Origin of the sequence: Streptomyces sp. NPDC058632, from assembly GCF_042717095.1 — a bacterium.
Classification (GTDB): Bacteria; Actinomycetota; Actinomycetes; order Streptomycetales; family Streptomycetaceae; genus Streptomyces.
The window spans coordinates 1-56623 of sequence record NZ_JBHXQZ010000052.1 but is presented as its reverse complement, the minus strand read 5'-3'; the positions used below and the strand labels follow the sequence as shown (position 1 = coordinate 56623).

Sequence of the window (56623 nt, the reverse complement as noted above, 5' to 3'; positions counted from 1 at the left end):
CTTCGCCGTCCTGGCCGTGGCCGGGCAGATCGAGCGCAACCACATCCGGGAGAAGACCCTCGAAGGCCAGGCCATCGCCGCGTCCGAGGGCAACCGCGGCGGACGGCCGAAGGTCATCGACGACGACATGCTCACCCTCGCCGTCGCGCTCGAGGACAAGGGCATCCCCGTCCCCGAGATCGCGAAGAAGCTGACCATCAAGACCGGGAAGAACGCGGGCAGGTCCCCGTCGGTCGCCTCGCTCCACCGGGCCCTCGCGGAAGCCGAGGCCACCGCGGCCGACGACGGCCTGTCCCTGCGGCCCAAGCCCGCACGCATCCGCCGGCCCGAGGACCCGCTCACCCCCGAGGAGAGCGACCTCCGCGAACGGCTCCAGGCCCAGCCCCACCGAACGCCGAGATGCGGTAGGCCCGCCCACGGCCTGAGGTGCCGCAACCCTGTCACCGATCCCATGATCACCGGCTTAGCGTCAACCGCTGTGCCCCAAGGCCGAGGCAGGCCCGGTGACGGCGCTCCGCTCTCCTGCAGGGCCCTTCGCAGACCGTCCTCGGCGGAGGCGCCCCGGGGCCGGGCCGCCGTGTACTCCTCGTCGCCCAGGGCCGTGCGCACCCGGCGTTCAGTGGTGACATGGGTGTCGTGAAAGGGGCGCAGGCCGGACGTCTCCACGTGTGTGCGGGGCGACACGGCGGAATGGTTCCGCTCGGCACGGCGGTCCGGGGAGCATGGTCGCGGACACCAAGGGCCGGGGCCGCGCCGTTGTCGGGGGACGCGACCGGGCCACGCCATCCGGGGGGATGCCATGAACACAGCCGTACACACACGAACGACGGGCAGGGGACGCGGGGTGCTGGAGGGGGCGTTCGCGCTGCTGGAAGCCCTGCGGCAGTACGGCGACGAGGCAGGAGTGACCGAACTGGCGGTCGCTTGCGGAGTGCCCAAGAGCACGGCCCACCGGCTGCTGGAGCAGCTGGTGGCCCTGGGGGCCGTGGAGCGCCGTGGCCTGCGCTACCGGCTGGGCGCGCAGCTCTACCGGCTCGGCCAGGCGTGGCAGCCGCACCCGGGGTTGCGCGTGGCGGGACGCCTGCCGCTGCACCGGCTGAGGGCCGCCACCGGAGGCAGTGTGGTGCTGGCGGTGATGCGCGAGGAACAGCCCCTGACGGTCTGTTCGGTGCCCGGCCGGGTGGAGCCACTCGTGCCGGTCCGTAACGGCGAGGCGTTCTCGCTGGACACGGCGTTGGGCAAGGCGCTGCGGGGCCCGGTGCGCAGCGGCGCCGTACTGGACCGGGAGGATGTGATGGCCGGGGTCTGCTGCGCCGCGCTGCCGGTGCGGTCCCCGGCGGGGGCCGTGGTGGGGGCGGTGGCCGCGATGGTCGAGGCCGGTCGGCAGCTGGAGACGGTGGCGGGCCGGGTCGCCGAAGCGGCCGCCGCCGTCACCCGCGCACTGGGCAGGGCCGGGATCGAGGTGCGTCCGTGAGGGCGCGTCCGGCCGCGTTCCGCTCAGTGGAACGCGCGTAGATACGAGGCGGTGGCGGCAGGCAGGGTGGATGCGTACCGGGGGACGGTACGGGCCTCGCAGGACGACAACGACACGGGGCCACCAACTCATCCAAGGGGGAACCAACCATGCGTGGAATCGCTCGAGTGGCCACGGCCGCTCTGTTCTCACTGGGCAGCGTCGCCGGATTCGCCGGGACGGCCCAGGCCGAGCCGATCGACTACGTCCGCATCGAACTGCTGGAGCTGACCTGTCACCAGCAGAGCGAGGGCGATCACGACGAGGCCTACCTGAAGGTCACCGACGCCAACGGCAACGCCGTCAAGGTGTGGCCGGGAAGCCTCAAGTACCAGACGATGGGCGCGGGTTACGTCCGGTCGATGACCGACGGCAACGGCAAGGCGGCCCTCGTCCTCGGCAAGCAGCAGGCGCGCACCATGACGCTGTGGGACTACGACACGACGAGCGGCGACGACAAGCTGGGTTCGACGCTTGCGACGGGCAGTGAGGCGGGTGCCGAGATCCAGTACCGCTCGCTCGAGGGGTCCGGCGGCGTCTACACCATCGCCTACCGGGTCATCGACATCTGACGGTCTCGGCGCCCTCGCGTCGACGGCCTGCCGGGTGGGTGCTCCCCACCCGCCCGGCGACGAACCGCACGCCCCGTCGGCGCGATCACCGGATGGGGCGTGCGGTTCGTCGGTCGAGGCACGGCACGCGCGGCGCGAAAAGGCTCGGCACCGCACATCCGGCTCCGTCGGCCGGAGTTGTGGTGCCGAGCCCTACGGCGTAACGCCGCTGCGGAGGAACGCCCCTCACCGACGGGAAGCCGCCGGTGAGATCCGGGTGCCCGACGGCCACGGCAGGAAGACCGAGCTTCTGGAGCGGATCGATCCGCGGATCCCTCCGGTGGAAGTCGACCAGGACGGATCCCGTGATCTGGCGCTCCCTCCACCAGCGCTCCTGGAGGGTGATCTCCTCCTCCAGCGAGCCCACCAGGCGCAGCAGCAGGGAGCAGTCGCGTTCGGCGAGCACGCTCTCGATGCCGGAGATGAACTCCATGTAGAAGGGTTCCAGGCCCAGCAGCCGGGCGGGCCGGCAGATGGCGAGCCCGACGGTGTCGACCGACTGCCGCGACAGGCTGCGGGCGGACGAGTTCGGCGCCCAGCCCAGTTGGCGGGCCGCCGCGAGGATACGGTCCCGGGTGGCCTCGGAGACTCCCGCCTTGTGGTTGAACGCCAGCGACACCGCGCCCTTGGACACACCGGCGGCCGCGGCGACGTCCTTGATGGTGACGCGTCCGGGAGGTGTGCCGGGGGCGCCGGGCGTGCTCGGTGGTCTCGAGGTGCTCACACCGGTTCCACCAGGACGGCGGCACGCTCGACTCGGTCCTGTCGTGGTTCGGGGTGGGCACCGACCACGCCTGGCTGGGCGACCCCGAGTCGGCCAACACCTCGCTCGCCGGGGTGCCCGTATGGCGCTTCACCGGCCTGAACTTCGTCCTGTTCCTCGGCGCGATCCAGTCGATCCCCGGCGAACTGTACGAGGCCGCCCAGCTCGACGGCGCGACCCGTTGGCAGCAGTTCCGGCACATCATCGCGCCGGGCATCCGGCCCGTACTGAGCCTCAGCGTCATCCTGGCGATCTCCGGCTCGCTGGCCGTCTTCGAGATCCCGTACATCATGACCGGCGGCGCGACCGGGACCTCGACCTTCGTCATCCAGACGGTCAAGTTCGCCTTCCAGTTCGACAAGACCGGCCTGGCATCGGCCTGCGCCGTGGCGCTGCTGGCGATCATCCTGCTGATCACCTGGCTCCAGCGCCGCATCGTGCCCGACGAGAAGGTGGACCTCGTATGACCCTCACCGCCCCCGGGGCGGCCCCGGCGCCGGCCCCCGCCGACGGTCCGCCGCGCCGCCGGCGCCCCGCCATCGCCACCCCACTGATCTACCTGTCGCTGGTCATCGCCTCGGTGGTCGTCCTGCTCCCCCTCCTCGTGGTGTTCCCGACCTCGCTGAAGTCCTACGGGGAGACAGCGGACGGCCGGGGCGCGCTGGCCCTGCCGGACGACTGGCTGAACTTCGCGAACTACGTCACGGCCTTCAACGACGGTCACCTGCTGACGGCCTTCGGCGACACGGCCTTCATCCTGCTGTTCTCGATCACCGGCACGGTGGTCATCGGCTCGATGACGGCGTACGCCATCGACCGTTTCGACTTCCGCTTCAGGAAGCCCGTCATGGCCCTGTTCCTGATCGCCGCCCTGGTCCCGGGCGTCACCACGCAGGTCGCCACGTTCCAGGTCGTCAACAGCTTCGGTCTGTTCGACACCCGCTGGGCGCCGATCCTGCTGTACATGGGCACCGACATCGTGTCGATCTACATCTTCCTGCAGTTCATCAGGGGCATTCCGACCTCCCTGGACGAGGCCGCGCGACTCGACGGCGCCAACGCCTTCACCGTCTACCGCAAGATCATCTTTCCGCTGCTGAAGCCGGCGATCGCCACCGTGGTCATCATCAAGGGCATCACGACGTACAACGACTTCTACATCCCGCTCCTCTACATGCCCTCGGAGGAACTCGGCACCATGTCCACGGCGTTGTTCCGCTTCAAGGGCCCCTTCGGCGCCCACTGGGAGAACATCCCGGCCGGCGCGGTCCTGGTCGTCCTGCCGACCCTGGTGATCTTCCTGTTCCTCCAGCGCTACATCTACAACGGCTTCGCCCAGGGGGCGACGAAGTAACGCCCTGCCGGAACGCCGCGGGGGCGGACCGGTGGCGCGGGGAAGAGCCCTGCCGAGCGAGCCGGCCCCGCTCCCCGGAGGGCCTCATGAGTGTGGGGGCAGCCTCCGCGGCTGCCCCCACCCGGTGCTCGTAGGGTTACTCCGGCACCGCTCCCAGCGTCTTCAGGACGCCGTACACGCCGACGCACAGGATGGCCACGCTGCTGATGACGAGGGCCGCGGTCAGCCACCCGTTGGTGCGGAAGCGCTGCGGCACTCCGGTGCAGCGCAGCCGCCAGACGGCGACGACCACGGCGAACAGGAAGATCCCGCCGCCGATGCCGCCGATCTGGACCATCAGCACGGGCGACTGCATCCACAGGAAGAAGCAGGTCCACAGCAGCGGCAGGGACCAGGTGAGGATGCGGATGGTGCGGGTGCGGGCGCGGACGTCGGTCCAGTCGATGACGCCGAGCAGGCCGAGGGTGTTGGTCCACAGCCGGGGCACGGAGGCCGTCGAGCCGATGAGGGTGGAGAAGAGGACGGCGAAGGCCCCGAAGAGGAACAGGTACTCGGCCCAGGGGCCCATGGTGTCGGTGTAGATCCGCGACAGCGTGGTGATCATCTCGTTGCCCTCGGGCACGAGGCCCTGCGGGTGGAGCACGGCCGCGCCGATGACGTAGAAGGACAGGGTGCACAGCACGCAGACGGCCAGCCCGGTGAGGGCGTCCAGGCGCATCACCTTGATCCAGCCCTCGGCGCGGCGGGCGCGCTCCTCGGTGCCGTCGTCGGGACCGGTCCAGCGGGCGTAGCCCTTCTCCATGCACCAGTAGGTGTACGTCGTCATCTCGTCGGCGCCGACACCGGTGATGCCGAAGACGGCCAGGGCGATGCCGACGGTGCCGGCCGGGATCTCGAAGCCGAAGCCGCTGCCCAGTTCGCTCGTGCCGTAGCCGAACCCGGTGCCGGGCAGGCCGACCGCGAGGCTGACGGTGACCAGGGTGAAGACGATGACGGAGAACAGACAGGCGCGTTCCACGAGGCCGTACTTGCCGGACTGCAGCAGCAGGATGGCGGCGACGGTGACGACGACGGCCCAGAGTGCCAGGGAGCCCCAGCTCAGGGGTTCGCCGATCACCGGCCACAGCACCGAACACGCGGCCGCCGTACCGCCGATGATGCCTCCGCGCTGGAACATCTTGGCGAAGTCCATGCCGATCCACAGCCAGTTGATCCAGCCGAGCCGGCCGATGCGGGGGCCGACCTCGCGGTAGCCCTCCAGTGCGGTGCGTCCGTTGAGGATGGTCCATTGGGCCAGTTCCATCTGGACCCAGATCTTGACCGCGGTCGAGACGATCACGAGCCACAGCAGTGCGAAGCCGGCCTGGGCGCCGAGCGCGGTGGTGGTGATCAGTTCTCCGGAGCCGACGACGGCGGCCGAGAGGACGAAGCCGGGGCCGAGGTGGCGGAACCGGCCGCGGAAGTTCTCGGGCGCCGGGCGTGCGTCCTCGGGGCGCAGGGCGTACGGATCGGCCGGCGCGTGCTCCGCCGCGGGGGCGGGGGCGGTGGTGGACATGGCGGTGTTCCTTTGCTGGTTCCGGCGCCGTCGCCGGAGCGGAAGGCAGAACAGGACAGGGGTCCCGGGGGTCGGGGACGGGCAGTGGGGGGTGACGTGGTGGGCCGGAGGGCGGCGGGGTGGGCCGGCCGGCCTCGTCATGGACGTACGGGGTGCGGTACGGGGTGCGGGGTGCGGAGCCTGAGGCCCGGTCAGCCGGCCGCGTGGTGCGGGGGTTCGCCGGCGAGGACGCGGAGGATGTCCTCGGCGACCATCAGCCCCATCGCGCGGTTGGCCTCCGGGGTGCAGGCGGCCATGTGCGAGGTGAGGGTCAGGTGCGGGGCCGTGCGCAGGACGTGGCCGGCGGGGAGCGGCTCGACGGCGAAGGCGTCGAGCGCGGCGGCGGCCAGGTGCCCGGAGTGCAGCGCGGCGGCGAGCGCGGTGTCGTCGACGAGGCCGCCGCGGGCGGCGTTGACGAGGATCGCGCCGGGCTTCATGGCGTCCAGCCGGGCGGCGTTCAGCAGTGGTTCCCCGGCGGGCGGCGGGAGGTGCAGGGTGACCACGTCGGCGTGCGCGAGGAGCGTGTCCAACGCGGCGGGTTCGGCGTCCGCCCCGGTCACGGCCTCGTCGGGGAGGTAGGGGTCGTGGGCGAGCACCCGCATCCCGAAGGCCCGCGCGTAGCCGGCGACGAGCCGCCCGATCCGGCCGAAGCCGACGACGCCGATGGTCCTCCCGTGCAGCTGCGGGCCGAAGAGTTTGGGCCAGCCGCCCGCGGTGACGGCGGTGTGGGAGGCGCTGATCCGGCGGGCGGCGTCGAGCACCAGCCCGAAGGTGTACTCGGCGACCGCGCGGGAGTTGGAGCCGGGCGCGCAGACGACGGGGATGCCGCGGGCGCGGGCGGCGGCGAGGTCGATGGTGTCGGTGCCGACGCCGTGCTTGGCGATGACCTTCAGCCGCGGGGCGGCGTCCATGACCTCGGCGGTGACCTGGTCCATGCCGGCGAGGAGCGCGTCGGCGCCGGCGACGCGCCGCAGGAGTTCGTCGTGCGGCAGGGCGCGGTCGTCGTACGGGCGGACCGGGCCCGCGCCGCCGTCGGCGAGCAGGGTCCAGGGGTCGTCCGAGTGGCGGGCGAAGGTGGGGGTGGTGACGAGCGTGGTGCGGCCCGGTGTGCTCATGCCCCGCTGCCCTTCCGTGCGGCGTCCAGGTGCGCGGTGGCGACCTGCTGGAGGTGGACCACGTCGGCGGCGACGGACGCGAAGGTGAAGCCCTCGGCGAGCCGGCGGGCGGCGCTCGCGCCGTCGCCGTTGTGGATGCCGGCGGCGATACCGGCGGCCTCGGCGGCCACACGGACGCGGATGAGTGCCTGCTCGAACTCCTCGGCGACACCCGGGTCCGTGGAGGTCCGGCCGCCGATGGCCAGGCGCAGGTCGGAGGGGCCGACGTAGATGCCGTCGAGGCCCGGGGTCGCGCAGATCTCCTCGACGTTCGCGAGCCCGTCGGCGGTCTCGATCATGGCGAGCACCGCGGTCTGCTCGTGGGTGTCGGCCGGGTCGGGGCCGATCCGCAGCTGGGCGCGCATGGGGCCGTAGGAGCGGCGGCCGTGCGGGGGGTACCGTACGGCGGCGACCGCGTCGGCCGCGTCCCGGGCCGTGTCGACGAGCGGCACGATGACGGCGGTGGCGCCCGCGTCGAGCGCACGGCCGATGTACGTCGGGTCGTTGGCCTCGACACGGACCACGCCGACGGCGGTGGAGCCGCGGGTGTCGGTGGCGATGAGGTTGTTCAGCAGGCCCTGGTAGCCGAAGAGGCCGTGCTGGGCGTCGAAGGCCAGGTAGTCGTATCCGAGCCGGGCGAGGCGCTCGGCGGCGACGGGCGAGTCGAGCAGCGACCAGTAGCCGATGAGGCGCTGGCGGTCGCGCAGTGCGGCGGCGAAGTGCGCGGCGGTGGTCATGGGGAGTCTCCGGACTGCTGGATGCGGCGGGACGGCGGGGCCGGGTCGGGACGGCGGGGTCGGGACGGCGGGGTCGGGGCGGCGGGGCCGGGTCGGGGCGGCGCGCCGGGCGGGTCAGCGGTTGTAGGCGGGCATCGGGCCGCGCAGCGCGGAGCCGACGGCGTCGCAGGCGGCGGTCACGTCCGCGGGCAGCGGGCCGGCCTGCGCGGCGGCGATGTTGGCCCGCAGGTGTTCCGGCCGGGAGCCGCCGAGCAGGAGCGCGTCGGTGGAGGGGCGGTCCAGGAGCCAGCGCAGGGCGAGTTCGGTGAGCGGGAGGCCCGCCTCGTCGGCGATCGCGGTGAGCTCGGTGACGGCGGCGAAGAGGTCCTCGTTCCAGTAGCGCTGCCGGTACATCGCCGCGAGCCTGGAATCGCCGAAGCGGCCGGTGGCGGGGTCGGCCTCGAAGCGGTGCCTGCCGGTGAGAAGGCCGCCGCCGAGAGGGTTGTAGACCATGGTGCGCAGCCCGCTCACCGCCGCGTACTCGACGTACTCCTCCTCGACCCTGCGGGCGAGGAGGTTGTGCAGCTGCTGGGCGACGACGGGGCGCGGGGCGCCGACCTCGTCGGCGGTGCGGGTCAGCTCGGCGATCTGCCAGGCGGCGTGGTTGGACACGCCGAGGGCGCGGACCTTCCCCTCCGCGACGAACTCGGCCACGGTCGCGAGGGTCTCGGCGAGGGGGGTGCGGCGGTCCGGCTGGTGCAGGTAGAAGAGGTCGACGTGATCGGTGCCGAGCCGCTCGAGGCTGCCCTCGAGGGCGGCGCGCAGGCCCACCGGGGACAGCGGGGCGTGCTCGCCCTGGTCGGGGTGCGGGATGCCGGCCTTGGTGGCGAGCACGATCCGCTCCCGGCGTCCGGGCAGCAGTCCGGCGAGGAACCGCTCGCTCTCACCACCCGCGTAGCCGTTGGCCGTGTCCACGCCGGTGAGGCCGGCGTCGAGCGCGGTGTCCAGCATGGCGGCGGCACCCGCGCGGTCGACGGTGTCGCCGAACGTCATGGTGCCCAGGACCAGCCGGGAGAGCGGTACGGGGACGTGCGGGAGCTCGATTCCCTGCGGGCTGTCCTGCGGGCCGGGGCGGGTGCCGGTGCTCACGAGCGGTTCCTTCCGGTGCGGCTGCGGCTGCGGTGCCGTTCGTTCCGTCGCTTTGTCGGTGCGTCGGTGCGGCTTCACGGTCACGACTGTGCGGCTGTGCGGCTGTGCGGGGCGACGGTCGTTCGTCGCAGTGGGGGAACGCTCGCACGACTGCGCGTTATACGCAAGAGTCTCGCGCGAATCGCGCAAGCTGTGTCATCATCGGGGCACCGCGGAGGCCGGATCACCGGACACCGCGCAGCCCGTGCGCACCGGTGCCCGGGTTCGGTGGAGGAGGTTCGCGTGTGCCGTCGGGACGACACCTCGGTCGTTGCGCTCGCCGACGATCTGTCGGGGGCGGCGGAAGTGGCCGCGCTGCTGCGGCTGCCCGCGCGACTGACGCTGCACGCCGCGGACCTGGCCGTACCTGCCACCGCCGGTGAGTCGGTGGTGGTGGACCTCGACTCGCGCTACCTCGACGAGGACGCCGCGGCCACCGCCGTGCGGACCGCACTGGCCGGAGCCGAGTCCGTCTCGCGAACCTGGCCGACCGGCACCGGCGCCGATCCCGGAACGCCCCGTGCGGCCGGCCCACAGGAAGCAAGGTCTCGCGCGTTTCGCGCAGTCAACTCCCGCGCAGAACACGGCCGTACGCTCCCGCCACTCCGGACGCTCTGGTACAAGAAGTGCGACTCGCTGCTGCGCGGACCGGTCGGCGCGGAGGCCTCGGCCTTCGCGGAGGGGGCCGAGCTCGTGGTGATCGCGACGGCCCTGCCCGCCGCGGGACGCGTGGTGCGCGACGGTGTGGTCCTGGTCGACGGCACGCCGCTGCACGAGAGCGCGGCCTGGCGTGCCGAGAAGCGTGCCGCGCCCCGGTCGGTCGCCGAGGCCCTGGCACCGCTGCCGACCGAGGGCGTACCGGCCGAGGCCGTACGGCGGGGACCCATCGCGCTCGCCGGACTGTTCCGGGAGGCGGCGGCGCGCGGGCGGCACCCCGTGTGCGACGCGGAGACCGATGCCGACCTGGCGGTGATCGCCGCGGCGGCGGCGCTGCTCGGCCCGGGATGCCGGCTGCTGGGCAGCGGCGGACTGGCGGCCGCGCTGGGCCGCCGCATCGCCTCGCGCACACCGGGGGCCGCACCGGCGTCGGCGTCCGGCCTCTCCGGGCGGGCGGCCGCCGCCCCCGCCCCCCGCCCTCTCCTCGTCGTGGCCGGTAGCGCGGAACCCGTCGTGGCCGAGCAGGTCGCACGGCTGATGGCCGCCGGGGCCCGGCACATACGGCTGCCCCCCTCAGAACTGGCCGGCCGGGCCCCCGTCGTCCTGCCCGAGCCGCCGCCCGGCACGGTCACCGTGCTCTCCGTGGACGGTTCCGACGGTGTACGTCCCGATGCCGCACGCCGGATCGCGGCGGGGCTGGCACGGGCCGTGGCGGCGCTGCCGGGCCGCCCGGACCTCGTCCTGACCGGGGGCGAGACGGCCCGCCGGGTCCTTGACGCGGTGGGCGTGACGACGCTGTGGCCCGTCGGCGAGATCCATCACGGTGCCGTGCACTGCAGGACCGCGGACGGCCGCTCGGTCGTCACCCGTCCCGGGAGCTTCGGCGGCCCGGACTCGTTCCACCGCATCGCGGCGGCGCTCCGCCCCCGCCTCCTGTCCCCGCCTCCTCCCCCACCCCTGTCACCGCCCTCTCCCCGCTCGCCGGCCCCGTCCGCCGCGGCACCCTCCCAGCAAGGAGTCACCCAGTGAACGCGCAGCAGCCCCTCCCCCTCATCGGTCTCACCATGGGCGACGGCACCGGTATCGGCCCCGAGGTGATCGTGCCCGCGGCGCTGGACGCCGCGACGCTGGGCCGGTGCCGGCCGGTGGTGGTCGGTGACGCCGCACGGCTGCGGGAAGCGGCCCGGATCCTCGGGACCGACTGCGAGATCGTGGCCGTGCCGACGCCGGCGGACGCCGAGTTCGTACCCGGCCGCATCAACGTGATCGACCTCGGACTGCTGCCCGCCGACCTGCCCTGGGGCGTGCTGTCGGCGGAGGCCGGCAACGCCGCGTACGAGTACGTCAGGCGGGCCGCGGAACTGGCCCTCGCGGGAGAGATCGACGGCATCTGCACGGCACCCCTCAACAAGGAGGCCCTGCACGCCGCCGGGCACGTCTATCCCGGCCACACCGAACTGCTCGCGCACTTCACCGGCGTGGACGAGGTGTCGATGATGCTGTCCACCGAGAAGGTGAAGGTCATCCACGTCACCACCCACATCGGTCTGATCGACGCGGTCAACCGGATCGAGCCCGGCCTGGTCGAGCGGACCGTGCGCCGCGGCCACGAGGCCCTGATCCGCACCGGGCTGGCCGAACCCGTCATCGGCGTCTGCGGCATCAACCCGCACGCGGGCGAGAACGGGCTGTTCGGCTACGGCGAGGAGGAGGAGAAGATCGTCCCGGCGCTGGAGAAGGTGCGCGAGGACGGCATCGACGCCCGCGGCCCCCTCCCCGCCGACACCGCCTTCTTCCTGGCCGTCCGCGGCGACTACGACCTCATCGTGGCGATGTACCACGACCAGGGCCACGGCCCCGTCAAGGTGCTCGGCATCGAGGCGGGTGTCAACCTCACCGTCGGCCTCCCGGTCATCCGCACCTCGGTGGACCACGGCACCGCCTTCGACATCGCCGGTACCGGAAAGGCCGAGGCCGGTAGCATGATCGAGGCGCTGCGGCAGGCCGCCGAGATGTCCACCGCCCGCTGAACCGACGTACCGCGAAGGACACTTGATGCCGCCCACCGGATCCCAGGCCCGGCGCGAGGAGATCCTGCGACTCGCCACCACCACCGGCCTGGCCAGTGTCGAGGAGCTGTCCCGGCACTTCGGCGTGACCGCCTCCACCATCCGCCGCGACCTCGCCCGCCTCACCGCCGACGGCCGGCTCGCCCGGACCTACGGCGGCGCGATGGCGCTCAACGCGCATCCGGAGGCGTCGCTGCGCCAGCGCACCGGGGAGGCGTACGCGCAGAAGCGGGCCATCGCCCGGTGGGCGGCGGCGCAGGTCCAGCCGGGCGAGACCCTGCTCCTTGACGCCGGGTCGACGATCGGGGCGCTGGCACACGAGCTGCGCACGGCGCAGGACCTCACGGTCGCCACCACCGGTCTGACGGCACTGCACGAGCTGGCGGACGTCGAGTCCGTCCATGTGGAGTGCCTCGGCGGCACGTTGCGCCCGCTCAGCCAGGCCTTCGTCGGCCCGCTGACGGAGGCGGCGCTGGAACGGATGACGTTCGACCGCGTCTTCCTGTCCGCGGACGGCGTCACGGCGGACGGCGGGATCTGCGAGGCGGACCTGCGCCAGACCCGCCTGAAGGAACTGATGGCCCGCCGCGCCACCCACACCTACGTCCTGGCCCACGCGGCCAAACTGGGCCGGGCCCCTTTCCACGCATGGGCCACCCTGTCCCCCGGCTGGACCCTGGTCACGGACACGACGGCAGCGGACGCCGACGTGGCCGCCTTCAGGGAACGCGGCACACGAGTGGTCCTGGCCGATCCGGTGGAGGAGATCCCGGCCGACGCCCGGCCCGCACCGCCGGAACAGTCCTGACCGGTTTCACCGGCCTCGGGGTTCCCCGAGATGCGGGGAGAGCCGGCAGCTGGCCTGATGGGTCTCATGAGAGGAGTCCGTGGACTGCCGCTGACCGGCCGGGCGCACCGGGCAGGTCTTACGGGCATGCGCCCGTCAGCCGCGCCGCGGCTTTTCTCCCACGCGTCTCATCGACCGAGGAGAAACCCGTGACGGGGCGTCCGTACGTTCTTCGAGACCGTGTCGCCGTGGTGACGGGCGCAGCACGGGGCATCGGCGCAGCGGTCGCCGGACACCTGGCCCGCAGAGGGGCGAAAGTCGCTCTGCTCGGCCTGGAAGCGGACCTCCTCGCCCGGGTGGCCGGGTCCCTGTCGGCCGACGCGCACCACTGGAAGGTCGACGTCACCGACGACGACGCCATGGCTCGAGTCGCCGCCGAGGTCCGCGACCGGTTCGGCCCGCCGTCCGTCGTCGTCGCCAACGCCGGCCTCGCGGAAGGAGGCCCCTTCGTCGGGTCCGACCCCGCCACCTGGCGTCGTGTGGTCGAGGTCAACCTCGTCGGGAGTGCCGTCACGGCCCGCACTTTCCTGCCCGACCTGCTCGACACCCACGGGTACTACCTTCAGATCGCCTCCCTCGCGTCCATCGGCGCCGCTCCGATGATGAGCGCGTACTGCGCCTCCAAGGCAGGCGTGGAGTCCTTCGCGCACTCCCTGCGCGCCGAAGTGGCCCCCCGCGGGGTGGCAGTGGGCATCGCCTACCTGAACTGGATCGACACCGACATGATCCGCGACGCCGACGAGCATGCCGTCCTGCGCGAACTGCGGGCGCACATGCCCCGCCCGGCGCGCAAGGTCTACCCTGCCGCAGACGTGGCCGCCCGCCTGGCCACCTGCGTCGAAAGGCGCTCGGCCGCCCTGTACGTCCCCGCGTGGCTGCGCGGCGTCCAGGTGGTGCGGGCGGGACTGCCCGGTCTTGTCAGCCTCTGGTCCCGGCACACGGTGCTCGGCACCGAATTCTCCGCCACCGGTCTCCTGGGAGCCGGGGGCCGGGCGGAGGGTGCCGGCGGTGTGTGACGCCCCTCCCCCGTCCCGCCGGCCGTCTGCCGTCCGCCCTCCCCGGGGCCGCGCCGAAGGCCGGCCGGCGGTTTCCGGCCCTCTCCGCGCATCCGGTGCCTCCCTGCCGTGCGGCGGGCCCTCACCCGGGTACCCGCTTCAGTTGCAGGCGGCCGGCCCCGGCCACGACCCCTGCGGTACGTCCCGGACCGGTGCGCTGCCGCAACGAACAGGAGGCAGCGATGCCGGACGCGGTGGTCATCGGAGCCGGGCCCAACGGTCTCGTCGCGGCGAATCTCCTCACCGACGCCGGATGGAGCGTGGAGGTCCTGGAGGAGCAGCCGGAGCCCGGCGGCGCCGTCCGCAGCGACCGCGGCGCACACCCCGATTACGTCAGTGACGTGTTCAGCGCCTTTTATCCTCTCGCCGCCGCCTCCCCGGTGCTGGCGGACCTGCGACTCCAGGAGGAGGGGCTCAGCTGGAGCAACGCCGCCCGCGTCCTGGCGCATCCCCTGCCGGACGGTCGGTGCGCGGTCCTGGAACGCCGGAGCGAGGACACGGCCGCGGGTCTGGACGCGTTCGCCGCGGGCGACGGGGCGGCCTGGCTGGCCCTGTGCGAGACCTGGAACCGCATGGGCCCCGACATTCTCGGCGCGCTTTTCACCCCCTTCCCGCCGGTGCGGTCCGCGGCGCGCCTCGCCGTGAGGCTCCGGGCCGCCGGCGGCCTGCGCCTGGCCAGGAGCCTGCTGCTGCCCGCTCGGCGGCTGGGGGAGGAGGAGTTCCGCGGCGAGGCGGGCAGGCTGCTGATCGCGGGCAACGCGCTGCACGCGGACCTGGCACCCGAATCGGCGGGCAGCGGCGGCTTCGGCTGGCTGATGTCCATGCTCGGCCAGACCTACGGTTTTCCCGTCCCGGTGGGCGGATCCAGTGCGCTCACGGCGTCCCTGGTCCGGCGGCTGGAGCGGCGCGGCGGCGTGGTCCGCTGCGGCGAACGGGTGAGCGAGGTCGTGGTGCGGGGCGGCCGTGCCGTCGGTGTCCGCACGGCGGGGGGCGAGTCCGTACCGGCGTCCCGTGCCGTTCTCGCCGATGTCTCCGCACCCGCACTGTACGGCGGGCTGGTCGACGCCCGGCACCTGCCCGGCCGGCTGTTGCGTGATCTCGTCCGGTTCCAGTGGGACTTCGCCACCTTCAAGGTCGACTGGGCACTCGGCGGGCCCGTGCCCTGGACCGCGCGGGAGGCCTCGACCGCGGGCACGGTCCATCTGGCCGACGGCGTCGACGGCCTCACCCGCTTCGCCGCGCAGATCGCGACCGGCCGCGTACCCGACCGTCCCTTCCTCCTCTTCGGGCAGATGACCACAACCGACGGCACGCGCTCCCCGGCCGGCACCGAATCGGCGTGGGCGTACACCCATGTCCCGCACCGGATCAAGGGCGACGCGGGCGAGGACGGCCTGACCGGAGCCTGGGACCGGCGGGAACAGGAAGCCATGGCCGACCGCATGGAGAGCGAGGTGGAGCGCTGGGCTCCGGGATTCCGCTCCCGCATCAGGTCCCGGCGCCTTCTCGCGCCGCCCACGCTCCAAGCCCTTGACGCGAACCTGTACGGCGGTGCGATCAACAACGGCACCACCGCGATGCACCAGCAACTGGTGTTCCGCCCCACCCCCGGAACCGGCCGGCCGGAAACACCGGTGAAAGGGCTGTACCTCGCCTCGGCCGCCGCTCACCCCGGCGGCGGCGTCCACGGGGCCCCCGGCGCCAACGCGGCCCGCGCCGCGCTGCGCGGCCGAACCCGGTCCGCCCTGCTCAGCCACGCACGCGGCGTCCTGGACCGGCGCGACAGGGAGGGCAACCGCGGGGACGGCCCCGAGCTCCTGAAACCCTGACACGCCGGTACCACCCGGCAGAGGCAGGGTCTCCTGTGGCTCCGTCGCGGGAAGGCCGACGACGCGGCTCCTCTGCCCGCCGCCCCCACCGCGCCCGCCGCCTCCACCGCGCCCACCCCAGCTTCGCGACAGCCGGTGATGCGGACATCGAACGGTCCGTCGCGGCGTCCCGGGCCGGCCTGTCCTGTCCTGTCCTCACCGCACCGGTCCGCGACCGTGACGGCCTGTCCCCGGTCCTGATCACCCACGGCCTGGACACGGCCGCCCCGGCCCACCGCGCCGCCGTCCCGCACCCGGGCGGACTCGTCGGGCAGGGACCGGCCCCACTGATCCTGACCACCCCGAGCCACCCGTTCACCGCCTCCCCCGGACGGACAGCGGCCCGTCCGACGGCGGGGACGGGCACCTGCCGCACACCCGGGGTGTCAGGGCGTCCGCGGCGGTCACCGTCGTGGCAGGTGGGGGTCCAGGGCGGCGGCGACGGCCGGGCTGCGGAGGTAGCCCGCCACGCGGTGGAAGTCGAAGAGGCTGACGCTCTCCTCGAGATCGAGGTCCACGCCGTCGAAGTAGCTTCCCAGGGGCCGCAGGACGGCCACGGGGTCCCCGTGGTCGGAGACGTTCACCCAGCGGGCGACGCCCGCGGGACGGATGCCCCGCTCGGCGGGTGCGGGCAGCAGACGGTGGAAGACGCCGTGCGGCAGGGCGAGCGGTGAACCGAGTGTGATGAGGAGGTCGACGGTCAGCTCCGGGTGTGCGTGCAGGGCCTCATAGGTCACCACCGTGCCGAGGGAATGGGCGATCACGACGCGCGGCCGGCGTTCGGCGATCACCGCTGCCACCTCCTCGCGGGCCGCGAGCCGGGCCGGCGCGTCCGGGGCGCGCAGATAGGCGGCGACTTCGCGGAAGCACAGGGCGACGAAGGCACGTGTGAGCCGGCCGTCCAGGCTGAAGCGCTTCGCCACCATCTCCACCGCGTGCCGCAGTGGCATGGCGAGGCGCCCTTGCGCGGTGGCCCCGGGCAGGTCCAGCGCATCGAGCCAGTGCGCCGCGAGCGCCGCCTCGTGCGGGGTCAGGTCGCCCAGGGCGCCGTCGTCCGGGCCCTGGGCGACCGGAAGGCCGCGGCTCAGATGGTGACCGTAGTAGGCGAACGCCACCTCGCTCTCCGCCAGGGGCCGGCCGAGACCGGCGGCGAGGTTCCTGGCCCAGACGCCGGCGCGCTGCGCGGCGACGTCCTCCGGTGCCCGGCCGCGGACGTGGTTTCCGACACCGTGGACGCCGACGATGAGGGACATGGCTGTCTCCTTCCGGGAGGTGGCGGGATCAGACACGGGCGACATCGCTCCAGGGGAGGAACGGCAAAAGGTCACCGCCCGGTTCCAGCGCGACGAGGGTGTCACCCAGAGCGACGACGACCGTGCCGTCGGTCGCGACCGTCAGTGCCCGCGGCTTCCCCGGAAGGCACAGCACGTGCGTTTCGACGCCGGTCAGCAGGTCCGACGCGCGGACCGTGCCGTCGCGGCCGGCGGTGAGCGCGTGCGGACGGCCGTCCACCGACGCCACCGCCACACACCGCACGCCCCCCTCGTGCCCGGCGAGCACCCGCGCCTCCCCGCCCGCCTCCAGATCCCACACCCGCACCGCACCGTCATCGCCCCCGGTCACCGCGTGCGCACGCCCGCCCGCCGACACCACCGCCACGCACCGCAACGCATGGCCCCCGTCGAGCAGCGGCTCGCCGAGCCGCCGGTTCTCCCGCAGGTCCCACAGGACCAGCAGCCCCACCTCGGGCAGCAACGACCGCCACCGATGGCCGCACAGGACCGCGACCGGCCGGCCGCGCACCGTGGCGCCGGCGACGGCGACGAAAAGCTGCCGGGACACGTGCGCGCTCTCCCTGGCGAAGCGTGGCCCCGGCAGCTCCCACACGTTGAGCCGCGACGACCTGCCGCCCGCCGCCTCGAACCAGTGGACGGCGAGGACCTCGGAGCCCAGGACCGCGCAGGCCACCCGGCTCTGTCCCCGGTCCACGCCGAGAGGGGGTACGCCTGATGCGACCGCCCTGCGTTCCCGAAGGTCCCAGACCCGCACCTCGCCGTCCTGGGAAGCGGTGACGAGGTGCGGCCGGCCGTCCAGGTCCACCGGGGCCAGGCTGGTGACGGGGGAGGGCCGATCGGCCCATACGGGCCCCAGCATCGCATCCCCCGGAATGTCCTGCAGCACCGAGTGTCCGGGGACGCGTCCCACCCGGTGGGCCCGCCACGCTCCGCCCTCGCCGAGGGCAAAGGCCAGTTCCCGCTCGCCCTGCCGGGCCGCGGCGACGGTGAGGATCTGGCGGCGCTGGGCGGGGGTCCGGTGGCGGTGCACGTCGGCGGTGTCGACGTACAGTCCCGCGAGTGGCGGGAGCCGGTCGCGCCGGGCCCACTTCGGCAGCCAGCGTCTGCCCTGCAGCGGCCGCAACTGCCGCTCCAGTGTTCCGGGGTCCGCGTGCAGGACGAACTCGACGTCGTCGAGGAGCTCGGGCAGTCGTCCGGCCTCGGTGGCGTGCCCGGCCGCGTGGCGCAGCAGATAGGGCTCTGCCGTCGCCCAGTGGCGAGGGTCCCGGACGAGGGTGAGCAGCCGGGTGAACACGGCGTCGGCGTACGGCCTTTCCGACCGGAGGAGGTCGGCGAGGCCCTGGTGGAAGAGGCGGTACACCGTTCTGCCCTCGCCGTCCACGTCACGGCGCAGATAGAACCGGACCGTGTCGAGCACCTCGCGGACCTGCTCGATCCGCGGTGCGCGCGGGGCGAAGGCGGCGGCCGCCGTCCGCACCACCTCCTCCGGCATGCCGGCGCCCCGGGCATGGGCGAGGGAGAAGAGGACGGCGTCCGTCCACAGCGGGCGCCGCCGGTCCTCGAGGTGCAGGTTCATGACCTTGCGGAGATCGCGTGGCACGGAGCCGACGAGTCTTCGCACTTCCGCCGGATCGTCCGGGAAGGGCTGGTCGAGGACGTGCCGCACGTACAGCGCGGCCACCAGGAACTCGCCGCACTCCGGGACACCGCGCCGCACCAGCTCCCGGGCGATGCCGTCGGCCAGCCGACCGGCGGTCCCCTCCCCCTCGGCCGTCGCGTAGCGGCCGTCGACGGCCAGCACGCTGCGCAGGTAGTCGCGCAGTTCGTCGCGCAGACGCTGGTCCGGCACGTCGTCCAGGTCGACGCGTCCCCCGCCGGCCCTGCGGAACAACGGCGCGAAGCGACGTCCCGGCCGGACGCCGACCAGCATCCGGCAGGCCGGGGCCAGGTCGAGCAACGCCGTCATCAGCTCCTTGGGATGCTCGGCCTCGTCCAGCGCGTCCAGAATCAACACCGGTGGTCGAGGGCGCTCCTGGAGGGCGGCGACGACGTCGGTGACGTCGTGGGTCGTACCCAGCTTCCACTGACGGCCGAGGCCGGCCATCACCTCGGAGACCGAGCGCCTGCGCGCGTGCACCACGGCCAGACCGGGAACCATAGGGGGCGCGTCGGCTCGCGACGCCCACAACTGGTGTGTTCCGCCTCGCAGTTCCGGGTGGGCGGCGCACACCAGCGCGCCCAGCAGCGCGGACTTGCCCACTCCCGGTCTGCCGGTGACCACCCGCAGGTCCGGTCCCCTGCCCCGTAACCAGTCCGACAGCGAGCGCACTTCGGCCTCCCTGCCCCGGAAGAACATCGGGCCTCCCTCCCCGAACACCGCCTCGGTGCCGGAGGCCCGGGCGGTGAAATGCCGGACGTCGGCCACCTCGTCGAGGAGTGCGGTGACCGTCCGGTCCACCCGGGCGCGGGCGGCAGCTCGCGGCTCGTCCCGGCCGTACGCGGGGTTGGGGAAGAACGCGAGGTGGGACAGTTCCGCGGCCGACACGGGGACCATGGGGTCGAGGGCCCTCTGTGGCGGCCCGCCCACCGTGTACTCGTCCACCAGGTCCATGACCTGCCGGCAGAAGAGGTGGAAGGGGATGTACGGCACGGACGGATCCACCCGTACGCTCTCGTCCGCGAAGCGCCCGAGCACCTCGGTGACCGCCCGGGTCAGACGGCCGTCGTAGGTCTGCTCGCCGACCCCGCCGGCGGCGAGCACCCAGGCCCGTCGCCGGTGTGCGGGCAGGGCGTGCTGCCACTCCCGCCGGGCCACGTTGCCCGAGTAGCACAGGTCCAGCAGGAACAGCACGTACGGCGCCGACTCGTCCGGTTCGGCGTCCTCGACCAGCTTGAGCCAGCTCTCGATGTCGTGGCGGGTGGGCCGCACATCGCCACCGACGACATAGACGCCGCCGCTGTCGGCCGGCTTGCCGTGGGCCAGGATGTGCACCACGACGAACCCGGGACCGGCCCCCAGCACCGACTCGACGGCCCGCTCCAGGGCGGCCGCCGATCCGGAGGGATCCCCCTCGGCGTCGTGCGGCCGGTAGCCGAAGAAGCGGAGGGTGTCGCGAAGCCGCCCGGCGTACTCCGGGGCGAACGGCAGCGGCGGCCACTCCGGCTGGTCCTCGCCCTCCAGATCCGGTGCGGGACCCTCGACCCCGACCACCAACGCCCGGCGCTCCGGGGACCGTTGTCCCTCCATGCCCTGCTCCCCCCTGCCCGGTCTCCGAGAGCACTGTAGAGGGACACCGGGCCGTCGGCCGCGCAACGCCTTCCGGAGACCGGCCTCGATCCGGTTCGTCACGCGGCGTGTGCCTCACCCCCGAAGTCCCGGGGAAACGCGATACCTCTCGCTGTACCGGGAGAGCACGTGGCCGGCGGGGATCGGTCCCCGCCGGCCGGCTGCGCGTGGCCCTGTCAACCAGCCGCACAGGTCGTGCCGTCGAGGGCGAAGGCCGTCGGGGCGGGATTGGTGGCGGGTCCCGAGCCGGTGAAGCCGACCGTGACCGAGCCGTCGACGGGGATCGTCGAGGTGTACGAGGCGGCGGCGACCGTCACCTCGGAGCCGTTCTGGGCGGGGGTGCCGCCCCACATGGTGCTGATGGCCCGACCGGCCGGAAAGGCGAACTCCAGGGTCCAGCCGCTGATGGCGGCGGTGCCGGTGGCGCGGACCACTGCGTGGTCTCCGGCAGTTCCGTGGTCTTCCTGAGGGCGGACGACCCCTCCCACCGGGAGACGTACGAGTTCGCCGGGAACCGGCGCGTTGTCGCGACGACCAGGGACGGCAGGGCGCTCCGGCCCTTCCCGGCGCCGCCGTCAGGAGGTGTCCGCGTCCACGCGAGTGCGGTCCGGCGGCAGGCGTACGGTGAAGCGGGCGCCGCCTTCCGGGCCGTGGCCGGCCACCGCGATGGAGCCCCCAGCCGGGCCGCCGGGCGGCCGTCGACGCCCTGGCCCCGTCGGACGGACCGCAGGACCGGAACAGCGCCGCCGGCCCGCTCGGCCTCCGGCTGACGGAGGTCGCGTTCACCGACGGGGGACTGCGGGCCGGTCTCACCGGCGGCAGGGCCGGACTCACCCGCCCGGACCGCTGAATCACCGCACGCTCAGAAGGCGTACCTGACGCGCAGCCACGGCGCGTGCGCGGCCAGCAGGTGCTGGATCCGTGTCAGCGCGTGCTGCTTGACCTCCCGGGCGTAGCGGACGTTGAGGTCTCCGTTCTGCGAGCGCTTGGTCTCCTGGGCGGCCGGCTGCCACAGCACCTCCTCGGCGCGGGGGTGCCAGCCCCGGTTGACCTCGTGCAGCGACCGGTTGTGGGTCAGCAGGATGATCTCGGCCGCTGCCTGCTCCTTCACCCGGGCGGGGAGGACGTCGTCGAGGTGGGTGAGCAGCTCGGCCCAGTCCCGCTGCCAGCCCGCGCGCAGAACGACGGGCGAGAGGTTGAAGTGGACCTCGTAGCCGGCGTCGAGGAAATCGGCGGCTGCGGCGATCCGCTCGGCGATCGGGCTGGTACGGAGGTCCAGCAGCCGGGAGTCCTCGGCCGGCATGAGGGAGAAGCGCACCCGGGTACGCCCCTGCGGGTCGAGCGCGAGCAGGTCGGGGTTGACGAACTTCGTCGCGAAGGAGGCCTTCGCCGTCGGCAGGCCGCGGAACGCGGCGACGAAATCCGCCGTGTTGTCGCAGATCAGAGCATCGACGGAGCAGTCCCCGTTCTCGCCGATGTCGTAGACCCATGCCTCGGGATCGCACTGGTTGGGTTCCGTCTTGGGGCCCTGGGCCCGTACGTGGCGCCGGACATGCGCCAGGATCGCCTCGATGTTGGTGAACAGGGTGATGGGGTTGGCGTAGCCCTTGCGGCGGGGGACGTAGCAGTAGGCGCAGGCCATCGCGCAGCCGTTGGAGGGGCCCGGGGCGATCCAGTCGGCCGACCTGCCGTTGGGACGCGTCGTGAGCGTGTGCTTGACCCCGAGGACCAGCGTCTCGGTCTTGATGCGGACCCACCGGCCGATGTTGCCGTCGTTGCCGTGGAGGGAGGGGATACGCCAGTGGCCGGCGACCTCGGTCACGCGCACTCCTGGCAGCCGGGCCATGATCTGTTGGCCGCGCGGGGAGTCGAGGGCCGCCGGCTCGGCGTAGACCTCCCGTACGTCGAGCAGCCGGCGTGCCTGCGGGCTGTCCCGGAACGGCTGGTGCGCGGCCTGCGCCGGTGCGGTGTCCGACCACCCGAAGAGTGCCTGCTGCTCCGGCTCTCCCGAGGCGGATCCTGCCGTCGGCTGATCCACGTGCTGTTCCTTTCCGGGCGCTGTGACCACGGCAGACCGGTCCGTGGCCGTCGCGAGGGCGGCGCGTCGTCGTGGCGAGGAGTCCTGGGACCTGTCCGGCCGACGCGGTGTGGTGTGCGGCGCGACGCCGCCCTTCACGGATCACAGCGCACGACCGTGTGGGCCTTATTCCGCACATGCCGGGTCCGACGGCTTCTGCCGGGACCCTTCGCACCGCCGCACCCGGGAGTCGTCGCCCTGTCCGTCCGTGAAGTGCGCGAGCGTGGTGATGACCCGTTCGGCGATGTCCGGCGGCCACGGGGAGGAGGGGGCAACCGCCACGTCGGCGGCGCCGGGGTGGAGCAGTCGTGGCGGCTGCTGTGCCGGGGCGGGACGCTGGTCTCGTACGGCACCGCGGCCACCAAGGACGAGGAAGGCAACTCGCGACGCCGTGCGCACAGCCGACGACGCCCGCCGGCACCCGTAAGCCACCCGCCACGCCCCCTCGACTTCGCCGGCGCCTGATGCCCGACCGGCACCGGCACAGCCCCCTCCGCCGACGCGGTCGCCCTCCGGCCCGGCCCGCACGGCCCCGCTCACCGGCGCACCGCTCCCCCTTTCCCCCCTGGCCCGTCGACGTCGTGCGGCGTGTCGTGCCCCCGCTGTCGCACTCCGGCCGCCCACCGGTCCGGCGACGTACGAGCCGGACCACAGGTGTTGCGCTCGCCGGTAGTGCCGGACCAGCTCCGGGGGCTCTCCCCCACCCTCCGGGGCAGGGGGCGGTAGCCAGGGAGTCAAGGGCCGCTCAGGGGAAGAACCGGCTCACCACGTCTTCTTCCGGCCGCTGGGGGAACCCATGGTTCATGACGACGCGATCCGAGCTGCCCGGCATGGCCGAGTCGTACTGGATGGCCACAGCGCCCGGCATCCGGTGGCCGGCACTGGACACCGACGCGACGGCGGATGTCGCCGTGATCGGGGCGGGCATGGCCGGCCTGAGCACCGCCTGGGAACTGACCCGGGCCGGACGGAACGTGGTCGTGCTGGAGGCGGACCGCGTTGCCGCCGGGGTGACCGGCTGTACGACGGCGAAGCTCACCGCGGCTCACTCGCTCGTGTACGAGCGGCTGCGCCGCACACGCGGGCGGAAGGGCGCACGCCAGTACGCCCACTCCCAGCAGGCAGCGGTGGAGCGGGTCGCCTCGGCGGCGACGGAACTGGGGGTCGACTGCGACTTCGAACGGTCGTCGGCGCTGACCTTCACCACTGACCCGCGGGAACGCTCCTTGTTCGAGGCCGAGGCCGAGGCCACCGCGGAGGCGGGACTGGACGCCCGCTTCGTGACGGACACGGACCTGCCCTTCCCCGTGGCCGCAGCCGTGCGCGTGGCGGGTCAGGCGCGATTCCACCCGCGCAAGTATCTTCTGGCCCTCGCGGACGACATCACCGCGCGAGGCGGTGTCATCCACGAACGAACCCGGGTGACCGGCCTTTCCGAGGGCAGTCCGTGCAGGCTGACGACGGAGCGGGGCGCGACCGTCACGGCCGAGGACGTCGTCGTCGCCACGCACTACCCGGTCTTCGACCGGGCGCTTCACTTCGCGCGCCTGTCACCGCACCGCGAACTGGTCGTCGCCGCGCCCCTGCCCGCCTCCGAGGCGCCGGAGCACATGTACATCACGGACGACATGGGCAAGCGGTCCGTGCGCACCGCTCCGCTCGACGACGGCCGGCGGCTGCTCATCGTCACGGGCGAGAGTTTCACGCCCGGTACGGGTGACAGCCACGAGCGCTTCCTGCGCCTGGACGCCTGGATGCACGAGCACTTCGCGGTCGGCGACACGGCCTACCGGTGGGCCGCCCAGGACAACGACGTGAGCGACGGCGTGCCCCTGGTCGGCCCCTTCCATCCGGGCGCACGCCATGTGTACGTGGCGACCGGATTCGGCGGCTGGGGCATGAGCGGAGGCGCCATGGCCGGACAGCTGCTGGCGTCCACGCTCACCGGCGCGCGGCCCGAGTGGGCGGGGCTGTACGACCCACGCCGTCTGTGGAGCACCGTCCGGGAGGGGGCGGCCCTGCTGAAACAGCAGGCGGAGGTCGCCCGGCACTTCGTGGGTGACCGTCTGAAAACCACCCACGTCGACTCCGTCGCCGAGATCACCCCCGGTTCGGGCGCGATCGTCCGGGTCGAAGGGCGCCGCTGCGCCGTCTACCGCGACGAGGGCGGAACCACCCACGCCGTGTCGGCGCGCTGCACGCACCTCGGCTGTCTGGTCGCCTTCAACGAGGCGGAGACCGCCTGGGAGTGCCCGTGCCACGGTTCGCGGTTCGGCGTCGACGGCGAAGTGCTTCAGGGCCCGGCCCTGCGCCCGCTGCCTCCACGCACGATCTGAGCGCGGTCACCCCGTCCGAGCGCGGTCCCCGGCTCAGCGTGGGACCGGGCGGTCCGCACGCCTACAGCCCCGGTCCCTTCTCGTCGGCGCGCGCCGGCCGCTCCCCGTGGAGCAGCGCCGACCGCCCGGTCCGCCATGCCTTCAGGAGGTGGGATGCCAGTCGGCTCTCCAGGTGCACGGTGGCGTCGGCGCCGAAAGCGACCTCTGCGTCCAGGCGTGGCTCTTCGGCGAGCAGGCCGCCGATCACTTCCCGGCGTACGACCTGTTCGTGCACGGCGTCCGCCTCCACGTGCTCCGCGTAGAAGCGCTCGGCCGCAGGGCCGGCACCGGTGCGCCGCATCGCCGCGGCGAGTCGGCGTGAACCCGGCGAGGAGGTGACCTCGACGCAGGCGAAGTGGCCGACCAACGCTCCCCGCAACGCCCGGTGCAAGCCGAACAGCGTCATCATGTTCACGACGGCGAGGGCGGGCGCGGGCGCTGCCTCCAGGTAGTGGCCGTAGGCCGGGTCCAGCCCCAGGTCCGCCATGAGCTCGGCGAAGAGCCGAGCGTGGATGTTCTCGGCCCGTCCGGCGCCGAACTCGTCGTATTCGATGGCGACCATGCCGGCCTTGGCCCGCCCGCGCAACCGGGGGATCACCCAGGCGTGCGGATCTGCCTCCTTGAGGTGGTAGAGCGAGCGCAGGGCCGCGTATTCGCGGATCTGCCACAGCGCTCCTTCGTGCTCGAGGTGGTGGGCGACGCTGTCACGGTGGTCGGTGGGCTCCACGAGCAGCTCGCCGACCGCCTCGTCCGCCGAACGGCCGGCCGGCACGTCGGCGCGCAGAGCGCCGAGGAAGCGTTCTTCGAGCGCCCTGCGCAGGGGCATGATCGCGGGGTCCCACTCACGGTCCTCGGCGATGCCGGCGAAACCGCGGTAGTGCAACTCGTAGAGCACGTAGAGGGCCAGCTGCAGGTCCTCCCCGTACGGGTCGGCGGCTTCGGCGGCGCCCACGTCGGGAGGAGCCTGCCGCGGCGCGGCGAGGGCGGCGAGCAGACCGGCCGAGAGCGGTCCCCTGGGGCTGGGCACGGAGGGGCCGGCAGTCCTGTGGTCAGTGGTGGTCGCCGTCATGGGTGCCCTTCGGGTCGCTGCCGGGAGACGGGTCGTGGACCTCGCGGCGACCGGCGCCGGGAGGTTTCGTGTGGCGGCGGTGGCTGGTGTCGCACCACGGGTATGTGCGGCTGCGGCGGCAGGTGCAGACGGCGACGACGAACCGGTCGGAGGCGGCGATCGTGCCGTCCTCCTGGACGATCTCCACCGGTCCCTCGATCAGGACCGGGCCGTTGCGGTCGACGGTCACTCGCCTGGCGTGCTCAGCTTCGTTCGGCACGGATGACCACCAGTTCCTCTGTGTCCTCGTCGGGGCCGATCAGGCCCTGGGCACGCAGCCACGGCAGCCGTTGGGTGATCACGGGGCCGAAGGGGACGGCTGACCGGTGCGTCACCGAGCAGCGCAGACCGGTGTCGGCCAGCCGTCCCAGCGTTTCCTCGACGCCGCAGAGTCCGGAGTGGACCATGAGGAGTGTGCCGTGGGGCCGGAGCACGTCCCGGGCGTGGGCGCAGATCCGGTCCAGGGCCTGCCGTCCGCCGTGGCCGGCGTTCCAGGCGACCGCGGGCCGGTGGCTGCGGGCGGGGTGGGCGTGGGGGGTGGGCACGTACGGCGGATTGCTCACCACCATGTCGAAGCGCTGCTCGGCGACCGGCCCGGTGAGGTCGCCGTGCAGCACCCGGATGCGGTGCCCCGCACGGGCGGCGTTCAGCCGGGCCGTCATCACCGCCCGCCGGGAGATGTCGGTCGCCGTCACCCGGGCCCCCGCCCGTGCGGCCAGCAGGGCGAGCGCGCCGCTGCCGGTGCAGACGTCGAGGACGTCCATGTCCGCGGTGATCCCTTCGGTGCGGAGCGCGTGGGCGAGCAGGTAGGTGTCGGCCTGGGGTGCGTAGACCCCCGGCAGCGTCCACAGGTTTCCGAGGCCGGCGGGGCGTGTGACGGCAGTCGTCATCCGAAGCCTCCAGGAGAGTGCGAACAGGTACAGGTCTCGTTCGTCTCGTCGGGCGTGTGCCCACCTCGTTTCAGGGTGCGTGTGCCTACGGTCCGCCGCGACTCGAAGGGCGGTCACTGGCCTCCTGCCCTGTGACTGCTGTCGCATGCTGAGGTTCCGGTGACCGTCACACGGTGTGATGGGCGGGTGGCACGCACCCTGGCCCTGCCGCTCGGCGCCCGGTCGGTCGGCGTTCACGTCGTGCACCGGCACGCGGATGGTGCCGAGGGTGCTGTCGGCGGCATCGGGAACGGGCGTCCCCCTCCTTCGCCGCCCTGGAAGGCGGCATGGACGATCTCCGCGGCACGGTGTTCGTCGCGACCGGTCACCGCCGTCCACAGCCGGCCCCGAAGGGCCCGGATGCCGTGGGGGCCGGAGTCGTCGCTCGTGTTCACGCGGTGTACCTGCCCCGGGTGTGGCCGTTCACCGCGCTCAGGTGGGTCGTGGGCGGGGCGCTGATGACGATGACGGCCATGTCGTCGTGGCTGCCGCCCCGCAGCCACTGCGAGGCGAGCATCTGGATCCGCTCGACGACGGCTTCCCCGGGCATGCCGGCGCACTCCGACAAGGCTTGTCTCAGGCGCTTTTCGCCGAACAGTTCGTCGCCGAGCGGTCCGCCGCGGGCCTCGGTGAATCCGTCGGTGTAGAGCAGGCACGTCTCGCCCGGTTGCAGAACCGTCTCGACCGAGTGGGCCTCGATCGTGGGAAGGGCTCCGATCAGGGAGCCGCGCGTGGGGACCTCCTCGACGCTGCCGTCCATACGCACCACCAGGGGGGCGGGGTGACCGGCCGAGGTGAGGCGCAGCCGTACCTGGTTCTCCGTGCGCTGCACCGAGGCCATCACCAGGGTCGCGAAGCGGGTGTGGTGAGAGGTCAGGAGCGCCCCGTTGAGGAGCTGCAGCATCCGCTCGTGGTCGTCGGCCATCGGCACCAGTGCCTGCAGGGTGTTGCGGATCTTGCCGGTCAGGACGGCCGCGTCCAGGCCCTTGCCGCACACGTCGCCCAGGACCACCAGCGACGCGTCGGCCGGGGTGCTGCCGGGGTGGACGTCGTAGAAGTCGCCGCCCACCCGCTCACTGGCCGCGGCGGGCCGGTAGCCGCCGGCGATCTCCACCCCGTTGAGCCGCCGCAGGCGGGGAGGAAGCAGATCACGCATCAGGGTCCGGGTGATGGCGCTCTGCTCGCTGTAGAGGCGGGAGGCGGACAGGGCGGCGCCGGCCCGGGCGGCGAACAGCCGGGCGAAGATCTCTTCGTTCTCGCCGAACTGCGCGTGGTCCGTGCTGCGCAGCAGGATCAGGGCTCCGGCGGGCACGCCGTGGCCGGGCAGAGGGGTCACGACGACCGACCGGATCGTTCCGCCGAAGCCCTGCGGGACCACCCAGTCGGGCAGTGTCGCGGGGTCGATCCAGCGTGAGGGTACGGGCGGGAAACCCTGCAGCGCCTCGCCGAGGCCGGGGAGCTGGGACGGATCAGCCGCAATCAGGGCGCGGGTGGCGTCCTGGCCCGCGATGCCCTGCGCGACGGACAGCCTGCCGTCCGACGGCGGGGCGACGACGACCGCCGCGTCCGCGAGGAACTCGGCGGCCAGCTGCGCGGTGGCGGCCATGCATCTGTCGGTGTTCAACGAGGCCAGCAGGACGTTGGACGCCTCCGCGAGGAACCTGGTGCGTTCGCGCTCGGTGGCGAGCGTCTCCTCGGCGAGTCGCCGGTCGGTGTCGTCGACCAGCCACCACACCACGTTCCCGTCCTGGCTCAGGGTGGGGTGCGCCTCGAAGCTGTGGGCCGCGATCCACCCCGATACCGAAGACAGAACCCCGGCGTTCCGACGGTCCCAGGCAGGACGCCGCCCGTGCACGACCGCTTCCAGATGGGCCTGCGCCAGCCAGCCCGGGGCCGCGTCCAGCATGCTCGCCCCGGGCACCGCGCCTTCCAGGAGAAGGGTGGCCGCGGGGTTCGCCTCCACGACGGTGCCGACCTCGTCGGCCATGATCACGGGGTGGGGGGCCAGAGTCCACAGGCCGGGCGCGGGGCGCTGCTCGGGTATGGAAACGGAGACTTCCTCGGTAGAGGCCATGAAGAGGGCCCGCCCGAGGCGAACCGCACCACCCTTCCCGGTGGACGAAAAATACTTGGCTTGCGGCAAGCATCACCCGGGCGCCTCCTCGATGGCAACCCGCCCCCGCGTGCCGTCTCCCGAGGAGGGGGCCCTGCGCGCGCCTCTCACGACACGCCTCTCACGACACAGGACCAAAACCTCCACGGAAAGGTCACACGACCGTTGTCCGGGGACCGGCAGGGCCTGTGGCGGGACGGCCGTGCCAGTCCAGACACATCACCAGAGAGTCGTCCGCGGCCGGGCCGGAGCCGCGGTGTCCGAACAGCTCCCGCAGCATCGCTCTGGGCACCTGCGAGGCGGGCAGCAGACGTGTGCCGGTGATGGATGCGGCCAGTGCGCGGAGGCTGTACCTCTCACCGCTCGGTGACAACGCGTCGTAGACGCCGTCACTGATGAAGAGCAGACGGTCTCCGGGTTCGACCTCGAAGTGCTGTGGAACGTAGGCGGTGTCCTCGAACATGCCCAAGGGCATCTGCGCCTCCAGTTCGATCGCCTCGACCACCCCCTTGCGCACTCGCCACACACGCGGTGAACCGGCGTCGATGATCTCCACGTCCCCGGTCGGGAGGTGGAATCGGAACAGCAGCGTCGACAGGTAGCGGCTTCCCTGGTACTGCCCGTAAACGGCCTGATCGGCCAGATAGGCCTGGTCGCTCAGGTCCAGGCCGGCGCGGCGGGCATTGCGCAGGGCGTTGACCGCGAGGCTGGTCAGCAACGCGGCGTCGATCCCTTCGCCCATGCCGTTGCTGACGGTCACGTACAGGTCATCGGCCGAGGCCGACCAGTCGAAGCTGTCGCCGAAGATGGCGTACGCGGGCTCCAGCTGGGCGCCGAGGCTGTACTCGGGCCGGGCACAGGAACCACCGGGCAGCAACTGCCACTGCATCTCGGCGGCCAGCGTCAGCCGTTCCGCCCGACGCGCCTGCAGGAACAGATCGGTGTCCCGGCCCGCGACCACCACCTCGTGCGCCAGCGCGTCGGCGTACTCCTGAAGCTCCTCCACCACGTCCGCCGCCGGCCCGTCCTCGTCGGCCTGCAAAGTGACGCTCAGGATCCCCAGCCTGTCCCCCCGGACACTGACCGGCAGGTGCACCGTCGCCGTGGAGGCCGGGCCGTCATACACGCAGTGCGGTTCCTGGGCGCCGAACGCGCGGCCCGGAGCACTCCCGTGCACCGACACCGGTGGACGGGTGTGCGGCAGTACCCCGACGGGCTGCAGCTTCGTCATGGCATAGTCGGCCATCAACAGCTCCACCGACCGGGCATGATGGCGGCGCTCGATCAGGGAACGGATCACGTCGAAGATCTCATGGGGCGCGGCCTCGCGCAGAGAGCGCTCGACCGCGCTGGGTCTGTCCACCGGTACCGGTCCTTCTTTCCTTCGCATATCTTCATCTGTGCGACTGCCCACACCGACCAGCCGGAACGGGCGTAAACCGCCCACTCGGGAGTGTCACATGCGCGAGGCCCCCACCCCTCTCCACCAGCACGACTCCCCTGCCGTGCCCGAAATCGGCCAGGTCCTGGAACTCCTCGAGATCGCCTGGGAGCGTGGCCGCGGCATGCTCGGTACCGCGCCGCTCTCCGCCGCTCAGACACGTGTGATGTTCATCATCGAACGCGAACCCGGTATCAATCTGAGCACGCTGGGCCGCCGTCTTTCCGCAGCCGCACCGTCCGTCACCCGCCTCTGCGACCGCCTCCAAGCCGCCGGATTCCTCCGCCGGACCCCGCGCCCCCAGGACCGTCGCGAAATGCAGCTGGAACTCACCGACGCAGGTTTCGCACACCTGTACGACATCAGGAGTCGCCGGAAACAAGCACTCCATCAGGCCATGAGCCGCATGACTCCCGACGCACAGCACGCCCTCGCCACCGGACTCGGCGCACTGTGCGACGCGGTCGGCGAACCCGCCCACACCCTCGACCGCCGGGAAAGCGCCTGAGTCACGCGCGTCGCCCGTGGGCCCCGGCCCACCGGACCATCAGCTCGGTGGCCGTCGGACGCGCCCGCCATCGGCCACGGTGAGCCGGGCGCAGGCAGGGGTTCCGGTTCCCGGCTCCGTGCGGAGGACGAAGTCCGGGGCAATGCGACGGCCCGCTCCCGGCCGGGCTCGGCTCCCCTGGTGGCGGTGGTGTCGGATCCGTGGGTGGCGTGCGCGCCGAGGCCGCCCGGCCCGTCGGGCAAAGGGCTCCACCACCCATGGGGCGTCGTGCCCCGGACCACGAGCCTCTCCGGCCTCCGGAGCCCTGGGCCGCCGGGGCTCCGGGTGAGTCCTCACCGCCAGGCGTGCGTGGGCCGCCGGGGCTCCGGGTGAGTCCTCACCGCCAGGCGTGCGTGGGCCGCCGGGGCTCCGGGTGAGTCCTCACCGCCAGGCGTGCGGTGTTGCGGTGCGCGTTGTTGCGGTGCGTTGCCGTGTGCGGTGTCGCGGTGTGCGGTGTCGCCGTGTGCGGTGTGCTCAGAGGTAGCGGCGGATCGGCACCACAGCCGCTTCCCGGGCCCGCTGGAGGAGGTCGCGGCGCTTCCACCGACCGCGCTCGATCAGCACGCTCTTCTCCCGGTCCTCGTCGAAGTGCCCGTCCAGGGCGGCGGTGAATTCGGGGTCCATGACCGCGAGCATGACTTCCTCGTCGTGGGCGAGCGAGCGCCGGTTGAAGTTGGTCGAGCCGACCAGTGAGGCGATCCGGTCGATGGTGATGACCTTGGCGTGCATCATCGTCGGCTGGTACTGGTAGATCTTCACGCCGCAGGCCGTGAGGTCTTCGTAATAGCGCTGCCCGGCGAGCTGGCAGACCCGTTTGTCGGTGTGCGGGCCGGGCAGCAGGATCTCGACCTCCACCCCGCGCCGGGCGGCGGCGCAGAGCAGCTCGGTGAAGTAGGCGTCGGGGGCGAAGTAGGCGGTGGTGAGGCGGACGCGTTCCTCGGCGGATTCGAGGACGACGCGAATCAGGGTCTGCATGTCCTGCCAGCCGAAGGAGGCGGAGCCGCGCACGACCTGGACGACGGCGTCGCCCTGGGGGTCGCTGCCGACGAACCGGTCGCGGTCGTCGAAGAGGTCATCGTGGCACTCGGCCCAGTTCTGGGCGAAGGCGGCGGCGAGGCCGTCGACCGCAGGCCCGCGGACCTGCACGTGGGTGTCGCGCCACTCGTTCTCGTTGCGCGCGTCACCGCACCACTCCTCGGCTATCCCGACGCCACCGGTGAAGGCGGTCGCCTCGTCGACGACGAGGACCTTGCGGTGACAGCGGTGGTTCTGCTTGAAGGGCGAGAGGTGGAGCGGCTGGCGGAACCAGGCCACGTCCACCCCGGCCTCGTCCATGAGGGCGAGCTGGTCCTTCTCTATGGGCCGGCTGCCGAAGCCGTCGAGCATGAGCCGTACCCGGACTCCTGCGCGGGCGCGCTCGGCCAGCGCCTCGGCGAACTTGTGCGCGATGTCACCCCGCCAGTAGACGAAGGTCATCATGTCCACGGTGTGCTCGGCGCCCCGGATGGCGTCGAGCATCGCGCCGAAGATCTCGTCGCCGTTGCGGAGCGGGACCAGCGCGTTGCCCTCGGTGGCCGCGATGCCGATCAGCCGCTCCAGCCTGCGTCTCAACCGCAGCGAGCGTGTGTCGCGGGCCTTCGTGTCCAGATCCGCGCGGTCGTCCAGTTGTGTGCCTTCGGGGATCTTCGTGATGTCAGACATGTTCCACCTGTGTAGATAAAGGGCGAGGACGCGGACGCGGCCGGCGTTCGGGCGCGCTGACGCTCCGGAAGCCGACGGCCGTGAAGCGGCCTGCCGCACTCCGGACCTGGTCGGCCGGCGCCGGCCGCCGGATTCCGAGCAGGGAGCTTGTACCCCCGAAGCCCTCCGGGATGCCGCCCGCCGGTTTCCCCGTTCCGGGACGAAGTCCGACGACCACCGTTCCTGGTCGGTGAGCAGGAGTCACCGGTAGGCCCTGGACCCACTTCTGGTCATTACCGATATTTCGAATGATCCCGGTCGCCCTGGTCACCCCTGGCCTCCACGGAGAGCTGATCCGCTCCGGCAGCGCCCGGGCACCGCCGATCGACCCCTGCCACCTGCAGTACGCCCACCGGGGCCGGGACCCGAGCGCGAGCGGCGACTACCCGCACCCGCCCTACCGCGTGGGGCTGCTCACCCGGACCGACTCCATCTGCCGGCGAAACCGGCCGAAGAGGACTGCCGCCGCACCGGCCGGGAAGCCGCTTCCGCCAGTGCGGTGCCCCACCGGCCGCTCCGGGAACCGCAGCGCGGCGGCGATCTCCCCGTTCGTCTTCCCCTCTCGAAGTAGGCAGCGGCCCGGAGCAGGGCCCTCGTCGGCCGCCGGCGGATCCGTCCGCTCAGGACTCCCGGCGCCGTCCGGTCTCCGCGGGAGCAATCAGGATTCCGACCATTGAGCGACGGTCATGACGTCGGCCTGGTGCGGGAAGACCTTCTCCGTGAGAACGCGGTGCACCTCGGCGTCGGCGTCCTGGCAGGCGTCGGACAGGACGGTGAGGCCGTAGTCCAGGTCAGCCGCCTGCCGCAGGGTCGACAACACCACTCCGCTGGTCGCGAGGCCCGAAAGGACGAGGTGTTCGACACCGGCGGCCCGCAGCACCATGTCGAGATCACTCCCCGCGAAGGCGCTGACGCGCCGCTTGGTGACGACGACGTCCTGCGGGCGGGGCGTGACCGCCTCGTGGATCCGGTTGGCCTCCTGGTCGGCGGGTCCTCCCGGACGACCGGCGAGGCCGCCGAACATCCTGTTGCGCGGATGGACCTCGGGAGCGCCCGGACGGAAGCCGACCACGGCGTGGATCACCGGCATCCCCTTGGCCCGCGCGGCTTCGACGGCCTGCCGCAGGCGGTCGATGTAGCCGGGGTCCGCGTAACGCTCGACGATGACGTTCTGGACGTCCATGACCAGCAGGGCGTGCTTGGGCACCGTATTGCTCCCTCTCCCGCACAATTAAGTCAACAGCCGATTACTTGGTACCGTACAGCTACGGACAGCAGCTATGTCAACAGTCGATTACATGGCGGGGCGACGTGACCGAACCCCGGCAGCACCCCGGGAAGACCGGCCGCAGGGAAGGTGGAGGAGCGATGCCGTTGTCCAAGGGCAGTGACAGGCTCTCCGGTGACGCCGAAGGAGCCGCGACCCCGGAGGCACCGGTCGCCGGCAAGCGCCGACGGGACGCCGCGGCGACCCGGGCGACCCTGCTCGAGGCCGCCCGGAGCCGTTTCGGACGTCTGGGCTACGAGCGCACCACACTGCGTGACATCGCAGCCGACGCCGGGGTCAACGGGGCGCTCGTCAAGCGGTACTTCGGGTCGAAGGAAGGGTTGTTCAAGGCGGCACTGGCCGCCTCCCCCCGGCTCCTCGACGAAGCCGGGGGCCTCCCCGGGGACCGCGCCGCGCTGCTCCGGGCACTCGCCCTGCAGTTGACCGCTGCAGAGGGGGCCACGCCCGGCGACCACCCCGTGCTGTTGCTGCTGCGTTCCTCGGGCGAGGAGGAGATCGACGCTCTGCGCACCAGGGCACTGGACGGCATGGCCCGGCGCATCCTGCACGCGGCGGACGGCGAACAGGCGGACGCGGAGGACCCGCGGATCCTGTCGGCGCAGCTCGTCGTCGCGCTCGGCATCGGCGTGGCGGTCCTTCGCTCCACGGTCGGGCTCCAGCCGCTGAGCGACGCCACCCCGGAGACGCTGGGCCCTCCCCTGGGCGCGATACTCGACGCCCTGCTTCCCCCCTCGGCACCGTGAAGGCGCCGCAGAACCAGACCCGTCGGGTGGCGTTTCATGTCCGGCGGCCGGACCCGGCGCTACGCGTTCGAGCCGGACGGCGGCGTCACTCCGGTCCGCGAGAGCTGGGACCTGGGCGAAGAGCCGCTACGCGTATGCGCGACATCGGGCCGTCGGGCCCGTCCCAGGTCCGCCAGCAAGTCGTCCAGCACCGCTTCCTCCTCGACCCGGACGCCACACTCGGCGAGAGCGACGGCCAGGGCCGGATCCCACGGGGTCGCGGCGGGCGGGCCCGTCAGGTCCGGGGCTTCGGCCGCCCTGGCCGCTGCTGCCCGGTAGTGGGCGGCCGTGTAGCGCCACGGCCGCCAGGGGACGCTTCGTCCCAGCGCCGTGGCGATGCGCACACCGCCCCAGTCGAAGTCGCCGTGGTAGAGAAGGCCGGCTCCCTGCGCGGACAGGCCCCGCAACAGGGTGAGGGCGGCGGCCGACGGCTGCCCCTGGAGACACACCAGGGGCGGGCACGCGGAGCCGAAGGCGTCGGCGGCCGCGGACAGCACGGCCGGGTTCTCACAGACGTGGACGGTTTGCGTCGTCGGGGCGGCGGGGGCCGGTGGATGACGGGTGAGGGAGCGGAGCGTCAGAACCGTGGGCTCACCCACGTCGGCCGTCCAGTCGAGTGACGGGGTACCGCGCAGGTTGAGGGTGAGGACGGTCGAGGACAGGTCGTCCATGAGCAGACCCGCCGAGGCCCACGCCTCCCGCCGCCACCGGGCTCCGGCGCCGTCGGGAAAGCCGGTGAGAAAACGGAGCCCGGACAGGACGAGCGTGGCGAGCGGAGTCCCCTCGTCCAGGGCGTGGGCACCGGAGAGGTTCCGTGCCGCGAACGTCGCACGCGACATCGGAGGTGACGCGGGCAGCGCACGCAGTGCCCGCACGGCGGCCGCCACCAGGGGGCCGGCCGCTTCCGGTGTGCGGGCGAGGCGTCGTACGAGACCGTCCGCGCGGATCCGCTCCGTCCAGGGGGTCAGCTCGGCGTCCAGGTCGCCGAGCGGCGCGTACACCTCTTCCCAGGCGCGCTCCTCCCTGTCCAGCGTCTCCGCACGGAGGGCGACGGGGCCGGTGAGAGCCACCACGGCGGCCGCGAGTCCGTCGGGACTGACACCGGAGCGGCGCAGGACCGCGTCCACGGTGTCGAGGCGAACGCTCAGGGAACCACCGGCTCGTGGCGCCCGCCCCAGCAGGCGCTCGGCGGCCCCGCGCTGGGATGCGTCGGGGGCGGACAGGGTGACGGCGCCGGTGAGCGGCCGCCCGCGTGCCATGCGCTGCCGGGCACGGCCCACCAGCCAGGCGAGGCCGGGATCACCGAGCAGACGGCCGAGACGCTCGGCGTCGATGCCGGCCTGGTCCGCGGCCGGGGGCCGTGCGGTGCCTGCGGCCGGGGGCCGTGCGGTGCCTGCGGCCGGGGGCCGTGCGGTGCCTGCGGCCGGGGGCCGTGCGGTGCCTGCGGCCGGGGGCCGTGCGGTGTCCCCGGCCGGGGGCCGTGCGGTGCCTGCCGCCGGGGGCGGTGCGGTCGGCCTCGTCTCCACGACGGCATCGTCCGCCGGTGTCTCCCGTCCGGCCGCCGTCCGGATTCCGGGGCTCCGGCCGCCGCGGGCAGGCGGAGTCGCCGCAGGATTCACGTCCACAGGGACTCCTGGCCGCCGGTGCCGTCGGCGATCCGCACCGGCCCGCCCCGGGCACCCGCCGGCCCCCCGGGCGCCTCACCCGGGATGCCGGCGGGGGAGGCCGCCGTCGACGCGTCCGCCCGTGCACCGGGCTCCGTGCCGCGCCGCCGCTCACCGCCGTCCCACTCCCACCGCGTGACCAGCACGGCGTCGATGTCGTCGACACGCGAGAGCTGGGCGATGGCGATCCCGGGCACCTGGGGGTAGCAGGCCCATTCGCGTTCGCTGGTCATGACGACGTCGAGGTCGAAGGCCCGGAGCAGACCGAGGCACTTGGCGCGCGAGTCGTCGTCGACGCCGGCGAACGCCTCGTCCAGGGTGACCAGGCGCGGGGCGTGGGCGCCGCCCGCGCTCGCGTAGTGGGAGGAGGCGGCGGCGAACAGGGGCACGGACGCGGCCAGGACCCGTTCCCCGCCCGAGGCGGGCCCGGTGGCCGGCACCCACTTGCCGTGCTGGTGGCGTTCGACGCCGAACTCGTGCCAGGCCCGGTAGTCGAGGGCGGCGGTGAGGTCCTCCAGCCAGCTGCCCGCGCTGTCGTCGGCCTGCCGGCGGGCGATCTGCTCCTGCAGGAACGCGCCGACCGCGGCCCGGTCCTCGAGCGACCAGGCGTCGGCGGACTGGCGCAGCCGTTCACGGGCCTGGGCCAGCCCCTGCGGGGCCCGGCGGGACGCTCTCCACACCAGCCGCAGCTTCATTCCCGTGGAGGTGGGGCGCTCCTCCAGTTCCCTGTTCATGGCGGCCACCTGTCGTTCGGCCGCCCCGATCAGTTCCTGGAGCGTCCCGGCGACCTCGGTGATCAGATGGGTCTGCAGGATCTCGCGCTCGTGTGCGGACAGGATGCGGGTCAGTTCCGCGACCTCGACGGCCAGCGCCCCCGCGAGTTCGGGCACGACCCGTTCCCTGCCCTGGTAGACGATGTCGACCCGCATGCCGTCCTCGCTCGGACGGGCGGTGGCGGTGTGGCCGTGCCGCGACAGCGCGTCCTGGAGCCGGCCGAACTCCTCGCTCAGCCGTTTCTGCACCCGCTCCCAGACCGCGTCCGAGTCGTCGACCGAGGAGAGCCGGGACTCCACGGCCCGCGCGAGCGTGATGGCGGGGGTCGCCGCCCACCTCCCACCGTCGCCGTCCGGTACGGCGAGGTCGGGCAGTGCGACGGCGAGCAGCCCCGTCGCGGCGAACCGCTGGAGCGCCGCGACGGCTTCCTCACGCGCGGCGGTCACCTCGGTGACGTCCTCGGCGAGCCGCTCGATGCGCCCTTCGGCGCGGCTGGCCCGCCGGTCGGCGTCACCGTGGTCCGCCTGGGCCTGCCGCTGTTCGTTCTCACAGGCGCGGGCCGCCTCGGCCGTCTCCTCCAGCTGCCGCTGGAGCTCGGCGACGGCCGCTCCGACGGTGGAGCGCAGTGTCGTGAGGTGTTCGTCCGCCGCCGCGGCGCCCCGGGCCGCCTGTGCCGCGCGCTCCGCGAGGTCGGACACGAGGGCTTCGGCCCGGCGGGTCTCCGCCTGCTCGCCGGTCACCGCGCGCTCGGCGTCCGCGTGTTCGCGCAGCGCGGGCCACAGGGCCGCCAGGAGAGCGGTGTGGTCGGCGAGCGCCTGGCGTACGGCGCCCAGTGCCGTGCGATCGGTGGGAAGGTGCAGGGCGGCCGCGGTCTCGTCGAGTTCGGCCGCCGCACGGTCGGCCCGTTCCGCCGCCAGGGCCAGTTCCGCGGCCCGTTCGTCCTGCCGGGTACGGGCCCGGTGGGCCGCGTCGGCCGCGGCGGTGACGCGTGCGTGTGCGTGGCGCAGGTCGTCGTCGCCCGGTACGGCGGCGAGTTCGGCGTCGAGCACGGAGCGGCACTCGGCCACGGCGCGGGCCTCCTCGGCCAGTTTCTCCCGTTCCGCTGCCAACCCGTTGATCTCGGTGCGCAGTTCGCCGATCCGGGCGCGGCGTGCCTGTTCCCGCGCTCCTTCTCCGACGTACTGGGCGCTGTCCTTGGCCCAGCTTCCGGTGAGCGCGCCGACCCGGAAGCGCCCGTCCGCGCGGACCCAGGTGTCGTGACCGCCGGCCTCCCAGGAGGTCGCCTCGGGACCGTCGCCGGTCCCCGCGGCCAGCCCGATCGAGGCGAGCAGGCGCGCGACCGTCTCCTCCCCCACGGCGACGGCCCCCGCGTCCGCCGGGTCGACCACCGGGCACAGCGCGCGGTCGAGGCCGGCCCCGCCGAGCAGCCCGACCGGATCGAGCAGCACGTCGTGGCCGTCCGCCGCGACCGCGGAGCCGTCCGGCCGTACCCAGGCGTCGAGGAGCCCCGAAGCCTCCAGCGCGGCTTCCAGTCCGGCGCGGTCGGCCTCGCTGACGTGCGGGCGGAAGTCGACGAGCCGCCACAGCGGGGCGCCGAGACCCCGGTTCCGCACGTCGGGCGTGCGCGTGGGGGGAGCCGCCGGACCGCGCTCCCCACCCGTTTCGAGGGCGGTCAGTTCTTCCAGCGCCAGCCGCTGCCGCTCCGCCGTCGCCGCCTGGCGGTGGGCCAGCCCGGCCGCCCGGTCGGCCAGGCGGGAGACGGCGGTGCGATGTGCCCCGGCGGCCGCGGTACGCGCCGGCAGGGGGCCCTCGAGACCGCTCACCCAGTCCTGTACGGCGTCCAGGACCCCCGGCAGTCCGGGCACCCGCAGCTCCACGCACCCGGAGAGGTACTCCCGCACGGCCGTGACGAGCGCCCGCCCCGCCCCGGCGACGTGCTCCTCCGCCTCGGCCAGCCGCTGACCGCTGTGCACGGCCTCCTCGTCGGCCTCGTCGGCGCGCAGGCGGGCGGCCCTGCGCCGCTCCTCGGCGCGCTCGGCCCGGGTGGCGAGTTCCGCCACGTGCTCGACGGCGCGCCGCCTGCCCGCCGTCGCCTCGTCCGCCTCGCGGCGCAGGACCGGTTCGGGGGCTCCCTCCGTCCTGGGGACGTCGAGCCGGGCCGCGGCGGCGCTCTCGGCCACCCGGTCCCGGATCTCGTCGAGGGCCTCCTGGGACGCCGTGAGCCGGTTGCCCGCGGTGGCGAGCCGGCCCAGGGCCCGGGTGTGCGCCTCGGCCGCCGTCCGCCGGTCCCCCTCGGCCCGCGTCAGCTCTCCGGCCGTACGGGAGGCGTCGGCCGCCGCCCGGTCGAGGGCGCGGGCGTCGCGCATCTCGGGTCCGGAGCGCAGTGCGGCGTCCTGGGCCGCCAGTCGCGCGGCCCGTTCGCCGAGTGCGGCGCCTCTCTCACGGGCCTCCTCCCGGTCCGTCACGGCCTGGTCCCGGTCCGTCTGCGCCCTGAGGAGTTCCCGCTGGAGGTTCTCGTACCGGGCGTGTTCGCGGCGGGGCAGGCGGGCACGGCGCCGGGAGGCGACGCGGGCGTAGCGCCGGTAGTGGTCGAGGAACGCCGAGGATGCCTGCTCGGCCTCGCGGGCCGCCCGCAGTTCCTCCTTCTCCTCGTCCAGCGACCTGAAGGCCTCCGCCGCGTCGGCGACGACCGCCTGGTCCATCGGCGGCAGTGCCTCGGTGAGCGCCCGGGACAGGGCGGCCTCGCTCGGGCGCTTGGACAGCTGGGGCTGGCGCAGCTGGATCAGGAGGTCGACGAGGGCGCCGTAGCGCCGCTCCCCGAGCCCGAAGAGGGCTTCGTCGACGGCTCTGCGGTACGTCTTCGCCGTGTCGTACACCATGCCGTGACTGCCGACGGCCTCCGCGAGCCGGTCCCGGGACAGCGCCGTTCCGGTCGCGTCCAGCAGGTCGAGACCGGCGCCGACGCGCTGGTCCGTCACCGCGAACCAGTGGCGGGCGATGCCGCGGCCGGTGACCGCCTTCAGCCCGCACAGCAGCGTACGGAAATGTGCCTCGCCCGTGGCGTCGTCGGACCGTCCGAACTCGATCCAGGTGTAACCGAGGCGTTCCGGGTGCGGGTGTGCGCCGCCCAGGAGCAGGTTCCACTCCATCCGCTTGCCCGGGTCGCCGTCGGGCTCCACGCGGCGGGCGGAGAGGTCGCCGTCCAGGAGGAACGGCAGGGTGAGGGCGAGCACCTTCGACTTGCCGGTGCCGTTGTTGCCGCGCAGCAGCAGCCGGCCGTCGCGGAACCAGAACTCCTCGACGTCGTAGTGGAACAGGTCGACGAGCCCGATGCGCAGGGGCCGCCACCGGCCGGGGGCGGGGTCCGGGAGGGCGGTCACAGGGTGGTTCACGTTCACCTTTCGTCCTGCACGGTCATGGAGGTCCGGCGGCCGTGGCCGTGGCCGTGGGCCCGTCCGGGCTTCCTCACGACGGGTTCACCGACCGCGTAGCGTGCGAGGGCCGGTCGCGGTACGACGCCCCGTTCGGTGCGCTCGGCGAGTCCCAGCGCGACCAGCTTCGTCAGCGCCTGTTCGACGAGTTCGGGCTCCGCTCCCGGCTCCCTCGCCGACTTGGACCAGAATCCGCCGTGTTCCGCGGCGAGTTCCCGTACCCGGGCCGCCAGTTCCGCCGGTGCGACGGGCCCGGCCGCCCGTGCCAGGTGCCCTGCCAGCAGCAGGGTGATGTGACCGTGGGTGCCCTGTTCCGGCATGCGGACGTCCGTGAGGTCGTCCAGGGGGTCGACCATGGCGATGCCTTCGGCGCGGACCTCCGCGACCAGCCCCGTCAGTTCGTTGATGCGCGCCGTGACGAAGCCGCGCTGCCGGGTGAGGTAGGCCAGTTCTTCGTCGGTGAGGTCGTCGTAGTAGAGCACCGGGTCGTCCAGGAGGATGCGGGTCAGCTTCCAGCGGATCGCCCGGAACCTGAGCTCGTCGCTGTCGAGCGCGGTCTGCGCGGTCATCTCCTCCAGGCGTTCCCCGAACTCCTCGGTCTCGGCCATCGAGGGGCCCCGCAAGGACGCCGGCATCCCTGCCAGCACGCGCCGCCGCACGTCGTACAGCACGTCGCCCGATCCGCTGACGTAGGCGTCCTCGTCGCCGGCCACCCGCCGCAGCACCCCGAGCCGCAGCAGCAGACGCACGACGGCCGCGAGGTCGAGGCGCTCGTCGCGCCGTTCCAGGGTGAACGTGATGCCGGCGGCGACGAGTTCGGGATCGGCGGCGGCCAGGACGACCTGTTCGGCGAGGCGTCCGAGGGCCACCTGCGACTCACCCCGCTCCAGCACGGCCAGCGTCAGGCCGAGCAGGACGTAGCGACGCCGGGTGAAGGGCAGGGCGCTGCGGGCGGCCTCGCGCGCCGGGTGCGTGGGATCGGTGAGGGCGCCCGGTGTCTTGCGCAGCCGTGCGGCGTCGGCGTCCGTGCGCAGCGTCCAGCCGGCGTTGCGCTCGAACCACTCCCGCAGTTCGGCGGTGTGCCGGCGCACCAGCCGGAACTCGTCGGAGTGCGGGCCGTCGGCCGTGAGCAGCGGCTCCTTCAGCAGAGCGCGCGCGGCCCGCTGCAGGTCGGCCCGGCGCTGGCCGTCCAGGACCTCGGCGAGGGGGCCGCTCATCGGTTCTCCGGAAGGTGCGCGGCGGATCGGGAGGGCTGAGGGGGGCCGCTGTGCCGGGGGGCCCGCGTGCCCGCGGGTACGGTCGCCGTCGGCACACCCACGGATACGGCCGACGGCGGACCCGGTTCGGCGAGGGCGGGAGGGTCTCCGGCGGACGCACCGGCCCCGCCGCCGCCCTCCGCTCCTCCCACTCCCCCCGCTCCTCCCCTCGTGAGGTCGATGATGTCGATCAGGTGGTCGGGACCGCCGAACACGCCGTCCGGGGTGCGCACTTCGGCTCTCGATCCGTCGTCGGGGGCGGTCAGCCGGATCTCCATGGAGCCGTCCCCGCTGGTGGCCACGGTGGTGGTCGTGCCCGGCCGCCAGGTGGCGAGCGCGTCGCCGAGCAGGCGCAGGAACAACTGGAAGGCGAGCGGGTCGAGTTCGCCGAGCCGGGACAGCCGCACCGGCCCGCCCGTCACGAGCCGGTCCCGGGCCCGCCGGGTCTCCTGCGCCTGCCGGGCGGCGAGCTCGGCGAGCCTGCGCTTGGCCTCGCTCCGGTCCGCCACCTTGCGTGGCTTGCCGCGCCGTTCGTAGCTGCCGGTCCGGCGCAGCTGGGGACTGATGCGCAGCGGTCGGGCCTCGTTCCACGGGGTGGAGGCCGGTTCCGGTGAGGCCGCCCGCTCGGCGAGGGTGTCGGCGTCGACGGTGAGGTGCCGGGAGGAATGCAGCCCGAACGCCACCCGCCACAGCCGGTGCCGCGCCGCGTCGTCCGGCGCCTGGGCGAACCAGCGCGCCAGCGTGCGGAAGTCGGCCGAGCGGTCGGACCGCCCGGCCCGCCGCTCGTTCAACTGCCGCACCACGGCCAGGAGCTGCGGAATCGAACCGAGCGCCCGCCCACGCAGCAGCCTGGCCTGCGACTCCCGCCCCTCCCCCGACACGAACCACTGGGCGAGTCCGGACCACCGGGCCACCCACTTCTCGTACGCGGCCGCCTCCGCGTGGGCGGCGTCCTCGGGAGCGGCGTCGGCGGACTCGCGGGCGGCGGCGAGCCGCAGCAGCGGCTCCACCCTCCCCCGCTCCTCCAGCTCCCCGATCAGCAGGGCGATCCGCCCGCCGAGGGTGATGAGGTCCTGGATGAACCGCTCCAGGTACTGGATCAGCCGGTCCTTGTACGCGAGGAACGCCTCGACCTCGATGTCGTGCAGGTCGATGGTGCGCTGGAGCGAGCCCATGAAGGCACGGGCGTTGTCCGCGAGGTCGGTGAAGCGTGCCGTCAGGACGGACAGGGCGATGTGCGCCTTGGCCGGGTCGGGCTCGTCCTCCGCGGCGATCACCAGCAGCGCCCGCAGCTGCGTGACGATGTCGTGCAGCGCGACCGCCTGGAGCTCGCCGCGCCGCCCCAGCACCTCGTCGTACGTCCCCAGCGCCGCCTCGGCGGCCTCACCGGCCCGGGTGAGCTGGTAGATGAACCGCCTGCGGTAGAAGTCCTCGACCGCCGTCACCCGCGCGTGGTCCGGGTCGGCCCGCAGATTGCCCCACTCCACGAGCTTGTCCAGCGCCTGCGTCACCGCCTCGGGATCGGCGGGCCGGCTGGCCGCGTCCAGGGCGGCGTACACGTCCTCCGGCCGCAGATGCACCGCGAACCGCTCCTTGGCGGTGAGGAAGGCGCGCATCACCTGGCGGTAGAGGGCGGCGTTGGGGACGGTGAGGTGGGCGAAGGGGGTGTAGTCGGCAGGGGCGTCGCCGGAGGGCTGTGAGGCTTCGGGCGTCTGGGAGGTCTCGGAGGTCATCGTCGATCCATTGTTCCGGATCCCTCTCCACGCTTGTGCGGGATGTCCGGTTTTCGTGTACCGGCCCGCTCACCGTCTTCTTTCCTCACCCCCAGGGGGCACCACGCCGATGTCACCGTTCGCGCCGGAGGAAGCGCACCGGTTCCGTGAGTACGGCGGCTGCGGACTCCGTGTCGGCCAGTCGGGCCGACAGTGTGGCCTCGGCGGAGCGCCGTCCCACCTGGGGCAGGAGCGCCATCAGCGTTCGGTCCCCTTCTCGTCCCGGCCCGCCGTGCCGGCGTCGTCGTCGTGGGCCTCCTCCCCCACCTGCCAGGTGACCTGGACACGGGTGCCGGGGTGCGCGGCGAGGAGGCGGCGGATGTCGGCGCTGAGTCCGTCGACGGTCGCCGCGAGCGTGGTCTCCAGCCGGGTCGGTTCGACGACGTACGCGGCAGGGCGAGGGGCGATCCGGCCGCGTAGCCCACGCGCGGGTCCTGCGCGGCAGCCCCGGAGTACGGGGTGTCTTCCACCGGTTCCGCGGGGGCGGCGGAAGCCGCGGGCACCGAAGGCGTGCCGTGCTCGGTGAGGCGTACGTCGCTGGCGCGGGCGTGCGCGCAGGCTTCGAACCCACTGCTGGACGAGGGGAGGATCGGACAGACACTGCTCACCGCTTGGATCGCCAAGGAAAGCCTGCGCACCCTCCTTGTTCCGGCCCGCACCGGCGCCGACCGCCACCGCCTCGGCCCGGCCCTGCCCTGCCCTGCCCGGCCCGGCCCGCTACAAGTTCCTCACCTGGTGCGCGGACGCCGACATCCCGGAGGTACGAACCCTCGCCGCCATTGGGGCTGGGCTCGGGGCCTGCGCACGGCTCCTCGTTCCGGGTTGTACCGGCCCGTTCGGTACAGGATCAGAAAATTGCTCCGACCTGCACGTTCACTGCGGAACGGGTACGGAACCGATCCGTACCGTGCCGGTGCGCCGGATCGATTGCACGGCACCTCAGGGGGTGGTGAATCTGGTTCCGGCTCGGCCCACGGAAGGGCTGGGTGACTTGGAAGAGAGAGGAAATCCCTTGCTGAAGAAACTGGAGGCCATGGGGGCCAGTCTGCTGGAGCGGTTCGTGCCCGGCATCGAGGCGTCTGCGGCGCAGTGTGGCTGCAAGTGGTTCAAGGCGTGCTGGCAGTGCCCGAGCAACCAGCAGTGCAAGGCGTACTGCTGCGACGGACAGGGCTGTGTCGTCAAGAGCACCTGGTGCGGCGCGACGTCCTGCTGATCGGGCCTGAAGCGGGGGCGGCGCCCACGCGGCGCCGCTCTTTCCAGTAGAGGTGGATGTCTGTCATGCACTACCTGGCTCTCGGCCTGCGCTGCTTCGTCGGCGTCGTGTTCCTGATCTCGTCCCTGAGCAAGCTGGGGCCGTCGTCCCATCGGGAATTCCGTGCGTCTCTGCGTGCCATGAGGCTGCTGCCGGACCGGCTGACCGCGTTGACCGCCGGCTGTGTCGTGGCGGGTGAACTCGCCTTGGTCGCCTGCCTTGCCGCTCCCTCGCACCTCCTCGCCGTCGCGGGCTTCGCCGCGGCCGGCCTGCTCCTGCTCGTCTTCTCCGGCGCGATCGCGGTCGTGCTGCGGCGCGGTGGCGACAGGCCGTGCCGCTGTTTCGGGGCCTCGTCGGCGGTGCTCGCGCCGCGCCACCTGCTGCGCAATGTGCTCCTTGTCGCCGCTGCGGCCACCGGTGTCTTCGCATCGTCCGCGCCGCACGGGCCGCTGGTGTGGTCCGGGGCGGTGGGCGCTGTCTGTGCCGGGGCCGTGCTGGGTGCTCTGGTCACGGTGCTCGACGACATCGTCTCGCTGTTCCGGCCGGGCGCCGCCGCAAAGACCCCTGTCCGTAGCCGTGCTCGCCCGGGGCCGTCGGCTCTCCGGGCGGCCCGCTCGTCATCCCTGAAACGTCGGAAGTTTTCACGCACCTGAAACGGAGTCAGACAATGAATGCCCTGTTCCTCGTTCTCGTTCTGGTGGTGGGGTTGCTGTGCTGCCTGAACTTGCTGTTGACCGTCGGCGTGGTCAGGCGGTTGCGCGAGCACAGCGAACTGCTGGCCACGCGCGGCGGTCCGAACGAGTCGGACGTACCCGTCGGCCTGGAGGTCGGTGAGTTCGCCGCCGTCACGCTCGACGGTGTGGAAGTCGGACGCGACGACCTCGCCGAGGACTGCATCGTGGCCTTCTTCATGCACGACTGCTCGCCGTGCCGGGAGAAGATGCCGCGCTTCGTCGAGTACGCCAGGAAGCTGCCCGGCGGCCGGGACCAGACTCTCGTGGTGGTCGCCGAGGACGACGGCAAGGAAAGGGAGTTCGCTGAGGCGCTGGCTCCGGTCGCGCGTGTCGTGGTGACCAACGGCATGGGTCCTGTCGCCGGGGCGTTCAAAGTGTCGGCTTTCCCGACGATGTTGCGCGTCGCACGGGACGAGCTCGGTCAGGTACGGGTCAGCGCCAACAGCATCGACCTGGACCAGCCGATGGGCGCCCTGATCTGATGGCCGAGGCGCCCTGCCCGCCGCGGGACGGAGGTTCGTCGGCCCTGAGGCAGGAGGACGGAGAGCCGTCGGCTCCGCTGGGAAACGGGGGCCGGCAGACCCTGCAAACGGCCTGCCGCCTGGCCTTCGCCGCGGCGCCTGGAACCTTCTGCCTCTACGTGATGACGACTCTGGTGGGCGGCGTCCTGCCGGTCGCGGCTGCCTGGCTGACCAAGCTGATCCTCGACGGACTGTCGGGCCGCACCCCCGCCTGGGATCCGGTCTGGTCGGCCGTGGGATTCTCCCTGACGGGGGTCGCGCTGGTGATCGGCCCCCAGGGCGCCGAGTACCTGCGTACCGAACTCGACCGCTCGGTCGGCCTGCGGGCACAGGACCAGCTGTTCCGCGCGGTCGAGCGGTTCGTGGGCCTCGCCCGCTTCGAGGACCCCGCCTTCCTCGACCGGCTGCGCCTCGCCGAACAGGCGGGTGGGACGATGCCCCTCCAGGCGGTGGACGGTCTGCTGCGCCTGGGCCAGTCGGCGCTCGTACTGATGGGGTTTCTGCTGTCGTTGTGGACCCTGAATTCGGGCATGACGGTCCTGGTGCTCTTCGCCGGTATCCCGACACTGCTCGCGGAGGTGGCGCTGTCCCGGCAGCGGGCAGCGGTCTCGGTCATGGTCGGCCCCATCGAACGCCGGGAGATGTTCTACAGCCACCTGCTGTCGAGCGTGGCCGCCGCCAAGGAGATCCGGCTGTTCGGAACCGCCCCCCATCTGCGGGGCCGGATGCTGGCGGAGCGGCGGGCGGCCAACGCCGCGCGGCGGACCGTGGACCGCAGGGAGGTCACCTGGCAGGCGGGGCTGGGAATGCTGGGAGCCCTCGTCTCGGGCGGCGGCCTGGTCTGGGCGGTGGCGTCGGCGAGCCGGGGCGGGTTGTCCCTGGGGGACGTGGCGATGTTCCTCACCGCCGTCGTCGCCGTGCAGTCCGCGCTGGGAGGTCTGGCAGGTGCGATCGCCGGAACCCACCAGTCGCTGCTGCTGTTCGGCCACTTCGTCGCCGTCACCACCGCCGCGCAGGACCTGCCCGTTGCCGAGGCGCCCCGCGACCTGCCGTCCCTGGGCGGGGCGATCGAGTTCGACGACGTGTGGTTCCGCTATTCGGCCGACCATCCGTGGATCCTGCGGGGCGTCAGCCTCCGTGTTCCGTACGGGCGTTCCCTGGCGCTGGTCGGCCTCAACGGGGCCGGCAAGTCCACCCTGGTGAAACTCCTCTGCCGACTCTACGACCCGGTGAAAGGCGCGATTCGATGGGACGGCGTGGACCTGCGCGAGGTGGACCCAGCAGAACTGCGCCGCAGGATCGGGGTCGTCTTCCAGGACTACATGAACTACGACCTCACCGCCGCCGAGAGCATCGCCCTGGGTGACCTGAGTGCGCTGGGGGATGGCGAGCGCATCACCCGCGCCGCACGTGAGGCAGGCATCCACGACGTCCTCAGCCACCTTCCGTACGGCTACGAGACCCTGCTCTCCCGGACGTTCATGATGGAAGGGGACAAGGGCGACCCGGAGACGGGCGTGGTGCTGTCCGGGGGCCAGTTCCAACGGCTCGCGTTGGCAAGAGCCTTGCTGCGGGACGGCAGCGAACTCTTGATCCTCGACGAGCCCTCGGCCGGTCTCGACGCCGAGGCCGAGGCCGAGATCCACGCCTCGCTGCAGCACACACGCACCGGCCGGACCAGTCTGCTCATCTCACACCGCCTCGGCGCACTACGGGGCGCCGACCGGATCGTCGTACTGGAAGACGGTCGCGTGGCGGAAGAGGGCAGCCACGCGGAACTGCTCGAACTGGAAGGGACCTACGCACGGTTGTTCACACTCCAGGCATCCGGCTACCGGACCGCCGCGCGCGACTGAGGAAACTCCACCATGACTGTTCCCGCCTCCCGCCGGGGCGAACACCTCGCCCGCCCCGTGCGTGTCCCGCTCCTTGTCGGGCTGGCCCTGCTGATCACGGCCGTACCACTGGCGGTGCTGCACCGGCCCGCGCCACCACTGGTGTGGCTGTCCGTCCTGGCGCCCGTTCCCTGGGTGCTGCTGGCCGTGGGTCGTGCCCTGCTGCGCGGCCGATGGGTGGTCGTGACGGTCCGGGGAGCGAGCATGCAGCCCACGCTCCGGGGCGGGGACCGCGTCCTCGTCCGACGCGGTCCCGTCCGAGCGGTCGGGGAACTCGCGGTGCTCGGGCGCGCTGTGATGGGCCCCGAGGAACCTGCGTACTCCGAGTGGATCATCAAGCGGGTCGCCGCCGTGCCGGGTGACGCGATACCGCGTGACAGCGTTCCGTCCTTGGCCGACGTACCCGAGACCACTGTGCCGCCGGGGAGGCTCGTGCTGCTCGGGGACAATCGGGCACAGAGCTTCGACTCACGGCGATTCGGCTACTACTCGGCCGAGGAGGTGCTGGGTGTCGTCGTACGGCCGCTCGGCCGGGCCGCCCACCGTTTTCGCCAGGATCGCCGTCGCGGTCGGCACCGCCCTCGGCGTCGTCACTTCACCGGATCGAAGGCGAACAGCTGTTCTTCGGCCGCCGGGTCGCACGACACCTGAAGCAGTGGCTGCCATTCCAGCTCGCCGGACCTAGCCGACAAGGTGAAACCCAGACACTTCTGGGAATGGCGTGGGCGCAGCCTGTACGAGCCCTGGTCGGGTGAGGTGCCGGGGCCGGCCGTGGCGGGCCGGCTGACGGTGGCGGTGTCCGCGGGCTCCAGCGCGAAGCGCTCGGCAGGACCCCGTCGTCCGCACACGTCATCGGCGACCTGGGCGAGATCGGCGGTACGCCGGTCCGTCACGCCCATGCACCCCGGCCCGAACTCGGGGTGGTTGGAGAGGATCTGATACGTACCGTCGGCAAGCTGTTCGAGGGCGTAGTCCGGTATGGCATCGGCGCATCGCGCCTGGTGGACCTGGCCCGACCCCTCACCGACGCGCTCGGCGAGGCAGAGCCCCGAATACACGGCACGAATACGGTACTTGCCCTCCGGTACGGACCCGGACCGGGCCGCTGGTGCGGTGGCATCATCCGGAACGGCGGCCAGTCCCTCATTGGCCGTTCCCTGATTGGTGGTGGCGGCCGTGGAACGGGTCTGCTCGTACAGGACCAGCCCCAAGGTGGCAGCGGCGGCGACAACCGCCACAGCGATGTACGTTCCCGCCTGCCGAGGCAGACCCGGGCGCCCGCGCCGTACTGCCGTCGCCGCATCAGCCGAGTCTCCCTGTTCAGGGGCCGCTGCCAGCGCACTGCTCGAAGTGGCTTCAGGACCTACGGGATGAGCGAGCCTGCTGCGTGCCGCCAACCAGGCGGCGACGACGTCCGGCGGACAGCCGCAGGCGCGCACGAGCGCTTCCACGAGTTCCGCCCTCGGCAGCTTCTCCCGGCTCAGGGCGGTGGCGAGCGTACTGGCGGGCAGGACACGACCCTCCGCTTCGGCCCGGTGGGCCAGTTCCCGGAACGTCAGCCCCGACACCGCGCGTAACCGACGGAGACCTGCCATGAACGCCGCCACCTCGGTGAAGTTCTCCGGCTCCAATAATTCGTCTCTCACTCGTTCCCCCGATGTGTGACGTCCCGTGCGTGGCCGCATGTGGTCGTCATGCGCCTGACACGGCCTGATGGGTGGTGGGAGCTGCCTGGGCGAAAGCTTGCCATCACCAAATGGGCAAGGGTAGGTGTTATTTTGGCGATCTGCGGTGCGGTCGACAGCTGACGTTCGGGAGATGGGAAAGCCGGGTGTTGCGGGCCGCGCCTCTGCAACGGCGAGCGCGGGCGGCGTCACCGCGCTTCCGTGGCGCACTCGGCCCAGACTGTCCTGCCGGGGCCGAGGCGGCCGCCGACGCCCCAGTCGGCGGCGAGCGCCTCGACGAGGACCAGGCCACGGCCCCCGTCCTCGTCCGGGCCGGGAACCAGCCGCGCCGGCCGGACGGGGCGGGTGTCGGTCACCTCGATCCGGACGATGCCCCGACTGTCGTCCAAGGACAGGGCCAGGGCGAAGTCCCGCCCCGGGACTCGTCCGTGCAGGACAGCGTTGGAAGCGAGTTCGGCGACGACGAGGACGGCCGCGTCGTGTGCGTCGGTGCCGTGCGGGTGCCCCCACTCGGTGAGTTGATGCGCGGCGGGCAGCCGGGTGAGGCGCGCACCACGCCGGGTGGCGGAGAAGCGCTGCGCGACTGTACGGGTCGTCGGGGCGGGGCTTTGTGTACGTGGGGCTGACAGGGCGGCCACCCTGCTGGGATTGCCGTTGCCCGTGATCAGATGCCCTCCGTCGCGAGTGAAGGCCAAAGAGATCAACGGCGACTCGGCGACCGTCCGCTGCGCTCGCAGCGTGGGCCGGGCGGGGTCACTCACGTTCCACAGCCGCAGCAGTCCCTTCTTGCTGCCCGCCGCAAGCGTCCGGCCGTCCTTGTTGAAGGCAAGCGTGTACGTCGCCTGAGGAGCGAGCCGCACCAGGGCGAGCCGTCTCGGCTCCTGCGGGTCCGCGGTGTCCCACAGCGTCAGTTCGTCCGCCGACTGTGCGGCGAGGATCCGTGAGCGGGGGTGGTAGGCGATGACCGTACTGCTCTTCAGCTTGGACCGGCCCGCCTCGACGGGCCTGGCCGGCGCGGACACGTCCCACAACTGGACACGCCCGCCGTCGGATCCGTGGCCCCGGTGACTCGCGGCCAGGACCTTGCCGTCCGGGCTGTAGGCGACGTTGAGGACGGGCACCCGATACGGCTTCTCGGGCACGAGGCGGGCCGGTGTGACGGTCATCGACGCCGTGTACAGGCTGGAGCGGGTCTCACTTCGCCCCAGGCGGGTTACATCACCATCGAGGGCCTCGACGCCGCCGGCGGCATCCCTCTCCCGTAACCCGACGGCCGTCCCCGTGAGCGCCCGTTACGGATGGTTCGTCCCCCTGCGCGGGCGCTCATAGGAGAGTCACCCCGTGATGCGCGGGAACGTACGTACAGCGGACTGCCTGGCGGGGGCTCTCGCTGGAAGGCGGATGCCGTACCTGCGGTTCACACTTGTCGTAGGGAAAAACCGCAGAGGTCAGCGCGGAACAGGACAGACACGGGAGGAGTCATGATGCTCTCGTCGGCCGACTCGGCGGTGCACGTCCAGTTCATCGGCAACGCGACCCTGCTCGTACGGTACGGAACCCTGACCCTGCTCACCGATCCGAACTTCCTGCACCGCGGGCAGCACGCGTATCTGGGGTACGGACTGCTGACGAGGCGGCTGAGGGAGCCGGCCATCGGCGTGGATCAGCTCCCCGCCGGCCTCGACGCCGTCGTCCTCTCCCACCTGCACGGGGACCACTGGGACCGGGTGGCACGCAGAAACCTCGACCGGGCAGTGCCCCTCCTCACCACCCCGCACGCGGCACGCCGTCTCCGGACCTTTCAGGGTTTCCGCCGCGCCAGGGGGCTGCGCGACTGGCAGCACCACACCCTCTCCAAGGAAGGCCGCCAGGTCCGTTTGACCGCGATGCCCGGACGCCACGCCGTCGGGCCTCTGCGCGGCCTCCTGCCGCCGGTCATGGGAAGCATGCTGGAATTCGGCCCGGCGGGCGGGCCGGTGCGCCTGCGCGTGTACGTGTCGGGGGACACGCTCCTCTTCGACGGAATGGAGGAGATCCACAGGCGCTACCCGGACACGGACCTCGCGGTCCTGCACCTGGGCGGCACCCGGTTGCCGGGAGGTTTCGTGGTCACCATGGACGGCAGGCAGGGAGCGGAACTCAGCCGGCGTCTCGGTCCGCGGTTCACGCTTCCCGTTCACTATGACGACTACACGGTGATGAAGTCGCCGCTGAGCGCGTTCCTCGAGGAGATGGACCGCCGCGGCCTCGGTGAGCGGGTCGTCCACTGCGACCGGGGCCGGGTGGCGACCCTCACGCCGGACGGCCCGACGGTGAACGTGGCCTGACCGGTTTCGCCGCGCGGCGGGCGGATCGCCGGTCAGCGCCTCGGCAGTCGGTGCACGGTGACCTCGCCCGGCACGCCGTCCGCCACGACGAGAGTCATGTACGTGCAGTACGGCTGCCGCCTGCGGTCCGTCGGCGACCCCGGGTTCAGCAGGCGCAGGCCACCCGGCGCACCGGTGTCCCAGGGGATGTGGCTGTGACCGAAGACCAGGACGTCCAGGTCGGGAAAGCGCTCGGCGCAGCGGGCTTCCCGCCCCCGCGCCGGGCCCGTCTCGTGAACGACGCCGAACCGCAGACCTCCCAGCTCCGCCCGGGCCACCTCGGGCAGCCGCTCGCGCAGCTCGGGGCCGTCGTTGTTGCCGAACACGCCGATCAGCCGCCGGGCGCGTGCCTCCAGCAGGTCGAGCGTGGGGGTGTCGACCCAGTCCCCCGCGTGCACCACGACATCGGCCCGCTCCGTCTCGTCCAACAGCTCGGAGGGCAGTCGTTTGGCGCGTACCGGCACGTGCGTGTCGGAGACCAGCAGAAGCCGCACGAGTGGCACCCTCCTCCTCCGACGCGGCGCGGGAGCGCCTCCGGCCCGGACGGCGGCTCAGTCATCTCTGCGCTCCCCGCCGGGGCGGCCCGCGTCCTCATCGCTCGAGCGAGCGGCGAGCGGCTAGCGCCCCTGCCGAGTACCCCGTACGACCGGGCGTGGAACCTCACCGGCCTGGTTCTGCTCCTGACCGGCCCGGTGCTCGGTGTCCGCGCCGCCCGGCTCGGCAAGCCGGATCGAGGGTTCGGGCATGAGTGGGCGCAGGCTCCGCGATCCCTCGGGTCCCGATGATCAGCGGGCCGTGGAGCTGGACTCGGTGGCTGTTGATGTGTCGGGGTAGAGGGTGAAGACCCGGTCCAGGCCGGAGATGCGCAGGATGCGGGCGGTGTTGGCGGGGACTGCGGCCAAGGCTATGTCGCCGCTCTGTTCCGTAGCCCGGTTGCGTGCCACCAGCAAAGCGGTGATGCCGCTGGAGTCGCAGAACTCCAAGCCGGCCAGATCCATGACCAGCAGTTGCCCACCGGCCAGGGTGAGGCGGTCCACGACCTGACGGAGTTCGAGTGCCGTCGTGTAGTCGAGGGCACCGGTGATCTCCAGTACGGGACCGGTGGCTGCGTCGCGGGCGGTGATCGTCAGCGGGCTCATGTCAGGTCTTCACTCGCGAGGGTGGGAAGCGGGGCGGGCACGCCGAGGGCGAGCAGCGCTGTGTCGTCGTCGAGTCCGTCGCCGAAGTCGGCGAGGAGCTTGGCCAGAGCGGTGACAAGGGCCTGGGGCCCCGTTGCGGGCTGTTCGGAGACGAAGGCGCGCAGGGCGTCCTCGCCGTAGAGCTCACGCCTGGGCCCGGTGCGGGCTTCGGTCAGGCCGTCGGTGTAGAGCAGCAGGGTGTCACCGGGGGACAGCTGGGTGCGGGCGGCTGTGAACTGTGCCTGGGGCAGGACGCCGATGAGCATGCCGTCGGGAGTGGGCAGGTAATGCGCGGTGCCGTCGGCGCGCTGGATCAGTGCGGAGGGGTGGCCGCCGGAGGCCACGTGTACGCCGACATGGTCGCCGCCCGGGTGCAGGACGCCGAAGACGGCGGTGCAGTACCGGGTGTCGCCGCTGGTGTACCGCTCGTGCAGCACGGTGTTCAGGGTGGTCAGTACGGTGACGGGGTCCGGGTCGTGCAGGGCGGCCGCCCGCAGCGTGTAGCGGACCAGTGAGGTGACCGCGGCGGCCTGGGGGCCTTTGCCGCACACGTCGCCGAGGAAGAACGCCCACCGGTCCGCGCCGAGGGGGAACAGGTCGTAGAAGTCTCCGCCGAGAAGATCCGGAGAGGCGGTGTGGTAGTAGGAGCCGGCTTCCAGACCCGGAACCGTGGGCAGTTCGGCGGGCAGCAGGCTCTGCTGCAGGACGGCGAGGGCTTCCTGGAGCCGTTCGCGGTCGACCTCGGCCTGCCGGCGCGCCTCTTCGGCTTCCTGGCGTCCGCGCAGCAGCTCGATCTCGTAGGCGCGGCGGTCGCGGGCGTCGAAGATCGTGGTGCGGACGAGCATCGGTCCGCCGTCGTCGCTGGTCTTCACCTTCGAGGTGACGAGCACCGGCATCCGCTGCCCGTCAGTGGTTCTGATGTCCAGGGCAATGCCGCTGACCTCGCCGTTCATTTGCAGCAGCGGGGCGAAGTGTGTCTCGTGGTAGAACCTGCCGCCCACGGTGAGCAGGTCGGTGAACCGCATCCGGCCCACCACCTGCTGCCGCGAAAGCCCCAGCCACTCCAGAAGGGTGGTGTTGATCTTCGCGATGGTGCCGTCCATCAGCGTGGAGAGGTAGCCGCAGGGCGCCTGCTCGTACAGTTCCTCCACGCTGTCCTCCAGCAGGACGGTGAAGGCCACGTTGGTGGCTTCCACGTCCTGCTCACCATCCGGATGTTGACTGCTGCGGCCCATCAGCGCGCCTCCTTTATGAAGTCGGTGATCGCCGCCGCGGTGGCCTGCGGTGCGCTCAGTTGCGGGCAGTGCCCCGTTGCCTCCAGCGTGACCAGGCGGCTGCCCGGAATCGCGTCGTTGACGTAGGCGCCGACCTCGCGGGGGGCGATCACGTCCTGCTTGCACTCCAGCACCAGCGTCGGCACCGCGACCGTCCCGAGGTCCTCGCGGCTGTCGGACAGGAAGGTCGTGCGGGCGAAGACCCGGGCCATGTCCGGGTCGGTCGCGCAGAACGAGGTGGTCAGCTCCTGGCCGAGTTCGGGCCGCTCCGCGTTACCCATGATCACCGGGGCCATCGCCGCCGACCAGCCCAGATAGTTCGACTCCAGCGACTCCAGCAGCTCGTCGATGTCGTCCGCGCTGAACCCGCCCCGGTACCCGTCCTCGTCGATGTAGCAGGGCGACGGAGCCACCATCACCAGGCGGGAGAACCGCTGGGGCGCCCTGGCCGCCGCGAGGACCCCGACCATGGCACTGACCGAATGCCCCACGAAGATCACGTCCCGCAGGTCCAGCTCCTCACAGACGTCCAGGACGTCCGAGGCGTAGCCCTCCAACGAGGTGTAGCGCTGCTCACTCCAGGCCGAAGGGTCCGAGCGGCCGGAGCCCACGTAGTCGAAGAGCACCAGCCGGAATTCCTCGGCCAGCAGGGGGACCACCAGGCGCCACATGTTCTGGTCACAGCCGAACCCGTGCGCCAGCAGGAGCACCGGCCCGTCCACACGGCCGGTGACGGTGACGTTGTTCCTGCGACGGATATCCATGCCCACCGGTTTCTTCTCACCGAGGGCGAGGGAGCCGAAGTGGCCGCCTCGGCCCGCACCGTCGCCGGAGCCGAAAGCCGGGCCGCCGGCCCGGCTGTGGGAGGAGTGGCCGTTCGGAGGTGCGGGGTTCATTCAGAACCTTCCTTGATACCGCCCGCATCAAGGAAGGCCCGCCACGCAAGAGCAGTGCGGGGGCCACAAGAACGAGCCGAATGGAATGCCAAAGCAAGTTTGACGTGCAGTGAATCTGGTGCGGATGCAGGCGATGAAAGGGTGTCGGTGTCATCCGGACCTGAAATCCAGGACTTCAGAGGGTGCAGCTTTTGAGGAGGCCCGCGTCCCCGGACGATTCCTGCGGGCGGCGGCGGTTCCACGCGTGGGTCCACGACGGGAAACGCCTGCAGCGGGGCCCCCGCCCCGAGGGGTGCGGGCCCCGCTGCGGAGTGCGCGCCGGCGTCAGGCGGGAACGATGTTCTCGGCCGTCAAGCCCTTCCGGCTCGGCGCGATGTCGAAGGTGACCCTCTGACCTTCGAGCAATTCGTGGAAGCCCTGGGTGCCGATGTTCGAGAAGTGGGCGAACACGTCGGCGCCGCCACCATCCTGATCGATGAAGCCGAAACCCTTTGCCGCGTTGAACCACTTCACGGTGCCAGATGCCATGTCATATCTCCTTTGGGGCAGTACGCGCGCAGGTGCCCGTAATACACGGATACCGGGTCGCTGCAGTAACGCCCCTCCCGGAAGGACCGGAAATATAAAAGCGCTCCCAACGGCTAAGATACCGTTCGAGGCGCTTGAAGTGTGGGAACCACGTCTGCAACTGAAATCGACAGTAGCATGCCATGACAGCCGATGCATGGTACATGATTCTATTCCGCCCGGTGCGGCAAAAACACTTCCGGCCCGGCGCGTCAAACCCTCACCTCACGGTCGCAGCTATTGATCCACCCCGAACGCAACGTTCCAGGAAGAGCGGTCGCCGTTCACGAACGCGTCAGCGGCGCCACCGTCCTGTTCGATGAGGCCGAAGCCCTGGTCCCTGCGGCACGGCACAGCGAAACGCGCACGCCGAAGGCGTGCGCGAAGGAGGACTTCCGAACCATGACGACCGACGCGGGCGCCGCCCGTCCGTACGCTCTGTCACCGGGCAGAACGACCCGCGCGTCACGCCCCGACACGTGCGGACGGGGTCCCGCCGGAACCCGGGCGCACCGTCTCAGGACACGGACGGACCGGACAAGCCGGCGGTCCGGCGGTGTTCGGCGTTGATGCGCTGGGCTTCTTCGAGCTGGTCTTCGAGGATGATGATGCGGCAGGCGGCCTCGATGGGGGTGCCCTGGTCGACGAGTTCCCGGGCGCGGGCGGCGATGCGCAGCTGGTAGCGGGAGTAGCGGCGGTGGCCGCCCGCAGAGCGGAGCGGGGTGATCAGGCGGGCCTCTCCGACGGCGCGGAGGAAGCCCTGGGTGGTGCCGAGTATCTCGGCGGCCCGGCCCATCGTGTAGGCGGGGTAATCGTCGTCGTCGAGACGGCCCAAGGAATCGTCTACTGTCATCTGCACCTCTCCGGAACGCGTGGAGGGGTGGGGGGGGGCGGCCGGCCCCCCCCCCCCCCACCTAAACCTCAACAAAAAGCCGCCCCGCGTAATCAACCCCCCCCGAGGGGCGCGCGCCCCCCCAGAACAAAACGC

45 protein-coding genes and 4 pseudogenes are annotated in these 56623 nt (G+C 72.5%); 19 read left to right on the top strand and 30 right to left on the bottom strand.

Annotation, left to right across the window (positions count from 1 at the left end; all coding sequences use genetic code 11):
- The 3 genes and pseudogenes from ACFWVE_RS20780 to ACFWVE_RS20770 form a co-directional block, all read left to right on the top strand.
- A pseudogene (locus tag ACFWVE_RS20780) lies at window positions 1–640 on the top strand (hypothetical protein); the annotation flags it as partial.
- Between the two features lie 159 nt (window positions 641–799).
- On the top strand, window positions 800–1474 hold the full coding sequence (locus ACFWVE_RS20775) for a helix-turn-helix domain-containing protein (protein ID WP_384015979.1): 675 nt from the start codon (window positions 800–802) through the stop codon (window positions 1472–1474).
- Between the two features lie 149 nt (window positions 1475–1623).
- On the top strand, window positions 1624–2085 hold the full coding sequence (locus ACFWVE_RS20770; RefSeq protein ID WP_384015977.1) for a hypothetical protein: 462 nt from the start codon (window positions 1624–1626) through the stop codon (window positions 2083–2085).
- A 226-nt stretch (window positions 2086–2311) separates the two neighbouring features.
- On the opposite strand, the pseudogene ACFWVE_RS20765 reads toward ACFWVE_RS20770, so the two are convergent.
- Window positions 2312–2848, bottom strand: a pseudogene (locus ACFWVE_RS20765) (LacI family DNA-binding transcriptional regulator); the annotation flags it as partial.
- 5 nt (window positions 2849–2853) lie between these two features.
- On the opposite strand from ACFWVE_RS20765, the pseudogene ACFWVE_RS20760 reads away from it, so the two are divergent.
- Together ACFWVE_RS20760 and ACFWVE_RS20755 are read left to right on the top strand one after the other, a co-directional pair.
- A pseudogene (locus tag ACFWVE_RS20760) lies at window positions 2854–3354 on the top strand (carbohydrate ABC transporter permease); the annotation flags it as partial.
- Window positions 3351–4241, top strand: coding sequence for a carbohydrate ABC transporter permease (locus tag ACFWVE_RS20755; RefSeq protein WP_384015976.1), 891 nt, complete (start codon window positions 3351–3353; stop codon window positions 4239–4241). The pseudogene ACFWVE_RS20760 and the gene ACFWVE_RS20755, both read left to right, overlap by 4 nt.
- Before the next feature lie 136 nt (window positions 4242–4377).
- Here ACFWVE_RS20755 and ACFWVE_RS20750 read toward each other — a convergent pair whose 3' ends face one another.
- The 4 genes from ACFWVE_RS20750 to ACFWVE_RS20735 all read right to left on the bottom strand — a co-directional run bounded on the left by ACFWVE_RS20750 (window position 4378) and on the right by ACFWVE_RS20735 (window position 8854).
- A complete protein-coding gene (locus ACFWVE_RS20750; protein ID WP_384015974.1) occupies window positions 4378–5796 on the bottom strand; it encodes an Nramp family divalent metal transporter in 1419 nt (472 codons plus the stop codon).
- 191 nt (window positions 5797–5987) lie between these two features.
- On the bottom strand, window positions 5988–6950 hold the full coding sequence (locus ACFWVE_RS20745; RefSeq protein ID WP_384015972.1) for a phosphoglycerate dehydrogenase: 963 nt from the start codon (window positions 6948–6950) through the stop codon (window positions 5988–5990).
- Window positions 6947–7726, bottom strand: coding sequence for an HpcH/HpaI aldolase/citrate lyase family protein (locus ACFWVE_RS20740; RefSeq protein WP_384015970.1), 780 nt, complete (start codon window positions 7724–7726; stop codon window positions 6947–6949). Before ACFWVE_RS20740 ends, ACFWVE_RS20745 begins: the two co-directional genes overlap by 4 nt.
- A gap of 114 nt (window positions 7727–7840) precedes the next feature.
- On the bottom strand, window positions 7841–8854 hold the full coding sequence (locus tag ACFWVE_RS20735; RefSeq protein WP_384015969.1) for an aldo/keto reductase: 1014 nt from the start codon (window positions 8852–8854) through the stop codon (window positions 7841–7843).
- A 282-nt stretch (window positions 8855–9136) separates the two neighbouring features.
- Here ACFWVE_RS20735 and ACFWVE_RS20730 point away from each other — a divergent pair, with 282 nt between their 5' ends.
- From ACFWVE_RS20730 to ACFWVE_RS20710, 5 genes are all read left to right on the top strand, one after another.
- The gene (locus ACFWVE_RS20730; RefSeq protein ID WP_384015968.1) at window positions 9137–10579 is read left to right on the top strand and encodes a four-carbon acid sugar kinase family protein; all 1443 of its coding nucleotides are present in this window, start codon (window positions 9137–9139) and stop codon (window positions 10577–10579) included.
- Window positions 10576–11580, top strand: a complete 1005-nt coding sequence (gene pdxA, locus ACFWVE_RS20725) for a 4-hydroxythreonine-4-phosphate dehydrogenase PdxA (protein ID WP_384015967.1) — start codon at window positions 10576–10578, stop codon at window positions 11578–11580. Before ACFWVE_RS20730 ends, pdxA begins: the two co-directional genes overlap by 4 nt.
- Before the next feature lie 25 nt (window positions 11581–11605).
- Complete coding sequence (locus ACFWVE_RS20720) at window positions 11606–12427, top strand: DeoR/GlpR family DNA-binding transcription regulator (RefSeq protein WP_384015965.1); 822 nt, start codon at window positions 11606–11608, stop codon at window positions 12425–12427.
- Window positions 12428–12615: 188 nt separating this feature from the next.
- The gene (locus ACFWVE_RS20715) at window positions 12616–13482 is read left to right on the top strand and encodes an SDR family oxidoreductase (protein WP_384015963.1); all 867 of its coding nucleotides are present in this window, start codon (window positions 12616–12618) and stop codon (window positions 13480–13482) included.
- Between the two features lie 221 nt (window positions 13483–13703).
- Window positions 13704–15350, top strand: coding sequence for a phytoene desaturase family protein (locus tag ACFWVE_RS20710; protein ID WP_384015961.1), 1647 nt, complete (start codon window positions 13704–13706; stop codon window positions 15348–15350).
- Between the two features lie 443 nt (window positions 15351–15793).
- On the opposite strand, the gene ACFWVE_RS20705 is transcribed toward ACFWVE_RS20710, so the two are convergent.
- The 4 genes from ACFWVE_RS20705 to ACFWVE_RS20690 all read right to left on the bottom strand — a co-directional run bounded on the left by ACFWVE_RS20705 (window position 15794) and on the right by ACFWVE_RS20690 (window position 22008).
- Window positions 15794–16642 (bottom strand): hypothetical protein, encoded by an 849-nt coding sequence (locus ACFWVE_RS20705; protein ID WP_384015959.1) that lies wholly within the window; start codon window positions 16640–16642, stop codon window positions 15794–15796.
- A gap of 28 nt (window positions 16643–16670) precedes the next feature.
- Window positions 16671–19931, bottom strand: a complete 3261-nt coding sequence (locus tag ACFWVE_RS20700; RefSeq protein WP_384015957.1) for an AAA family ATPase — start codon at window positions 19929–19931, stop codon at window positions 16671–16673.
- Window positions 19932–20146: 215 nt separating this feature from the next.
- Entirely contained in the window at window positions 20147–20404 is a 258-nt protein-coding gene (locus tag ACFWVE_RS20695; RefSeq protein WP_384015955.1) for a cellulose binding domain-containing protein, read from the bottom strand.
- Between the two features lie 428 nt (window positions 20405–20832).
- Window positions 20833–22008: a spore photoproduct lyase family protein gene (locus ACFWVE_RS20690; protein WP_384015953.1), complete on the bottom strand. Its 1176-nt coding sequence runs from the start codon at window positions 22006–22008 to the stop codon at window positions 20833–20835.
- A gap of 842 nt (window positions 22009–22850) precedes the next feature.
- Here ACFWVE_RS20690 and ACFWVE_RS20685 point away from each other — a divergent pair.
- A complete protein-coding gene (locus ACFWVE_RS20685; RefSeq protein WP_384015952.1) occupies window positions 22851–24383 on the top strand; it encodes an FAD-dependent oxidoreductase in 1533 nt (510 codons plus the stop codon).
- A 61-nt stretch (window positions 24384–24444) separates the two neighbouring features.
- On the opposite strand, the gene ACFWVE_RS20680 is transcribed toward ACFWVE_RS20685, so the two are convergent.
- The 5 genes from ACFWVE_RS20680 to ACFWVE_RS20660 all read right to left on the bottom strand — a co-directional run bounded on the left by ACFWVE_RS20680 (window position 24445) and on the right by ACFWVE_RS20660 (window position 29935).
- Window positions 24445–25491, bottom strand: coding sequence for an iron-containing redox enzyme family protein (locus ACFWVE_RS20680; protein WP_384015950.1), 1047 nt, complete (start codon window positions 25489–25491; stop codon window positions 24445–24447).
- A complete protein-coding gene (locus ACFWVE_RS20675) occupies window positions 25472–25750 on the bottom strand; it encodes a CDGSH iron-sulfur domain-containing protein (protein ID WP_384015948.1) in 279 nt (92 codons plus the stop codon). The genes ACFWVE_RS20680 and ACFWVE_RS20675 overlap by 20 nt, the downstream gene beginning before the upstream one ends.
- Window positions 25734–26420, bottom strand: a complete 687-nt coding sequence (locus tag ACFWVE_RS20670) for a HemK2/MTQ2 family protein methyltransferase (protein WP_384015947.1) — start codon at window positions 26418–26420, stop codon at window positions 25734–25736. The genes ACFWVE_RS20675 and ACFWVE_RS20670 overlap by 17 nt, the downstream gene beginning before the upstream one ends.
- A 430-nt stretch (window positions 26421–26850) precedes the next feature.
- Window positions 26851–28533, bottom strand: a complete 1683-nt coding sequence (locus ACFWVE_RS20665; RefSeq protein WP_384015945.1) for a SpoIIE family protein phosphatase — start codon at window positions 28531–28533, stop codon at window positions 26851–26853.
- A gap of 193 nt (window positions 28534–28726) precedes the next feature.
- Window positions 28727–29935 (bottom strand): PP2C family protein-serine/threonine phosphatase, encoded by a 1209-nt coding sequence (locus tag ACFWVE_RS20660; RefSeq protein WP_384015943.1) that lies wholly within the window; start codon window positions 29933–29935, stop codon window positions 28727–28729.
- A gap of 97 nt (window positions 29936–30032) precedes the next feature.
- On the opposite strand from ACFWVE_RS20660, the gene ACFWVE_RS20655 reads away from it, so the two are divergent.
- Window positions 30033–30521 (top strand): MarR family transcriptional regulator, encoded by a 489-nt coding sequence (locus ACFWVE_RS20655; protein ID WP_384015941.1) that lies wholly within the window; start codon window positions 30033–30035, stop codon window positions 30519–30521.
- Between the two features lie 513 nt (window positions 30522–31034).
- Here the strand turns inward: ACFWVE_RS20655 and ACFWVE_RS20650 are convergent.
- The gene (locus ACFWVE_RS20650; RefSeq protein ID WP_384015939.1) at window positions 31035–32261 is read right to left on the bottom strand and encodes a phosphatidylserine/phosphatidylglycerophosphate/cardiolipin synthase family protein; all 1227 of its coding nucleotides are present in this window, start codon (window positions 32259–32261) and stop codon (window positions 31035–31037) included.
- Window positions 32262–32958: 697 nt separating this feature from the next.
- On the bottom strand, window positions 32959–33507 hold the full coding sequence (locus tag ACFWVE_RS20645) for a cysteine hydrolase family protein (protein ID WP_384015937.1): 549 nt from the start codon (window positions 33505–33507) through the stop codon (window positions 32959–32961).
- 161 nt (window positions 33508–33668) lie between these two features.
- Here ACFWVE_RS20645 and ACFWVE_RS20640 point away from each other — a divergent pair, with 161 nt between their 5' ends.
- Window positions 33669–34331 (top strand): TetR/AcrR family transcriptional regulator, encoded by a 663-nt coding sequence (locus ACFWVE_RS20640; RefSeq protein ID WP_384015936.1) that lies wholly within the window; start codon window positions 33669–33671, stop codon window positions 34329–34331.
- 59 nt (window positions 34332–34390) lie between these two features.
- On the opposite strand, the gene ACFWVE_RS20635 is transcribed toward ACFWVE_RS20640, so the two are convergent.
- From ACFWVE_RS20635 to ACFWVE_RS20615, 5 genes are all read right to left on the bottom strand, one after another.
- Window positions 34391–35896 (bottom strand): TIGR02679 family protein, encoded by a 1506-nt coding sequence (locus tag ACFWVE_RS20635; RefSeq protein WP_384015934.1) that lies wholly within the window; start codon window positions 35894–35896, stop codon window positions 34391–34393.
- An 89-nt stretch (window positions 35897–35985) separates the two neighbouring features.
- The gene (locus tag ACFWVE_RS20630) at window positions 35986–40200 is read right to left on the bottom strand and encodes a TIGR02680 family protein (protein ID WP_384015932.1); all 4215 of its coding nucleotides are present in this window, start codon (window positions 40198–40200) and stop codon (window positions 35986–35988) included.
- A 2-nt stretch (window positions 40201–40202) separates the two neighbouring features.
- Window positions 40203–41456: a TIGR02678 family protein gene (locus tag ACFWVE_RS20625; protein ID WP_384015930.1), complete on the bottom strand. Its 1254-nt coding sequence runs from the start codon at window positions 41454–41456 to the stop codon at window positions 40203–40205.
- Window positions 41453–43228, bottom strand: a complete 1776-nt coding sequence (locus ACFWVE_RS20620; protein WP_384015929.1) for a TIGR02677 family protein — start codon at window positions 43226–43228, stop codon at window positions 41453–41455. Before ACFWVE_RS20620 ends, ACFWVE_RS20625 begins: the two co-directional genes overlap by 4 nt.
- 112 nt (window positions 43229–43340) lie before the next feature.
- Window positions 43341–43466 carry a hypothetical protein gene (locus ACFWVE_RS20615; protein WP_384015927.1) on the bottom strand — a complete coding sequence of 42 codons (126 nt, stop codon included), beginning with the start codon at window positions 43464–43466 and terminating at the stop codon, window positions 43341–43343.
- An 813-nt stretch (window positions 43467–44279) separates the two neighbouring features.
- Between ACFWVE_RS20615 and ACFWVE_RS20610 the strand changes: the two genes are divergently transcribed.
- From ACFWVE_RS20610 to ACFWVE_RS20590, 5 genes are all read left to right on the top strand, one after another.
- Window positions 44280–44480: a hypothetical protein gene (locus ACFWVE_RS20610; protein ID WP_384015926.1), complete on the top strand. Its 201-nt coding sequence runs from the start codon at window positions 44280–44282 to the stop codon at window positions 44478–44480.
- A gap of 65 nt (window positions 44481–44545) precedes the next feature.
- Complete coding sequence (locus ACFWVE_RS20605) at window positions 44546–45172, top strand: MauE/DoxX family redox-associated membrane protein (RefSeq protein WP_384015924.1); 627 nt, start codon at window positions 44546–44548, stop codon at window positions 45170–45172.
- A 14-nt stretch (window positions 45173–45186) separates the two neighbouring features.
- Entirely contained in the window at window positions 45187–45735 is a 549-nt protein-coding gene (locus ACFWVE_RS20600) for a hypothetical protein (protein WP_384015922.1), read from the top strand.
- Between the two features lie 161 nt (window positions 45736–45896).
- Window positions 45897–47630, top strand: coding sequence for an ABC transporter ATP-binding protein (locus ACFWVE_RS20595; protein WP_384015920.1), 1734 nt, complete (start codon window positions 45897–45899; stop codon window positions 47628–47630).
- A gap of 12 nt (window positions 47631–47642) precedes the next feature.
- Window positions 47643–48320 (top strand): S26 family signal peptidase, encoded by a 678-nt coding sequence (locus tag ACFWVE_RS20590; protein ID WP_384015918.1) that lies wholly within the window; start codon window positions 47643–47645, stop codon window positions 48318–48320.
- Here the strand turns inward: ACFWVE_RS20590 and ACFWVE_RS20585 are convergent.
- The 3 genes and pseudogenes from ACFWVE_RS20585 to ACFWVE_RS20575 form a co-directional block, all read right to left on the bottom strand.
- Window positions 48260–49354 (bottom strand): helix-turn-helix domain-containing protein, encoded by a 1095-nt coding sequence (locus ACFWVE_RS20585; protein WP_384015916.1) that lies wholly within the window; start codon window positions 49352–49354, stop codon window positions 48260–48262. The two genes, ACFWVE_RS20590 and ACFWVE_RS20585, sit on opposite strands and share 61 nt — an antisense overlap.
- Before the next feature lie 188 nt (window positions 49355–49542).
- Window positions 49543–49983 carry an ATP-binding protein gene (locus tag ACFWVE_RS20580; protein WP_384015985.1) on the bottom strand — a complete coding sequence of 147 codons (441 nt, stop codon included), beginning with the start codon at window positions 49981–49983 and terminating at the stop codon, window positions 49543–49545.
- A gap of 141 nt (window positions 49984–50124) precedes the next feature.
- Window positions 50125–50520 (bottom strand): annotated as a pseudogene (locus tag ACFWVE_RS20575) (WD40 repeat domain-containing protein); the annotation flags it as partial.
- A 318-nt stretch (window positions 50521–50838) separates the two neighbouring features.
- Here ACFWVE_RS20575 and ACFWVE_RS20570 point away from each other — a divergent pair.
- Entirely contained in the window at window positions 50839–51681 is an 843-nt protein-coding gene (locus ACFWVE_RS20570) for an MBL fold metallo-hydrolase (RefSeq protein WP_384015983.1), read from the top strand.
- A gap of 32 nt (window positions 51682–51713) precedes the next feature.
- On the opposite strand, the gene ACFWVE_RS20565 is transcribed toward ACFWVE_RS20570, so the two are convergent.
- From ACFWVE_RS20565 to ACFWVE_RS20540, 6 genes are all read right to left on the bottom strand, one after another.
- Window positions 51714–52214 (bottom strand): metallophosphoesterase family protein, encoded by a 501-nt coding sequence (locus tag ACFWVE_RS20565; protein ID WP_384015914.1) that lies wholly within the window; start codon window positions 52212–52214, stop codon window positions 51714–51716.
- Between the two features lie 291 nt (window positions 52215–52505).
- Window positions 52506–52859 carry an STAS domain-containing protein gene (locus ACFWVE_RS20560; protein WP_384015912.1) on the bottom strand — a complete coding sequence of 118 codons (354 nt, stop codon included), beginning with the start codon at window positions 52857–52859 and terminating at the stop codon, window positions 52506–52508.
- Window positions 52856–54133: a SpoIIE family protein phosphatase gene (locus ACFWVE_RS20555; RefSeq protein WP_384015910.1), complete on the bottom strand. Its 1278-nt coding sequence runs from the start codon at window positions 54131–54133 to the stop codon at window positions 52856–52858. The genes ACFWVE_RS20560 and ACFWVE_RS20555 overlap by 4 nt, the downstream gene beginning before the upstream one ends.
- On the bottom strand, window positions 54133–54936 hold the full coding sequence (locus ACFWVE_RS20550; RefSeq protein WP_384015981.1) for an alpha/beta fold hydrolase: 804 nt from the start codon (window positions 54934–54936) through the stop codon (window positions 54133–54135). The genes ACFWVE_RS20555 and ACFWVE_RS20550 overlap by 1 nt, the downstream gene beginning before the upstream one ends.
- 456 nt (window positions 54937–55392) lie before the next feature.
- Complete coding sequence (locus tag ACFWVE_RS20545) at window positions 55393–55596, bottom strand: cold-shock protein (RefSeq protein WP_384015908.1); 204 nt, start codon at window positions 55594–55596, stop codon at window positions 55393–55395.
- Window positions 55597–56152: 556 nt separating this feature from the next.
- Window positions 56153–56488, bottom strand: coding sequence for a MerR family transcriptional regulator (locus tag ACFWVE_RS20540; RefSeq protein ID WP_384015906.1), 336 nt, complete (start codon window positions 56486–56488; stop codon window positions 56153–56155).
- Window positions 56489–56623 lie beyond the last annotated feature (135 nt).

What these genes read in the sequence shown, in the direction of transcription:
- ACFWVE_RS20775 (WP_384015979.1), top strand. Translation starts at nt 800, where the DNA reads ATGAACACAGCCGTACACACACGAACGACGGGCAGGGGACGCGGGGTG.
- ACFWVE_RS20770 (WP_384015977.1), top strand. Translation starts at nt 1,624, where the DNA reads ATGCGTGGAATCGCTCGAGTGGCCACGGCCGCTCTGTTCTCACTGGGC.
- ACFWVE_RS20755 (WP_384015976.1), top strand. Translation starts at nt 3,351, where the DNA reads ATGACCCTCACCGCCCCCGGGGCGGCCCCGGCGCCGGCCCCCGCCGAC.
- ACFWVE_RS20750 (WP_384015974.1), bottom strand. Translation starts at nt 5,796, where the DNA reads ATGTCCACCACCGCCCCCGCCCCCGCGGCGGAGCACGCGCCGGCCGAT.
- ACFWVE_RS20745 (WP_384015972.1), bottom strand. Translation starts at nt 6,950, where the DNA reads ATGAGCACACCGGGCCGCACCACGCTCGTCACCACCCCCACCTTCGCC.
- ACFWVE_RS20740 (WP_384015970.1), bottom strand. Translation starts at nt 7,726, where the DNA reads ATGACCACCGCCGCGCACTTCGCCGCCGCACTGCGCGACCGCCAGCGC.
- ACFWVE_RS20720 (WP_384015965.1), top strand. Translation starts at nt 11,606, where the DNA reads ATGCCGCCCACCGGATCCCAGGCCCGGCGCGAGGAGATCCTGCGACTC.
- ACFWVE_RS20710 (WP_384015961.1), top strand. Translation starts at nt 13,704, where the DNA reads ATGCCGGACGCGGTGGTCATCGGAGCCGGGCCCAACGGTCTCGTCGCG.
- ACFWVE_RS20705 (WP_384015959.1), bottom strand. Translation starts at nt 16,642, where the DNA reads ATGTCCCTCATCGTCGGCGTCCACGGTGTCGGAAACCACGTCCGCGGC.
- ACFWVE_RS20700 (WP_384015957.1), bottom strand. Translation starts at nt 19,931, where the DNA reads ATGGAGGGACAACGGTCCCCGGAGCGCCGGGCGTTGGTGGTCGGGGTC.
- ACFWVE_RS20685 (WP_384015952.1), top strand. Translation starts at nt 22,851, where the DNA reads ATGACGACGCGATCCGAGCTGCCCGGCATGGCCGAGTCGTACTGGATG.
- ACFWVE_RS20680 (WP_384015950.1), bottom strand. Translation starts at nt 25,491, where the DNA reads ATGACGGCGACCACCACTGACCACAGGACTGCCGGCCCCTCCGTGCCC.
- ACFWVE_RS20670 (WP_384015947.1), bottom strand. Translation starts at nt 26,420, where the DNA reads ATGACGACTGCCGTCACACGCCCCGCCGGCCTCGGAAACCTGTGGACG.
- ACFWVE_RS20665 (WP_384015945.1), bottom strand. Translation starts at nt 28,533, where the DNA reads ATGGCCTCTACCGAGGAAGTCTCCGTTTCCATACCCGAGCAGCGCCCC.
- ACFWVE_RS20655 (WP_384015941.1), top strand. Translation starts at nt 30,033, where the DNA reads ATGCGCGAGGCCCCCACCCCTCTCCACCAGCACGACTCCCCTGCCGTG.
- ACFWVE_RS20650 (WP_384015939.1), bottom strand. Translation starts at nt 32,261, where the DNA reads ATGTCTGACATCACGAAGATCCCCGAAGGCACACAACTGGACGACCGC.
- ACFWVE_RS20640 (WP_384015936.1), top strand. Translation starts at nt 33,669, where the DNA reads ATGCCGTTGTCCAAGGGCAGTGACAGGCTCTCCGGTGACGCCGAAGGA.
- ACFWVE_RS20625 (WP_384015930.1), bottom strand. Translation starts at nt 41,456, where the DNA reads ATGAGCGGCCCCCTCGCCGAGGTCCTGGACGGCCAGCGCCGGGCCGAC.
- ACFWVE_RS20620 (WP_384015929.1), bottom strand. Translation starts at nt 43,228, where the DNA reads ATGACCTCCGAGACCTCCCAGACGCCCGAAGCCTCACAGCCCTCCGGC.
- ACFWVE_RS20615 (WP_384015927.1), bottom strand. Translation starts at nt 43,466, where the DNA reads ATGGCGCTCCTGCCCCAGGTGGGACGGCGCTCCGCCGAGGCCACACTG.
- ACFWVE_RS20605 (WP_384015924.1), top strand. Translation starts at nt 44,546, where the DNA reads ATGCACTACCTGGCTCTCGGCCTGCGCTGCTTCGTCGGCGTCGTGTTC.
- ACFWVE_RS20600 (WP_384015922.1), top strand. Translation starts at nt 45,187, where the DNA reads ATGAATGCCCTGTTCCTCGTTCTCGTTCTGGTGGTGGGGTTGCTGTGC.
- ACFWVE_RS20595 (WP_384015920.1), top strand. Translation starts at nt 45,897, where the DNA reads ATGACGACTCTGGTGGGCGGCGTCCTGCCGGTCGCGGCTGCCTGGCTG.
- ACFWVE_RS20590 (WP_384015918.1), top strand. Translation starts at nt 47,643, where the DNA reads ATGACTGTTCCCGCCTCCCGCCGGGGCGAACACCTCGCCCGCCCCGTG.
- ACFWVE_RS20585 (WP_384015916.1), bottom strand. Translation starts at nt 49,354, where the DNA reads ATGCGGCCACGCACGGGACGTCACACATCGGGGGAACGAGTGAGAGAC.
- ACFWVE_RS20570 (WP_384015983.1), top strand. Translation starts at nt 50,839, where the DNA reads ATGCTCTCGTCGGCCGACTCGGCGGTGCACGTCCAGTTCATCGGCAAC.
- ACFWVE_RS20560 (WP_384015912.1), bottom strand. Translation starts at nt 52,859, where the DNA reads ATGAGCCCGCTGACGATCACCGCCCGCGACGCAGCCACCGGTCCCGTA.
- ACFWVE_RS20555 (WP_384015910.1), bottom strand. Translation starts at nt 54,133, where the DNA reads ATGGGCCGCAGCAGTCAACATCCGGATGGTGAGCAGGACGTGGAAGCC.
- ACFWVE_RS20550 (WP_384015981.1), bottom strand. Translation starts at nt 54,936, where the DNA reads ATGGATATCCGTCGCAGGAACAACGTCACCGTCACCGGCCGTGTGGAC.
- ACFWVE_RS20545 (WP_384015908.1), bottom strand. Translation starts at nt 55,596, where the DNA reads ATGGCATCTGGCACCGTGAAGTGGTTCAACGCGGCAAAGGGTTTCGGC.
- ACFWVE_RS20540 (WP_384015906.1), bottom strand. Translation starts at nt 56,488, where the DNA reads ATGACAGTAGACGATTCCTTGGGCCGTCTCGACGACGACGATTACCCC.